This window comes from Ruegeria sp. AF5 (assembly GCF_056541905.1).
This window is the reverse complement of record NZ_JBQFYZ010000012.1, coordinates 1-55,030: the sequence shown is the minus strand read 5'-3', so window position 1 is coordinate 55,030 and position 55,030 is coordinate 1. Positions and strand designations below refer to the sequence as shown.

Sequence of the window (55,030 nt, the reverse complement as noted above, 5' to 3'; positions counted from 1 at the left end):
AATATCCGGCCGAGGGAACCGACCGAAGATATTGCAGGCCGAGGGTGCCAATGCCCAGCTGAAGGCGCGGCGCATCAAGTTCCGGAAAGTTCAACATATGATCGGCGCGAAACTCCGGGCCCCAGTCTATCAGTACATAAGCGTTGCCCAGATCAGCGGGCAGGGCTTCCGGGCCGCTGCTGACAAGGACAAACTCGTCCTCGAAAAGCTGGAGCGCGGTCAAGCCCGGTGCGTTTCGCGGCCGGTACATGATGGCAAGATCCAGGCTGCCTTCCTCGATCTCGCGCGTGAGTGTTTCCGACGGGGCCGCTGTCGCCCGGATGGCGACGTCAGGTAGTGCCGCCATCAACTCGGGCAGGGCGTTGATCAGATAGCCGTCCCAAAGACTTGGTGTTGCGCCGATTTCCAAAGCAGCCGCCATCGAAGCCGGCAGACCGGCATCCAGCTTGGCCTGTGTCCACGTTCGCACCAGAACCTGCGCATGTTTGAGGAAATGCCGCCCGGCAATGGTCAGGGTCGCACCGGACTTGCTACGTTCAAAAACGGGCTGTCCAAGCTGTTGTTCGAGCGTTCGGATCCGCATGCTGACGGTCGATTGCGTAACATGGACCTTGTCCGCTGCGTCAAGAAAAGTGCCGGTTTCAACGACCGCAAGGAAAGTTCGGGCGAGTTCAATGTTCATCGTTGACCTATTTGAATCTTCGATATTATGGGCGATATAAATTCGTTATTCAACGCTATGCGAATATGCGATACATGCCGCGTAGCGCGAAAGTGCCCCCACCGGATCGGACCGCCAATCAATAGTTTACATCGTATAGTGGACAACCCGATCTGCGGAACAGGTGCAATCTGTCTGCCGTAGATAAGCCTCCGACACCCAAGCGCTGCACCAACCCCTCAATGGGTAAACCGCCCATTCCCTGATGGAGAACAAAATGAGTCGAGTTTCTGTTGTTGCTCTGCTCGCGTCATTTCTTGCCCTTCCGGCCGCTGCCTTGCCGGTGGGACTGGACACGGACGGTGATGGTCTGGCTTCGCTGACCGAGCTACAGACAAAGTATCCCGATATTACCAGTGAGAGCTTTGCCGAAATTGACACGGATGCCGATGGTTTCCTCAATGACGAAGAAATGGTTGCCGCGGTCGAGGTCGAGTTGCTTCCTGATCCCAAGGGTGACGAATAAGCCAGGGTTGCCGTGAACATGAGAAATCCCACTCCACCCTACAGGTGGATGCTTGCCGGAATGGGTATCTGGTTAGTGCTGTCCCCATTTGTACTGTTCAGCCAGAAAACCCTAGCTCACGGTTCGTCTGACCGTGAGTCGCTCGCCTTCATGACGATCGGTATTGGTGTGTTGGTCATGTCAGGCGCTAGCGGCCGGGGCCACCTTCTCGCACGGGTGGCTCCGGTATTGGCGGTCGGGGCATTGCTGATCGCCGCGCCCGAGGTGCTGCATTTTACCGGTCATGGTGTGGCAGTGGCAAATGCTTGGCTCACGGGATCTGCGCTGATCGCGCTCGCCGCTTGGGAGGCGCTGGCGAGCAACAGATTGCGTGCGATCCTGTAGGCTGGCGCGGGGCAGGCAACTGCCCCGCGTTTCTTTTGGCTCCGGCGTCTAAATGATCTCGTCCTCATCGAACATCGGATCGCCGTCAAGCTGGCTGGCAATTGTATCGACCCGCATTTCGACATCCGAGCCGGTCGTTTCCGCAATATGAAACAACGCGTCACCTTCATGAACGACAGGCAGATTAGTGCGCCCCACGATGATACCCGTGGTTTCGCAGATGATATCGGTCCTGAGTTCTCCGAACGGGTCGGAAATGCGTCCAAGCAGGTCACCGGCGGCCACGTATTCTCCGGTCGCTTTGAAAGTCCGCAACAGGCCACCGGCGGGCGCGCGCATCCATGAGCTTGACCGGACATGGACAGGCTTTTCGCGCACAGCGGCGATGCCACGCTTGGCAACCATGCCCTTTGCGTTCATCACCCGAAGGATGCCTGCAACCCCCGCCCGCGCAGACAGTTCGTCGAAACGCAGACCCTCACCGCCCTCGAACAGCAGGATATCCACACCACGCTCTTGCGCGGCCTTGCGCAGTGACCCGTCGCGCAGCTTTGAAATCATCACCACGGGCGCACCGAAGGCATCCGCGTATCTAAGGGTGACATCCGAAGCCGGAGAGACGCGGATCTGCGGCAGATTGGTGCGATGAATCGCGGCAGAATGAAGATCGATCCCCAGGTCCGACCGCTCGACGATCTCGGTCATGAAAAGATGCGCCAGCCGACCGGCCAGCGACCCCCCCTCGCTGCCGGGGAAGGAACGGTTCAGGTCGCGCCGGTCGGGAAGGTATCGGGAATGTGTCATGAAACCAAAGGCATTCACGATCGGGATAACCAGCAAGGTACCCGCAAGCTTGTCAAGTTGTGGCGCCCGAAGCAGTCGCCGCGCGATTTCCACGCCGATCACTTCATCGCCGTGAACGGCGGCACTGACGAACAGGACCGGTCCGGGGCGGCGACCGTGAACCACGTGTACTGACATGCTTACCGGCGTGTGATCCGACAGTACGCTAACCGGCAAATCCAGAGTGGTTCGTGTGCCGGGCGGTACGCGAAAACCTCCGATTTCAAAGGGACCGCGCATCACCTTTACCCACGGCCTCGTGTCTTTGTGTTGCCTTTGGCTGCATTCTTTTCGAGAAACTCGATGATTTTGCCCGCGACATCAATGCCGGTGGCCTTTTCAACACCTTCAAGCCCGGGCGAAGAGTTTACTTCCATCACCACGGCGCCGTGATTGGCGCGCAGCATATCGACACCGCACACATTAAGACCCATGGCCTTGGCCGCACGCACGGCTGTCGAGCGTTCCTCGGGTGAGATTTTGATAGGCTTGGCGCTGCCACCCCGATGCAGGTTTGATCTGAACTCGCCCTCTGCCCCTTTTCGTTGCATCGCCGCGATCACCTTTCCACCGACCACAAGCGCACGAATATCCGTGCCGCCTGCTTCCTTGATGAACTCCTGTACCATGATGTTGACCTTGGCGCCGCGAAACGCCTCGACCACGGATTTTGCCGACCGGTTTGAATCCGCAAGCACCACTCCGATGCCCTGCGTGCCCTCCAGCAGCTTGACCACCAGCGGAGCGTCCCCCGCCAGTTTGAGAACTTCGTCGGTCTGTTTCGGGTCATGCGCGAAGGTGGTGACCGGCAATCCGATCCCGTCACGTGCCATCAGCTGCATGGACCGCAACTTGTCACGGGATCTGCCAATTGCAACCGACTCGTTGAGCGGAAATACACCCATGATTTCGAACTGCCGCAACACGGCCAGCCCATAGAATGTGACCGAAGCGCCGATCCGTGGGATCACCGCGTCATAGCGCCCAAGCTTTTTGCCGTCGTAATAAACCTCGGGTCGGCGCGACGCGATATTCATGTAACAGCGTAGCGTGTTCACGATATCCAACTGGTGCCCGCGTTGTTCAGCAGCCTCTTTCAGACGCTGGTGGGAATACAGGTTTGGATTTCGGGCAAGCATGACAAGCTTCATTGATGTCGTCCTTCTGCGTCCTTGGATCTTGTCTTGCTCTTCATCTTTTTCGGGTCTTTTCGTGCATCCAGAAGATATGAGTGGCCGGGATCGACAAGGATCCCGCGCCGTCGAATGGCGGTGCGGCCAAGGATCAGATCAAACTCCATCCTCGCGCGATTGGCCAGCGAAACGTCGATCAGCCAGCGATGCCGTCCAAGCAGAAGTTGCGTTCTGACAATCAACCGGCGTTCCGGAATGCCACCAGTGTTCTTGATTTCCCGCTCGTCTACAACCCGCGTGCGCACCCGACCCGATGAACGGCGGTTATGGACCGGGATCATGAACTCGACCCATCGTTCGCCATCAACCTCGAACACGGTCTGGTCCACGGCATGCAGGGCCGCGGTTCTGGCGCCTGTGTCTATCTTTGCTGGAATATGCTCGATCCCGAACTCGGGCAGGCTGATCCGCTCGCGCCATCCTATGACTTCGGGGTATCCTGTTTGTTTAGCCATGGCGACTAAGCCACGCAGTCATCATTGGCGCGCCGGTAATTCACAAACGAATTCGCGCTCATCACAACGTAAAAACTATCCATATCGATTAACACATACCCAAGTTCAAAAAGTGCGATCGACAGGGCGCGGATATCTGCTTCATACAAACGCCTGCGCCCGGCGATCCGACGCACCAACTTGTCCGGAATGCGATACCGTCCGCTGGCCTTGCCGCCAAACTCCTGATCGTACAAGACGGCCAGACGTTCGGCTGCGGCGGATATCCAGTCATTTTCCTGCATGCACTTTCTTACAAATCAAAAATTTTTTTGTCTATAGGCAAATAATTTCTGCTATATCGGCGTAAGTTAAGAATCTATACCCCCACAGGTCGGCGGATGAGCGATACGGACTCCTTACCAAAGGAAACAGGGACGCAGCTTCAGCTGGCGTTGGAAAATCGCGACGGGGCGGCGCTGGCAGACCTGCTTGATCCGCTTTCGCTCAGCGATGCCTTGCGGGAATTGCTCAACCTGCCCGTTGACCAGCGAAGCGCCGCGCTCTCGTTGCTGCCACCGGAACGTGCGGCCGAACTGGTCGAAGAAGCGCCAAACGCGCTGGCGGTCGATCTTGTTGAACGCTTGGTATCCGAACAGGCCGCCGAGATCATCCTTGAGCTGGATTCCGACATTCAGGCGGATTTGATCGGTGAACTAGAAGACGCCGATGCAGAAGCGATCCTTGCCCGGATGGACCCGGAAGATGCGGCGGATGTCCGGCGGCTGGTTGAATATGACGACGATGTCGCCGGTGGTCTGATGGTGGCCGAAGCCTTTACCTTTTCCGATGGCGATACAGTCGGAAAGGTTCTGCGGCGTTTCGCTCATGAAGAATACGATCTGGAACGTTACCGTGGCCAGCACCCCTACGTTTTGAATTCCGATGGCGTGCCTGTCGGAGTGCTGTCCTTACGCAGCCTGCTGTCCACACGGCGAAGCATCAAACTCACCGATATCATGGTGCCCCCTATCACGGTTCCGGCCGGCATGCCACTGGAAGAACTGGAGGACCTTTTCGATGAGCACCCTTTTCTTGGGTTGCCGGTTGTCGAAACGGACGGGAACCTTGTGGGTGTCGTTTCCCGTTCTGCCGTGGATGAGGCCCTGCTAGAGCGCGCGGAATCCGCAAGCCTGAAACGTCAGGGTGTCTTTGGGGACGAACTGCGATCGATGCCCTTGCCGCTCAGGGCGCGGCGTCGGCTTCAATGGCTGTCGGCCAACATCGTGCTCAACGTGGCCGCGGCCAGCGTGATTGCCGCCTATGAACAGACCCTTGCCGCCGTGATCGCACTGGCAGTGTTCCTGCCGATGGTCTCGGATATGAGCGGTTGTTCCGGCAATCAGGCCGTTGCTGTCAGCATGCGCGAGCTTTCGCTTGGTCTGGTTCGGCCCATTGATGCTATGCGGGTCTGGTTAAAAGAGGTCTCGGTCGGCATCATCAACGGCTGTGTCCTTGGCCTGCTAATCGGACTCGTTGCCTGGATGTGGAAAGGAAACCCGTTTCTGGGTTTGGTGATTGGCGGCGCGCTGGGCCTGAACACGATCATCGCGGTATCGATCGGTGGCGTTCTGCCATTGTTGTTAAAGCGCATCGGTCAGGACCCGGCGGTCGCCAGTGGCCCTTTGCTGACAACGATCACTGACATGGCGGGTTTTTTTCTGGTCCTGAGCCTTGCAACGGCGATGATGCCACTCCTGAATTAGTGTTTTTCATGCGCCCTGATCAACACAGGGGTCGGGCGCTCAACCACGAGGAAGACATGACGATCTCAAGCATTGTCAAAACGCAGAACCTGAAAAAGCCGCCATTTTGCGACACTGACACAACGGTGTTCGATGCGGCCGTCACCATTGCGTTGCTGGACGTGAATGCGTTGGCGGTTCTCAGCGATGGGAAGCTGGTCGGGATTATCACGGATCATGACGTGCTGCTGTGCCTGGCGGATTCCGGCTCGGCTTTTTACAAGCAGACTGTGGGTGACTGGATGACGGAAAAACCCGTCACCTGCGCGCTGGGCTCGAAGTTGTCGACCGGTCTTAATCTGATGGCCAAACACAAGATCCGAAACCTTGTCGTAACTCAGAATGGAAAAGCAATTGCCGTTGTGAGCAGTAAAGAAATCCTGGCACGGGTGCATGAGGAAGACGAGCTGGAGCTGAAGGTGTTGCGTGATATCGCCCGCGGGGCTCAGGGCCAGTCAATCGCCTGACACCGCGGTTCCGTGTCTGCTCGCTCTCCACTCAGGACCGCTAAGGAAGGTCACTGTTGGAAATGGAAATGCTGACTTTCCAGGTGCCATCCGTCTGGCGTTTCAGGACGTTCACAAACTTCCCTTTTTCCGGCGGATCAGAGTCAGCAAATGCAAAGGATCCGACCTGATAGGCGGTATCACTATCGACACCGAAATCGATCAACTCATTTGTATGTGTTCCGCCGATGTTTTCCTTCATTCTTTCCTTATAGGCTTCGATGAACGCTTCGCGCCCGCGCAGCAGGGGCTCGCCGGGCGCCAACAACATGACGTCTTCGGTAAAGAACGCAGCTGACGCGAACAAACGTCCCGGCCACCGCCAGGATTCTGAATTGCGCGACCTGCCAAAGCAGGCTTGATCGCACATATGCACTGCGTTAGGCACCGAGGATGAGGAGACTTGCTGAAATGCTGTGCCGCAATGGCTTACGCCCGCCCGCATGTTGCGGGTATCCGACGGCACGGGTCGGGATCGCGACTCTTCTTTTTCATTCGCCCAAGTCACCAAGCTGACACTGCCATGCTGCACATCACCGATGATATCGCGCTGCAAGACTGGGAAATGACCGAAAGCTTTGTACGGTCGTCCGGTCCCGGAGGGCAGAATGTCAATAAGGTGTCGACCGCAGTCGAGCTGCGCTTCGAAGCCGCGCGCTCGCCGTCCTTGCCCGATCCGGTCAAAGCCCGGTTAAAGCGACTGGCCGGGCGACGCTGGACCAAAGACGGCGCAATCATCATTCAATGTGAGGAAACACGCTCGCAGGCCCGCAACCGTGAAATCGCGCGTGCAAGGCTGGCAGAACTGATCTCCCGCGCGCTGGTTAAACCCAAACGGCGGATCGCAACGAAACCGACCTATGGTTCGGTCAAGCGTCGACTTGCCGCGAAAAAGGCGCGTGGCGACGTCAAGGCGCTGCGGGGAAAGGTGTCTGAAGATTGATCTGGCATCTTGCCGGGGCGTTGATAGTCTGGCCCGCAAAGGCTGCAAAAGGGCAACGTCATGAGGCTGGAGGGAAAAACCGCAATCGTCACCGGTGGCGCATCGGGGTTCGGTGCGGGGATCGTGCAGAAATTCCAGGCCGAAGGCGCACGCGTCATGATCGCGGATATCAACGGTGACGCAGCCGCTGAGATGGCGGCGCAACTTGGGGCCGGGGCATTGGCGCATCAGGTCGACGTCGGCGACGGGGCTTCGGTTCAAAGGATGGCGGACACGGCACTCACCGCCTTTGGGGCGCTTGATATTCTGGTGAACAACGCAGGTGTTACCCATTTGCCAACCCCTTTGGAAAACGTCACCGAGGACGATTTCGACCGGGTCTTCAACGTGAACATGAAGTCCGTCTATCTGACCGCCCGGGCATTTGTTCCCCATATGAAGGCGCGCGGCGCGGGCGCAATTCTGAACGTGGCCTCGACAGCGGGCCTGTCACCGCGCCCGAATCTGAACTGGTACAACGCGTCCAAAGGGTGGATGATCACGGCAACCAAAACTATGGCGGTCGAACTGGCCCCAACCGGCATTCGCGTGAACGCGATCTGCCCAGTGGCGGGCGAAACACCGCTGTTGAAATCTTTCATGGGCGAAGACACGCCCGAGATTCGCGCCAAATTTCTGGCGACCATCCCGCTGGGACGGTTTTCAACACCCGAAGACATGGCCAACGCCGCCTGTTTCCTGTGTTCAGACGAGGCCAGCATGATCACCGGCACCGCGCTCGAGGTCGATGGCGGCCGATGCATCTGATCCGCTCTTCATCTGGCCAAATATATCCCCGCCGGAGGCAGCGCGCGCCCGCGCGCTTCCCCGCTCCAATCCCGAGCTCAAGATGATCCCTGGACCAAGAAACCTGATTACCGATGTCCCCGGCCTGAAGGTTGGAAACGCCCAGGACCATACGCTGAAGTCCGGGACCACGGTTGTTACGGCAGATAAACCGTTCGTTGCGTCGGTCCATGTGATGGGCGGGGCACCGGGTACGCGCGAAACTGATTTACTCGCGCCTGATAAAACCGTCACAGGGGTGGACGCGCTGGTTCTGTCCGGCGGATCGGCCTTTGGACTGGACGCCTGCTCGGGTGTTTCAGATGCGATGCGGGCCGAAGGGCGCGGGTTTCCCGTCGGGTCCGCGAAGGTTCCGATCATTCCCGGCGCGATCCTGTTTGATCTGCTCAATGGCGGTGCAAAGGATTGGGTGGAAAACCCCTATCGTGCGCTGGGGCGAGCCGCTTATCTGGCCGCTTCAAAAGATTTTGATTTGGGGTCCGTCGGGGCGGGCACCGGGGCGTTGGCCGCAATGCAGAAGGGCGGGCTTGGCTCTGCTTCGTCCATTCTGCCTGGCGGGGTCACGGTCGGGGCCCTCGTTGCGGCGAACCCGCTAGGCAGTGTCACAACACCGGGTGACCGGCATTTCTGGGCAGCACCCTTCGAAGCTGGCGATGAATTTGGCGGGCTAGGTCCCGATATGTCGCCGGATCAAAGCCGGATCCGCCCCAGCCGCAAAGCGATGGCCATGAGTCCAGCGCAACCCGAACAGACAAACACGACCATCGCCATCGTTGCCACGGATGCCGCATTGACCAAACCCCAATGCCAAAGATTGGCCGTTGCCGCCCACGACGGAATTGCCCGGGCGATCCTTCCCGCACACACACCCGGCGACGGTGATCTGGTTTTTGGCATCAGTACCGGCGCCCGCCCCATCGCATCCGAAGCCGATCTCGCTCTGATCGGGCACGCGGCTTCGCTGTGCTTGTCCCGCGCCATCGCGCGGGCGATTTTTCTGGCGACTCCGGCAAAAGGAGACCTGTTGCCCTGCTGGACCGCTGTACATGACTTAAGTTAAGGACACACCATGTGTCGCAGTGGCACTGTAGATGCGCGCGGCAATCCGCGCGTTGACACTTTTATGCGCCGGGGGTCCATTCGGTGCAGCCAATTTGTATCGGAGCACAAGCTATGAATCGTATCCTCACTATCGCAATCGCTGGCCTGCTGGCGCTGCCCGCCTATGCCGAAGGCGATGCCGAAGCCGGTGAGAAAGCTTTCAACAAATGCAAGTCCTGCCACATGATCGCTGACCCGGCCGGAGAAGTCATTGTCAAAGGCGGAAAAACCGGCCCCAACCTCTTTGGTGTCGCCGGCCGCACTGCCGGAACCTACGAAGACTTCAAGTATGGCGACAGCATCGTCGCAGCCGGTGAGAAGGGTTTGGTCTGGGATGAGGCCTCCTTTGCGGAATACACGCAGGACCCTAAGGGCTTCCTGAAATCGTATCTGGACGACACCGCTGCCAAGTCGAAAATGACCTTCAAGTTGAAAAGCGGCGGTGAAGACGTCTACGCCTATATCGTCAGTGTATCAGGCGAATAAACGCTAATATTGTGCACCCATGCACAAGGACCAAAGGCCGCAGCCCCTGCGGCCTTTGGTGCGATTGATACCAGTGTAGAACAGCGCCACTTTGGTATCTGACGGCAAACCGCAGAGTGTGCCGCAACGCCAAGCCGACCCGGCAACAGCTAAACCCAACATCAGCGCCCGTCAGGCGGATTGGCAACAGGAGAGGACAGATGGGCATTATGATCCCGGCTTGGGTCAATGGTGAATTGACTCCGGTAGACAAACTTGAAGCTCACGAAAAGGGCCTCAAGCACAAGGCCGTGTCGGTGTTTGTCGTTAGGGGCACCGAGATTTTGTTGCAGCGTCGGGCGCTGGGCAAGTACCACACGCCCGGCCTGTGGGCGAACACTTGCTGTACACACCCCGACTGGGACGAAAGCTCGTCAACCTGCGCCGTGCGCCGTTTGAACGAAGAACTGGGGATCACAGGTCTTTATCCTGAATACCGTCACCGTTTGGAATACCACGCCGATGTTGGGAACGGCATGGTGGAAAACGAAGTGGTTGACGTTTTTCTGGCCCATGTGCGCGGACCGCTGAAAATCGCGCCTGATCCGGACGAAGTCATGGATATCCGCTGGATCGACTACCATGACCTGTTGGCCGAAGTGGCCCGTCACCCGGATCGGTTTACACCGTGGCTCAAGATCTACCTGCACAACCATGCGGACACGATTTTCGGCCCGGACCTGATCATTTCAGCTAAATCCTGAGGCACTCCGAAAATCCCTGCCTTGCAAGGGCGGCTCAAGCCGCCTAAATCAACGCGTCATGGCCAAGCAGAAGACAGACCCGAATTACAAGGTAATCGCCGAAAACCGGCGCGCCCGCTTCGATTACGCAATCGAAGAGGACATTGAATGTGGCATCATCCTGCAGGGGTCCGAGGTCAAATCCCTGCGCGCGGGCGGCTCGAACATCGCCGAAAGCTATGCCACGGTCGATGACGGAGAACTGTGGCTGGTCAACAGCTATATCGCGCCGTATGAGCAGGCCAAGATGTTCAAGCATGAAGAACGTCGCCGCCGGAAACTGCTGGTGTCCCGCAAGCAGATGTCGAACCTGTGGAACGCGACGCAGCGCAAGGGCATGACGCTGGTGCCGCTGGTTCTGTATTTCAACCACAGAGGACTGGCCAAGGTCAAAATCGGCATCGCCAAGGGTAAGAAAACCCACGACAAGCGCGAAACCCAGGCCAAGCGCGACTGGTCACGGCAAAAGCAGCGCTTGTTGAAAGATCACAGCTAGAACGCCATCGCCGCCTGAACCGCCCGTTGCCAGCGATCATAGGCCGCGTCGCGTTCGGCTTGCTCTTGCGTTGGCTCGAACCGGCGGTCCAGCGCCCATGTTTCGGCAAAACCGGCCTGATCCGGGTAAATCCCGGCTTTCATACCTGCCAGCCATGCGGCGCCAAGGGCAGTCGTTTCCTGCATAACCGGGCGATCCACCGGGGCACCCAGACAATCTGAAAGACCCTGCATGGTCCAGTCAGATGCACTCATCCCACCGTCGACGCGCAGGATGACATCCGCCTCGGCCCCCCAGTCGCCCTGCATGGCGTGCCACAGGTCGCGGGTCTGAAAGGCGATGCTTTCCAGCGTGGCGCGGGCAATCTCGGCCCGGCCGGAATTGCGTGTCAGCCCGAACATCGCACCGCGGCAATCCGGCTTCCAGTAAGGAGCCCCAAGGCCCGTGAACGCCGGCACCAGAATCACATGCTGGTTCGGGTCGGCCTGCGCCGCCAGATCGCCGCTTTGCGGGGCCGAATCGATGATCTGCAACGCGTCGCGCAGCCATTGCACGGCGGCCCCGGCGATAAAGATCGACCCTTCCAGCGCATAGGTGCGCTGACCGTCCAATTGGTAAGCGATTGTTGTCAGCAGGCGGTTTTTCGATTCAACTGGCTGCGCACCCGTGTTCAGCAGCGCGAAACAGCCCGTGCCATAGGTTGATTTCATCATACCGGGCTGGAAACAGGCCTGACCGATGGTGGCTGCCTGCTGATCGCCTGCCACACCCAGAATGGGGATGTTCCCGCCAAGCAAGGTGGTTGCGCCGAAATCCGAGGCGCAATCCTGCACATTCGGCAACATTTGAACGGGTACATCCAGCAATTCGCAAATCTCAGCGCTCCAGGCGCCTTTGTGAATGTCGAACAGCAGGGTGCGGGCGGCGTTGGTGGCGTCAGTGGCATGGACACGACCTTCGGTCAGACGCCAGATCAGGAAACTGTCGATGGTGCCGAACAGCAACTCTCCGGCCTCTGCCCGAGCGCGTGCGCCTGAAACGGTGTCCAGCAGCCATTTGACCTTGGTGCCCGAGAAATAAGGGTCCAGCAGCAGGCCGGTCTGGGCGGTGACGTCATCTTCACACCCGGCTTGCTTGTATCGGGCGCAGATTTCGGCGGTGCGGCGGTCCTGCCAGACAATCGCGTTATGGATGGCCTTGCCGGTCTGCTTGTCCCAGACCACGGTGGTTTCACGCTGGTTGGTGATACCAATACCCGTGATCTGGTCAGCCGAAACACCTGCGCTTTCCATCACCTCGCGACACACATGCATGACGCTGGACCAGATATCCTCGGGGTCGTGTTCAACCCAACCTTCTTGCGGGAAATGCTGGGGGAACTCCTGCTGAGCGGTGCCAACACGGTTCATCTGCCCGTCGAACAGGATCGCGCGCGAGGACGTGGTGCCCTGATCAATTGCCAGAATAAAGGTCATGTCCGCTCTCCCCGGTGTCATTTTGCGCGACTTTAGCGCAAACAACGGCGCCGGGGCCAGAGCAGAAATCAGACCGGATCGACGGGAATATTGTCGATCAGGCGGACGCCATCGGCCCAGGCCGTAACGAACAAGCGCGCGGGTTTGCTGGCATTGGGCAGGCTTTCCAGCGTCTCGGCGCAGCGCAGATCGATATATTCCACTTCGGTAAAACCAGCGTCCAGCAATGCGGCTTTTGCGTCTTGCGCCAGCGCCGCGAAATCCTTGCCAGCGGCAAGCTTATCTGCCACCCGCCGCATGATCTCGTTCATGCGGGACGCGACCTTTACACCCTCAGGCGACAAAAGCAGATTGCGCGACGACATTGCCAGCCCAGAAGGCTCGCGCACGGTTGGGCAGCCGACAACCTCGATGGGAATGTCCAGATCGCGGGCCATGCGGCGCACCACCAGCAGTTGCTGATAGTCTTTTTCCCCGAAGTAGGCTCGGTCCGCCTGCGTTTGCAGGAACAGTTTGGCCACTACAGTGGCCACGCCTTCGAAATGGCCGGGGCGAAACGGGCCTTCCATCATGTCGGTCAAACCGGTCACGGATACCGTGGTGGAAAAGCCGTCGGGATAGATTTCCTGAGGGTCCGGCACATAGATCGCATCCACGCCATAAGGGGCCAGCTTTTGGGCGTCTTCATGTTCCGTGCGGGGATAGTTCGCCAGGTCTTCGGGGTTGTTGAACTGCTTGGGGTTCACAAAGATCGTCACGATCACCCGGTCACAGTTCTCCTCGGCGGCCTTCGCCAGCGACAAATGCCCTTCGTGCAATGCGCCCATGGTCGGAACAACGCCGATAACGTCACCTGCGCGGTGCCATTCTGTCGTCTTGGTTCGCAGTTCCGCCAGCGAGCGCAGGATCGGCGCGGTCACGTCTTTGGTCCTTTCGCCGGAGCCTGATCAGCAAACACATGTTCGGCTGCCGGAAATGTTCGCGCACGCACTTCGGCCGCGTAATCTGCGATAGCGGCTTCAGCCAACGGGCCAAGCTCGGCATAGCGTTTGACGAATTTGGGTTTGAAGGCGGTGAAAAAACCGACCATGTCATCGACGACCAGAATTTGCCCGTCACAACCGGCGGACGCTCCGATTCCGATGGTGGGGATGGCAACCTGTTCGGTGATCGTGTCGGCCAGACCTTGCGGCACTTTCTCAAGCACCACGGAAAACGCACCGGCCTCGGCCACGGCGCGGGCATCTGCCATGACGGTTTCGGCCTGTTCGTCACGCCCCTGCACCTTGTAGCCGCCCAGCGTGTTGATCGATTGCGGGGTCAGACCGATATGCGCCATCACCGGGATGCCGCGCTTGACCAGAAAGCGGATGGTTTCGGCCATCTCGGCACCGCCTTCCAGCTTGACTGCCCCCGCACCGGTTTCCGCCATCAGCCGCGCCGCGTTGCGAAACGCTTGTGCCGGGCTTTCCTCATAGCTGCCAAACGGCATGTCGATGACCATCATCGCCGTGCTCAACCCGCGTGCGACGGCCTGACCGTGCAGGATCATCATCTCCATCGTGACACCAAGGGTGGATTCCAGCCCGTGCAAAACCATCCCGACGCTGTCCCCCACAAGAACAAAGTCACAATGCGTGTCCATCAGGCGCGCCATAGGCGTTGTGTATGCGGTCAGCGAGACCAGAGGCACGCCGCCTTTTCGGGCGCGAATATCTTCGGCGTTCGGGGCCTTTTTGCGGGCGGTGGCGCTCATGGTTGGCTCCTGCAGGGCTTATGTTGCAGTGCGGCATAGCAGATCGGCCGGGGCCAAAGAAACCCCGGTTGCGCGAACATTCCCTTGATTGACCTCAGGTTTAAAGGAACACTGCCGATAAAACGGCCCGGAAAACATGGGCGCAGATTTTCAGTTGGGAGAGTTCACATGACAAAACACGTGCTTCGAACATTCGCGTCGACCGTGGCGATTGGCGCCAGCCTGTTGGCGACGCAGGTTTTGGCCAAATCCGACATCACCATCGCCATGCAGTTGGAACCCCCGCATCTGGATCCGACCAGCGCCGCAGCTCAGGCCATCGATTCGGTTGTCTACACCAACATCTTCGAAGGTCTGACCCGTTTCATGGGCGACGGCTCGGTCGTGCCCGGCCTTGCGGAAAGCTGGGAGATTTCCGAAGACGGCAAAACTTATACCTTCAAACTGCGCGACGGCGTGACCTTCCATGACGGCACGACTATGGATGCCGAGGATGTCAAATTCAGCCTTGACCGGGCCACGGCCGAGGACAGCGCCAACGCGCAGAAAGCTCTGTTTGCAGGGATCGAAAGCGTCGAGGCCGTGGATCCACTGACGGTCAGGATCACCCTGGCCGATCCGAACGGCAACTTCCTGTTCAACCTTGCCTGGGGTGACGCGGTGATCGTCGCGCCCGAAAGCATCGAGAACATCAAGACAAACCCGGTTGGTACAGGTGCATTTACCTTTGGCGACTGGGTTCAGGGCGACAGCATAACACTGAACCGCAACCCCAATTATTGGGGCGATCAACCCGCTTTAGAGACTGCGACGTTCAAATTCATCTCAGACCCGACCGCCGCTTTCGCGGCCATGATGGCCGAAGACGTGGACGTGTTCGACAACTTCCCGGCACCGGAAAACCTGCCCCAGTTCGAGGCTGACCCGCGGTTTCAGGTTCTGGTTGGATCGACCGAGGGGGAAACGATCCTGTCCACCAACAACAAACAGCCGCCATTCGATGATATTCGGGTCCGGCAGGCGTTGGCCCATGCGATTGACCGGCAGGCCATCATCGACGGCGCCATGTTCGGGTACGGCACCCCTATCGGCACGCATTTTGCGCCACACAACCCCGCTTATGTCGATCTGACGGGCCAGTCCGCGTATGATCCCGAAAAGGCCAGGGCTTTGCTGGCAGAGGCGGGATTTGAAAACGGGTTCGAGACAACTCTGCACTTGCCACCGCCATCTTATGCGCGCCGGGGCGGTGAAATCATCGCCGCACAGCTGGCCGAGGTCGGCATCACGGCCGAGATCATCAACGTCGAATGGGCCCAGTGGCTGGAATCGGTGTTCAAGGGCAAGGAATTTGGTCTGACCATCGTCAGCCATACCGAACCGATGGATATCGGCATCTATGCGCGGCCCGACTATTACTTCCAGTATGACAGCATCGACTTTCAGACGCTGATGGAGACGCTGAACACCACCACCGACCCCGAGGAAAGGACCCGTCTTCTGGGTGAGGCACAGCGCCTCATCTCGAACGATTATGTCAATGGGTACCTGTTCCAGCTGGCCAAGCTAGGCGTCGCCAAGGCCGGTGTTCAGGGCCTGTGGGAGAACGCACCGACTGCGGCAATCGACCTGACCGCCATTTCCTGGTCTGAATGACATCAGTTTGCTGGGCCTGCTTATCGGGCCCAGTTTCACCATTGCGAAATGCGTTTCTAACGATCATGAAAAGCTTGTTTGCAGGTTTCGTTCTTTTGCTTTTCGCGTCTGTCCTTCCAGGCGCTGTTTTTGCGCAGGGCTTGTTCCAAGGGCAGCAGGATACGCTGGTGGGAACCCCGGACAACCCGCTGAAAGTCGGGGTTGGTATCAAGATCGACCAGATTACCGGTGTCGATCAGCAATCCGAAAACTATGGTGCCGTGGTTGTACTGCGGTTCGAATGGACAGACCCGGAGCTGGCGTTTGATGCGGAAAGCCTTGGTCGTGAATTTCGGGTTTTTGAACCGCCCGCTTTCGTGAAATACGCCGCTGAGCTGGATGTGGTAACCCCGGCTTTTGTTATCCATAACCAACAGTCCAATCGATGGATTCATGAATCCGCAGTTGCCGTGCGTCATGATGGTCATGTGACTTTTGTCGAAAAATCCTCGCTGACCTTGCAGGCTCCGCATTTCAACTTTCGCAAATACCCGTTCGATACGCAGGAATTTCACTTCGAGGTCGTATCGGTGTTTCCTTCGCAATTCGTTCACTATCACTCGCTTGATGAATACTCCGGCCTGGGTGATATGCTGGGCGAAGAGGAATGGATACTTGGCAATGCCAGGGCTCTGACGTCAACGACGACCGGTTTGTCAGGAAACGAAAGCGACCGGGTCGAACTTGTCTTCGAAGGCACCCGGCACCTGACATATTACACCATCCGCATATTCCTGCCGATGCTGGTGCTGATCACGGTAGGATGGGCGCTTTTCTTTCTGGATGAATACCGAAAACGGATCGAGATCGCAGGCGGCAACCTGTTAGTCTTTGTGGCCTTCAACTGGGCCATTTCCGCTGACTTGCCCAAGCTTGGCTATCTGACGTTTCTGGACTTCATTCTGCAATGCATGTTCCTGATGACAGGAACGATTATCGTCTTCAGCGTGATGTTGCGTAAATTGAAAGTTTCCGGTCGGGAAGAGACGGCTAGAAAGCTCGACAATTACGCGATCAAATGGATTTACCCGTTGGGATATGCCGCCATCATCGGCTATGCCGTCGTTGTCTTTCTGATGACGTCTTAGGCGCTGAACCCCACAACTATGTGGTTCTGAAATCGCGTGTATAGCTTTGGCTACCGGCTGTTCTGACCCTTGTCGGCGCAGCAGGACGGCGTGGCGGACACCGCGCGCTGAAAGCAACAGTAACAAAAAATCGCAAGATTAAGCATGCACTGCTGATTGTCGTGGTGTCTGATTCAACACAACAGATGTCGGATTCTAGAGTATCCAAATTCGGTTTTTTCGCGGATTCTGAAAAAAAAGGTCCGATTCATGCGATACTCTGGTTTCAAAGTCATCAAAGAGGCTCTTACCGGGCACAAAGGGTGGACACCGGCCTGGCGCGAGCCGGAGCCCAAGCCACATTACGACATTGTGATCATCGGCGGTGGCGGTCATGGCCTTTCAACGGCGCATTACCTGTCAAAGGTATTTGGCCTCCGCAATGTGGCGGTGATTGAAAAAGGCTGGATCGGTGGCGGCAATGTCGGGCGCAATACAACCATTATCCGCTCGAATTATTTGCTGGACGGCAACGAACCTTTCTACGAGTTCTCGCTGAAACTGTGGGAAGGTCTTGAGCAGGACGTAAACTATAACGCGATGGTCAGCCAGCGCGGGATCATCAACCTGATCCACACAGACGCCCAGCGCGACGCCTTTACGCGACGTGGCAACGCCATGATCCTGAACGGCGCGGATGCCGAGCTGCTGGATGCCGAACAGGTGCGCAAGGAATACCCATTCCTGAACTTCAACGATGCCCGGTTCCCGATCAAGGGCGGGCTGGCCCAGCGGCGCGGCGGCACGGTTCGGCACGACGCGGTGGCCTGGGGATATGCCCGGTCGGCGGACAGCCACGGTGTCGATATCATCCAAAACTGCGAAGTGACCGGTTTCCGGATCGAAAACGGAAGATGTCTGGGCGTTGAAACCTCGAAAGGGTTCATTGGCGCAGGCAAGGTTGGCTGTGCCGTGGCCGGAAATTCAGGGCGTGTCATGGGCATGGCGGGTATGCGGTTGCCAATCGAAAGCCATGTCCTGCAAGCCTTCGTTTCAGAAGGTCTGAAGCCGGTTCTGCCTGGGGTCATCACCTTTGGCGCGGGGCATTTCTATGTCAGTCAATCCGACAAGGGCGGGCTGGTCTTTGGTGGCGATATCGACGGGTACAATTCGTACGCACAACGCGGCAACCTGCCCGTGGTCGAAGATGTCTGCGAGGGCGGCATGGCCCTGATGCCGATGATCGGTCGCGCGCGCCTGCTGCGGATGTGGGGCGGGATCATGGATATGTCCATGGATGGATCGCCCATCATCGACCGGACCAGCATCGATGGCCTCTATTTCAATGGCGGCTGGTGTTACGGCGGGTTCAAGGCAACTCCGGCGTCGGGGTATTGCTTTGCGCATCTGCTGGCAAAGGATGAACCGCACCCGACCGCAACCGCCTACCGGTTCGACCGGTTCCGCACTGGTCGCATGATCGACGAAAAAGGTATGGGCAACCAGCCCAACCTGCACTGAGGGGAGCAGCACCATGATCATCCATCATCCCTTGCTGGGCCCGCGTGACAGTTCCGAATTCGTCTATCTGGGAGACGCTTCGCTGATCAACAGGCCCGACTGGCAGGCCGAAAACGCGGCCGAAGCGTTTTATGACTACGCCTATCTGCGCGACAATCCAGCTGGCGAACACCGCGAGTTGTGGTTCCACGAGGGGGGCGACCGTTCCTGGTTGGTCGTGACCCGCAATACCGCGACACATGAGATTTCCAAAGTGGAACTGGCCCGTGACGTGGCCCGGGCACAGGGGCGCTCCAAATGACTCAAGACAACAGGCTGAGCGGCGGTCAGATCGACCGCACCAAAACCCTGAACTTCAAATTCGACAACCGCAGTTACACTGCGCATCCGGGCGATACGCTGGCCTCGGCCCTTCTGGCCAATGGCGTGCGCCTGATGGGCCGGTCGTTCAAATACCATCGCCCGCGTGGCGTGCTGACTGCCGGTTCGGAAGAACCCAACGCCCTTGTCGAGCTGCGCACCGGCAACCGTCAGGAACCCAACACCCGTGCCACGACCGTTGAGATGTTCGAGGGGCTTGAAGCCCATTCCCAAAACCGCTGGCCCAGCCTGAAATTCGATGCTCTGGCAATCAACGACAGATTCTCGACCTTTCTGACGGCGGGGTTCTACTACAAAACCTTCATGTGGCCTGCCGCGTTCTGGGAAAAGCTGTACGAGCCGATGATCCGCCGCGCGGCCGGTCTTGGGTCATTGTCGATGCAGGAAGATCCCGATGAGTATGACAAGGGGTTCCGGCATTGCGATCTGCTGATTATCGGCGCGGGTCCAGCCGGATTGATGGCGGCACTGACTGCGGGCCGGGCCGGTTCCGAGGTCATTCTTGCGGATGAGGATTTCGCACTTGGTGGGCGGCTCAACAGTGAAACCTTTTCGCTGAACGACGGCGATGCGACCGATTGGATTAAGCAGAGTGTCGCTGAACTGTCAGCAATGCCCAACGTCCGCCTGATGCCGCGCACGACCGTGATCGGTGCCTTTGATCACGGCATTTATGGCGCAGTTGAGCGGACGGGCGATCATCTTGCTTCTCTGCCTTCCGGTAAACCGCGCCAGATACTCTGGCGCATCTACGCCAAACGCGCCCTATTGTGCGCTGGCGCGACCGAGCGGCCCATCGCGTTTGAAAACAACGACAGACCCGGCATCATGCTGGCAAGTGCGTTGCGCACCTATGCCAATCGGTTTGCAACCACGGCGGCGCAACGTGTCGCCATCTTTACGAACAACGATGACGGCCACCGCACAGCTGCGGATCTGCACGCAAAAGGTATCAGGATTGCTGCCGTCGTCGACGTTCGTGACGACGCCCCGACCAGCCATGACTATGAAGTTCTGCGCGGCGCGCAGGTCAGGGACACCAAAGGCCGACTGGGGCTGACCTTTGTCGAGGTTGAGCTGGCAGACGGGTCGTCGCGCACGCTGGACTGCGGGGCGCTTGGCGTTTCGGGTGGCTGGAACCCCAACGTGCATTTGACCTGCCACCAACGGGGGCGTCCCGCCTGGAACGACGATCTGGCGGCTTTCGTGCCCGGCGCGGACTTGCCGCCTAAGCTGTCCGTCGCAGGGGCGGCGAATGGTGTGATGTCCACCCATGGTGCCCTGCAATCCGGGGCAGAAGGTGCGGCGCAGGCGCTGGGCCTGAAAGGCCCGCTGTCCGATCTGCCTAAGGCCGAGGATATCCCGATCTCGCAGACACCGTTCTGGTATGTTCAGGGTTGCAGCCGCGCGTGGCTGGATCAGCAGAACGACGTGACCGTCAAGGATGTGAAGCTCAGCCATCAGGAAGGGTTCCGTTCGGTCGAGCACTTGAAACGCTATACCACCTTGGGCATGGCCACCGATCAGGGCAAGACCTCGAACATGGGCGGGCTTGCGATCATGGCCGAACTTGCAGGTAAGTCCATTCCGGAAACCGGCACAACGATCTTCCGCCCGCCCTATACGCCCGTTCCGATTGCAACCTTTGCTGGCCGGATGAAAGGCAAAGAGTTTCATCCAACCCGCCTGACCCCGTCACATTACTGGGCCAAGGAACGCGGCGCGGTGTTTGTCGAGGTCGGCAATTGGCTGCGCGCACAGTGGTTCCCGCTGCCCGGTGAAACCCATTGGCGGGAATCCGTGGACCGTGAGGTGCGCCAGACCCGTGCCTCGGTCGGGGTGTGCGACTGCACCACGCTTGGAAAGATTGATGTTCAGGGTGCGGATGCGGCGGATTTCCTGAACAGGGTCTATTGCAACGGATTTGCTAAACTGGCCGTCGGCAAAACCCGCTATGGGCTGATGTTGCGCGAAGACGGAATTGCGATGGATGACGGTACCGCCGCGCGTCTGGCCGAAGATCATTTCGTAGTCACCACCACAACCGCCAATGCGGTCAAGGTCTACCAGCATATGGAATTTGTCCGGCAATGCCTGTTCCCGGACATGGATGTGCAGCTGATCTCGACCACCGAAGCCTGGGCACAATACGCGGTAGCCGGGCCCAATTCGCGCAAACTTCTGCAAAAGATCGTGGATCCCGAGTTCGACATCTCGAACGAAGGCTTCCCGTTCATGGCTTGCGGCAACATCACCGTATGCGGCGGGTTGCGGGCGCGGTTGTTCCGGATTTCCTTCTCGGGCGAATTGGCCTTTGAAATCGCGGTTCCATCGCGATACGGCGACGCGCTGATGCGACGTTTGATGCAGGAAGGCGAAGAGTTCGATGTCGTACCATACGGCACCGAAGCGCTGGGCGTCATGCGGATCGAAAAGGGTCACGCCGCAGGCAACGAGTTGAACGGAACCACCACCGCCCTGAACCTTGGAATGGGTCGGATGGTATCCAAGAATAAAGACAGCATCGGCTCAATCCTGTCCGAGCGTGAAGGGCTGAACGAACCAGACGCTTTGATGATGGTTGGCATCAAGCCTGTGAACGCTGGCGACAAGGTAACCGCCGGAGGGCATCTGATGGATGCCACGGGTCCCGTGGATGCTGCCCATGATCAGGGATATGTCACATCGGCGGCATTTTCGCCGTCGCTGGACAGCCATATCGGCCTTGGCTTTTTGAAAAACGGCGGCACACGTCAGGGTGAAAAGATGCGCCTTGTGTCGCCAGTGACCGATCTGACGGTCGAGGTTGAAATCGTCTCGGCCCATTTCGTCGACCCCGAGGGAGAACGGCTCCGTGCATGATCTTGTAGCAATAACCGCGCTGGGTGGAACCGAACCCAAGATCGACAGGGTCGGAAGCGTGACCTGCACCGAAACCCCGGGTGTGGCGCTGGCCTCGGTCGCCGCTCGGCTGGGTCGGGAAGACAAAACCCGGAGCGCCATATCCCAATTGATCGGGGTGGAAACGCCTGGCGTTGGTAAGTTTACCGGCGGGCCGATCGTTGCCTTCTGGACCGGGCCTGATCAATGGATGATCGAAGCGCACTTTGAGACACATGAAGATCTGGCGCATCTGGTTAAAGAAAGCACTGGGGACAACGCATCGGTTTCCGAACAGACAGACGCATGGGTCAGGTTTGATCTGGACGGAGAAGGCGTGTTGGCAGTGCTGGAATTGCTAAGCAGTCTGGCTTGCCAAAAAATGGCGGTCGGTGCCGCATCCCGCACGTCAATCCATCACCTGGGATGTTTCGTCCTGTGCCGTGCTTCTGGTTCGTTCAGTGTCTACGGGCCAAGATCGTCTGCCGGGTCACTGCATCATGCGATTGTGGCCGCAATGAAATCGGCGCTTTGAAGGCAAGGTCAGCTTGAGGGCAGCGGGGCGTTGTCTTCGACCCGAAACCGGTTGATCCGTCGCCGGTCCTCGCTGGGGCTTAAACCAAAGGCGGACCGATAGTGTGTCACCAAAGGCGTGACCGAGCTGTATCCGATGGCTGCAGCGATGTCGGCAATAGGGTCCTTGGTATAGACAACCATCTGACGGGCCGCCTTCATCCGCATGGACCGGAAATAATGGCTGGGGCTTTGCCCCGTGGCCTGTTTGAAGGCGCGCTCGACCTGGCGGGAGGTGACGCCCGTTTGATCCGCTATGTCCGCGATCGAGATCGGATTGCCGATACGGCTTGCGAACAGGTCGACACATCGCGCCACAAGCGGCGGCAGCTTTTCACCCGTGGCAGGTTTGCTTGCACTGGGCACCTGTTGCTGAACACCCTCCCCTCGCATCATCGGATGCTGGAACCAGCAGGCCACCTCATGTGCGACTTCGCCGCCCAACCGGTCCTGAATCAGATGCAGGGCCAGATCAAACGCGGCCGCCGCCCCGGCCGCAGTATACCGCGTGGCATCCGACACGATCACTTCGCGCCGCGCATCGATCTGGGGAAACTCGGCCAGAAATGCAGCCTCGTAACACCAGTGCACCGATACCGGATGGCCGGTCATGACCCCCGAGCGCACGAGCGGGAAAACGCCGCCGCTGATACCGCCCAGAATTGTCCCGTGTCGTGACAAGGCCCGCAACGCACCATTCCCCTGGGTCGGGTTTCTGAAGTCCGAGGTCGGACTGCTGAGCAGGAACAGAATATCAATCGGCTGGCAGTCTGAGAGGTTGCGTTCAGCCTCAAAACGCACTTGAGCGCTGGAGCTGACCTTTCCCCCGTTTTCCGCAATAAGAGACCAGCGAAATGCCTCTTGCCCGGCGATCTCATTTGCGGCGCGCAGCGGTTCGATGACCGAGGTCAGGCAAGCCATCGGAAAGCCGTCGAACAGCAGAAACCCGATCTCAATTCTATTTTCTGTCAGCATGAGCGCTACACTATCAGTAAAATCTCGGTTCGGCCCGAATTGGTCCTTGGCCGCTCTGGCCTGCGGAAACGGTTCGAACAAGTGTAGCAAAACACGGAACGTGCGAAATCGAAAAAACACGCAACAAACATGGCGAAAATCGGGGTCAGGGGCCTCATTCGGATTGACAGGCTGAAAGGGACAAAGGTTGCGCAGCGCCATTTGCCGGTCTGGCGATGCCGTAGATGCTGGACCCGTGACGGCTGAGACCCTAACGTGGCCTCAATGCTTCGCTATACCCTTAAACGACTGATCTCATTGCTTGCCAGCCTTGCTATCGCCTCGGTGGTTATCTTTGCCGTGATCGAGGTCGCGCCGGGGGACCCGGCCTCGTTCATGCTGGGTGTCAACGCGCAGGAGGATACGTTGGCCGCGCTGCGGGCTGAACTGGGTCTGGATGGATCAAGGGTACAGCGGTATTTCAACTGGGTCGGGGGGATGGTGGCCGGGGATTTCGGCACCTCGTACACCTACCGCACACCGGTGTCGCAGATGATTGCGGACCGGCTGTGGGTATCGTTGCCTTTGGCGCTATATGCGCTCACGCTGTCCACACTGATCGCCTTTCCCGCCGGGATCTATGCCGCCGCACGTCGGGGCAAGCCCGGGGATCTGGCGGTGATGGGGGCGACACAGCTTGGTATCGCGGTGCCGAATTTCTGGTTCGCGATGATGCTGGTGCTGATCTTCGCCATAAACCTGCGCTGGTTCAATGCCGGTGGGTTTGTTGGCTGGGGCGAGGGCCTTTGGGCGGGGCTGCGTTCGCTGACTTTGCCCGCCATTGCGTTGGCCCTTCCTCAGGCCGCGATCCTGGCCCGCGTCATGCGATCCGCGCTGCTGGATATTCTGGGCGAGGATTTTATGCGCACCGCGCGAGCCAAAGGGTTGTCGCGTCGTCAGGCTCTGTGGCGGCATGGGGTGCGAAACGCGCTGATCCCGGTGCTGACGATCATCGGCTTGCAGTTTTCTTTCCTGCTGGCCGGGTCGATCATCATCGAACAGGTGTTCTACCTGCCGGGCCTCGGGCGGTTGGTGTTTCAGGCCATTTCGGCCCGCGATCTGATCGTGGTTGAATCGGTGGTGATGCTGCTGGTCTTTGCGGTGATCACCGTGAATTTTCTGGTGGATCTGGCCTACGCAGCCGTTGACCCACGGTTGAGGAGCCGGTCATGAGCCGCAACCTGATTCTGGGCGCGGCGCTGTCGTCGCTGGTGGTGCTGGCGGCGCTGATCTCGTTTGTCTGGACACCCTACGACTATGCCGCGCTGGATATCCCCAACAAACTTCAGACGCCCGATGCACAACACTGGTTTGGAACAGATCACTTCGGCCGCGACATGTTCTCGATGATCATGGTCGGTGCACGCACTTCGATTGCGGTGGCTCTGGTGGCCGTGGGGATTGGCATGGCGCTGGGCGTACCCCTTGGCCTGACAGCCGCCGCACGCAAAGGGTCGTGGTTGGATGAGGTGATCATGCGTGGCAACGATCTGGTCTTTGCCTTTCCCTCGCTGGTCATCGCCATCCTGATCACGGCTGTGTTCGGTGCCGGTGCCATCAACGCGATCATTGCGATCGGTATTTTCAACATCCCCGTCTTTGCCCGCATCACCCGAGGGGCCGCATTGTCGCTGTGGGAGCGCGAGTTCATCCTTGCCGCCCGTGTGTCGGGCAAAGGTGCCGCACGGATATCAGCCGAACACATCCTGCCCAATGTCGCCAACTTGCTGATCGTTCAGGGCACCATCCAATTTTCGCTGGGCATACTGGCCGAGGCGGGCCTGTCCTATGTCGGTCTGGGCGCGCAACCTCCGACGCCCAGTTGGGGCCGGATGCTGGCGGACGCCCAGACTATGGTCAGTTTTGCCCCGCATTTGGCTCTGATTCCGGGCTTGGCGATTATTGTCACGGTATTGGGTTTGAACCTGCTGGGTGATGGTCTGCGCGACTGGCTGGACCCAAGGATCAGGGTGGCGCGGGCATGACGTTGCTGCAAGTCGAAAACCTGTCCCTGTCGATCCACGGGGTGCCGATCCTGAAACAGGTCAACTTGTCCATCGACCCGGGCCAGATCGTGGCGGTGACAGGTGAAAGCGGCTCGGGCAAATCCATGACAGCACTGGCTGTGATGCAGCTTCTGCCAAACGGGGCAACGGCAGACGGCGTAATCCGACTGGATGGCACTGACCTGCTTTCCGAATCCGAGGCCGAGATGTGCGCCTTGCGTGGCGCGTCCATCGGGATGGTATTTCAGGAACCGATGACGGCGCTCAACCCGGTGAAAACAATCGGCGATCAGGTGATGGAGACCATCCTGATCCACAAGGCGATGCCTCCTGCTCAGGCCCGGACCCGCGCCGCAGAGGTTTTGACCCGGGTTGGCCTGCCACCCGACAGGTTTCCTCTGTCGCGCTATCCGCATGAGCTGTCGGGCGGGCAGCGTCAGCGTGTGGTCATCGCAATGGCCATCGCATTGCGCCCAAGGCTATTGATCGCGGATGAGCCGACTACGGCGCTGGATGTCACCACGCAGGCGCAGATCCTTGATTTGCTGAAAGGGCTGGTTCGCGAATATGATATGGGCCTGCTGATGATCACCCATGATCTGGCTGTGGTCTCGGACATGGCCGATCAGATTGTCGTCATGCGTCACGGCGAGGTCGTCGAAAGTGGCGCGACGCGAAACCTGTTTCGAGATATGCAGCACCCCTATACCCGTATGTTGTTCGAAGCTTCGGGTCATCAGGTCACCCTGCCTGAACCTACACAGCAACGCCCGCTTCTGGAGGTTTCGCAGGTCGTCCGGGATTACCGCCTTCCCCGCAAAGGTCTGCTGGATGCGCCGCGCCACCACCGCGCGGTGGATGGTGTCAGCTTTACCCTCAACCGAGGGGAGCGTTTAGGGCTGGTGGGCGAGTCCGGTTGCGGAAAATCGACCCTAACACGGGCTATTTTAGGGTTGGAAGAGATCCAATCTGGTCAGATTATGCTGGATGGTCAGCCGGTTTTCACCGGCCACAGGCCCAACCTTGCGGTACGTCGCAAGATGCAGGTCGTGTTTCAGGACCCCTATGGCAGCTTCAATCCCCGCCACCGTGTCGCGCGCCTGATTACAGAACCTTTTCACCTGTTGGAAACGCCACCAAAGGGGTCCGAACGCCAGGACCGGATTGCAGAGATGCTGACGGCAGTGGGCCTCGGCCCTGATGATGCGGGCAAATACATTCACGAGTTTTCGGGCGGGCAACGCCAGCGGATCGCTATTGCCCGCGCTCTGATCATTCGGCCGGAACTGATCCTGTTCGATGAGGCGGTTTCAGCCCTCGACGTATCGGTGCGCGCCCAAATCCTCGATCTGCTTGCCGAACTCTGCGAGGCTTATGATCTGACTTACCTGTTCATCAGCCACGATCTGAGTGTGGTGCGCACCATCACCGATCATGTTCTGGTGATGCAATCCGGACGAATTGTCGAACATGGCAAGACCGAACAGGTATTCTCGGACCCGCAGCATCCCTACACGCAAACCCTGATCGCCGCCGCGCCCCAATTGCCTGAAATCGGGAAGTTATTGGCGTAAAACCATTTGTTAGAGCCTGAACGGAGGCCAAAATGACCCAACCACTCTGGTTTGATCCCACCCTGTGCCTGATCGGTGGAAACTGGACGCCTGCGGCATCGGGCGACTCATTGCCTTTGACCAACCCGTCAGACGGAACCGAGATTTGCCGGATCCCGCGCGGCTCGGGTGTGGATATTGACGCGGCGGTCGCCGCCGCCAGAACTGCGTTAAAGGGCGACTGGGGGCGCAAGACGGCCTTGGAGCGTGGGCGCATCCTGACCCGGCTGGGCCAGCTGGTGTTGGAACGGGTGGACGATCTGGCGCGGCTTGAGGCGATGGATGTGGGCAAGCCCCTGACGCAGGCCCGCGCCGATGCCATCGCGCTGGCGCGCTATTGTGAGTTCTACGGGGGTGCAGCGGACAAGGTGATGGGTGAGACCATTCCCTATCTCGATGGCTACACCGTCTATACACTGCGCGAACCCCATGGGGTGACAGGCCACATCGTGCCCTGGAACTATCCGATGCAGATTATCGGGCGCTCGGTCGGGGCCGCGGTGGCCATGGGCAACGCCTGTGTTCTGAAACCGGCGGAAGAGGCCTGTCTGACCGCGCTGGCCTTTGCCCATCTTGCACAGCAAGCGGGTCTGCCAGCAGGTGCACTGAATGTTGTGCCCGGTCTGGGGGCCGAGGCCGGAGCCGCACTGTCCGGGCATCCGGGGGTCAACCATATCTCGTTCACTGGTTCGGTCGCCACGGGGGCCCTGGTGCAGCAGGCCGCGGGGCGCAATGTAGTGCCTGTGACGCTGGAACTGGGCGGAAAATCCCCCCAGCTGGTGTTTGATGATGCCGATCTGGATGCCGCCCTGCCGTTTCTGGTGAATGCGGGCATTCAGAACGCAGGACAGACCTGCTCGGCCTCCTCCCGCATTCTGGTACAGCGCGGTGTCTATGATCAGGTCAAATCCCGCATGGCCGAGGCCTATGAACAGCTCAGCGTTGGACCCGCGATGCAGGATCTTCGCGTTGGACCACTGATCTCGGACCGGCAAAAGCAGATCGTAAACAGCTTTCTGGACAAAGGCGCCGATCTGACCATTGCGGCAGAAGGGACGATCATAATGGATGCGCCGGAAACCGGGGCTTATGTCCGGCCCACCTTGTTTGCGGACGTGCCACCGGATCACCCGCTCGCCCGCGATGAAATCTTCGGCCCGGTCCAGGTTCTGATCCCGTTCGACACCGAAGAACAGGCTCTAAATATAGCCAATAGCACTGACTACGGTCTTGTCGCCAGCGTCTGGACACGTGACGGTGCGCGGCAGATGCGGTTGGCAAAAGGGCTGCACGCGGGTCAAGTCTTCCTCAACAACTATGGGGCAGGCGGCGGCGTTGAACTGCCTTTTGGAGGCGTGGGCAAATCCGGCCATGGCCGCGAGAAAGGCTTTGAGGCGCTTTATGGCTTTTCGCAACTCAAGACAGTGGCTGCCTATCACGGGTAACAGCGCCCCGGTCTGTCAGATCAACGTTTCTTTCGCGCATATGCGCCCCAGAACAATCTCCTTGATCTCTTTAAGGGAATGGGCAACGGACAATCCAAAGGGCGGTTGGTATCAGTGATTTGTCGTCTCAAGTCACTATTGGAGTAAAGACCGTTCGGGTCAGGACCAGAAAATCGCAATGAAGGACCCGGGTGGCGCTTGGCATTCCCGCTCTGTTCTGGATTGTCGGCCTCCTGCTTGTAAAAGCGTCGAAACCAAAAGCGGGCGTCTCAACGCCGCTATTACGCGCGCTTTTCATCAATCGAGGTTACGCCCAGAACATCCAGCACCCTGGCTTCGATCTGCTCGGCATTCATACCCGCAACGGCATACATGTCCGCGGGGCTGGCCTGATCGATGAAGATGTCAGGCAAGACCATCGAGCGGTATTTCAAGCCCCGATCAAAAACACCCTCATCCGCCAGAAGCTGTGCCACATGGCTGCCAAACCCGCCAACAGCGCCTTCTTCGATGGTGATCAACGCCTCATGATCCGCAGCCAGGTTCAGGATCAAGTCGCGATCCAGCGGCTTGGCAAAGCGGGCGTCTGCGATTGTTGGGCTAATGCCTTTGGCGGTCAGAGACTCGGCTGCTTTCTGAACTTCAGCCAGCCGCGTGCCAAAAGACAAAAGTGCGACGCGCGCGCCTTTCCGGATCAAGCGGCCTTTGCCGATCTCCAGTACCTCACCGCGTTCGGGCAAGTCCACTCCGACACCTTCGCCGCGCGGATAGCGGAAGGCAATCGGCCCTTCATCATGCGCAACAGCGGTTGCCACCATGTGCATCAATTCCGCCTCATCCGCGGCGGCCATGACGACCATGCCCGGCAGATTGGCCAAATAGGCAATATCGAACGACCCGGCATGGGTGGCACCGTCAGCCCCCACCAAACCTGCGCGGTCAATGGCAAACCGAACGGGCAAGCGCTGGATTGCAACGTCATGCACAACCTGGTCGTACCCCCGCTGCAGAAAGGTCGAATACATGGCGCAGAAAGGCTTCATCCCGCCTGCCGCCAGCGCAGCCGAGAAGGTCACGCCGTGCTGCTCGGCAATCGCCACATCGAAACAGCGCGACGGGTACCGTTCGGCAAACAGGCCCAACCCGGTGCCATCTGGCATCGCGGCAGTCACCGCAACGATCTTGTCATCGCGCGCGGCGGCATCCACCAGAGCCTTGCCAAAGACAGACGTGTAAGAAGGCGCGTTTGAAGGGGCCTTTTTCTGCTCACCCGTAACCACATCGAATTTGGCTGTCGCGTGGCCTTTGTCGCGGGCCTGTTCGGCTGGTGCGTACCCTTTGCCCTTCTTGGTCAAGACGTGGATCAGGATCGGCCCGGTTGCCCGCGCCTTGACGGTGCGCAGAACCGGCAGCAGCTGATCCAGGTCATGCCCATCAATAGGCCCGAGATAGGAAAACCCGAGCTCTTCGAACAGGGTCCCGCCCACGGCCATACCTTTCAGCATTTCCTTGGCGCGTTTGGCCCCTTCGCGGAACGGTTCGGGCAAAAGTGAAACAGCGCCCTTTGCGGCGGCTTTCAGATCGTGGAATGGCGCCTCGGCGTAGATTCGGGACAGATAGCTGGACAAGGCACCAACAGGGGGGGCGATGCTCATTTCATTGTCATTCAGAATGACAATCAGGCGTTTCTTCAGGTGACCGGCATTGTTCATCGCCTCAAAGGCCATGCCTGCGGACATCGATCCATCACCGATCACGGCAATCGCGTCACCCAACCCTTCAGGGGTTACACCGCCCAGATCACGCGCCACGGCAAAACCCAGTGCAGCACTGATCGAAGTGCTGGAATGCGCGGCGCCAAACGGGTCATAGGGGCTTTCGCTGCGCTTGGTGAAACCGCTCAGGCCATCTTTCATGCGCAGCGTGCGAATGCGGTCGCGCCGTTCGGTCAGGATTTTGTGCGGATAGCACTGATGGCCCACATCCCAGATGATCTTGTCGCGCGGCGTGTCGAAAACAGCGTGCAGCGCGGTTGTCAGTTCCACAACACCCAGACCCGCGCCCAGATGCCCACCAGTGACAGAAACCGCCGAAATCGTCTCGGCCCGCAATTCCTGCGCAACCTGATGCAACTGCGCGTCCGAGAACCGCTTGAGATCGGCGGGGCGGTTCACAAGGTCCAGCAGGGGCGTTTTGGGGCGGTCAGACATTTGGCGCGTTCCTGGCTTAGCTGTCCCGGGCAATAACGAAGCGAGCGGCTTCCTTCAAGGTTTCTGCCGTCGGGCCATACCCGTCCAGTGCGGCACAGGCCTGATCAACAAGTTCACTGGCGCGGGTTCTGGCAGCATCCAAACCCAGAAGAGATACGAAAGTGGCCTTTCCCGCATCCGCATCCTTCTGAAGACGTTTGCCTGCCTTTGACGCATCACCTTCAACATCAAGGATGTCGTCTGCAATCTGAAAAGCAAGACCAAGGGCCCGGGCATATTGGCGCAAGGGTTCTGGATCCGCTTTTGCCAGACGCGCACCCGCACAGGCGGACCATTCGATCAAAGCGCCCGTTTTGCCGCCCTGAAGCTGTGTTATCGCATTCAGCGTCAGAGGCTCAGAAGCGGTTTCCGCCGCGATATCAAGCGCCTGCCCCAAAACCATACCTTGCGCACCGCTTGCCCTGGCCAGTGTCAGTGCCAGATCAACGCGAATTTCTGCATCTCCAACCTCCGGCCGGGTACACAGCTCAAAGGCCAGTGTTTGCAGCGCGTCCCCGGCAAGTACAGCCGTGCCTTCATCCCATTTCACATGCACCGTGGGGCGTCCGCGCCGCAGATCGTCGTCATCCATGCAGGGCAGATCGTCGTGAACCAGCGAATAGGCGTGCAGGGCCTCTATCGCGGTCGCGGGCCAGATCGCGCGGGACTCGTCGATTTGGTGCAGGCGCGCACTTTCCAGAACCAGAAACCCGCGCAGCCGCTTACCGCCCCGGGTGGCGTAGGCCATTGCCCGTGTCACATCCAGATCGTCCAGCGCGCCCATTATCAGGTCAAAATGATCCTGAAGGCGCGCCGCGTCCTGCGCCAGTCTTTCCTGAAACATTTACTGACCTTCGACAGGTGTGGTCCCGGTCGGTTGGCCATTCGCGTCCAGAGTGATCGCGGCCACTTTTTCCTCGGCCCGCTTCAACTCGTCCTCGCAACGTTTTTTCAAAGCGGCCCCGCGTTCATAAAGCGCAATCGACTGATCCAGCGCCACGTCGCCGCGCTCAAGCTGACCAACCACGGTCTCAAGCTCTTTCATGGCCTGCTCGAATGTCATCTGCTCAACTGGGGTATCGGTCATCGTGCTGCCTTCATCAGTTCTTCCACATGGGCGCGTGTCGCCTCGGCCAGTGCGTGCAGATCATACCCGCCCTCCAGAGTCGAGACGATACGGCCCTGACACACCTCATCGGCTATCCCGCACAGCTCTGCCGTGATCCAGGCGAAATCGCCAGTCGACCAGTTCAGATTGGCCAGAGGGTCGTCCTGATGCGCATCGAACCCGGCCGAGATGATGATCAGCTCCGGCCGGAATGCCCGCAGGCGCGGAAAGGCCTGCGTTTCATAGGCGGATCGCATCTCAGCCCCGCCGGTGCCCGGGGCCAGCGGGATATTCAGAACGTTATCGTAAGCGCCTGTCTCGTCCGGGCGGCCCGATCCGGGCCATAACGGCATTTGCTGGCTGGTGATCACAAGGGCCCGATTTTCATCCCACAGCAGGTCCTGCGTGCCGTTGCCATGATGAACGTCGAAATCGACCACAGCGACCCGCTTCAGCCCGTGGTAATCCAGCGCGTGTTTCGCTGCCAGCGCCGCGTTGCCAAACAGGCAGAACCCCATGGCTTTCTCGGCTTCGGCATGGTGCCCAGGCGGGCGAATGGCACAAAAGGCGTTCGGCGCCTCACCGCCCAAAACCAAATCAACGGCCCGCACCGCCGCACCCGCCGCGCGATAGGCCGCATCCACGGAACCCGGCGACATGAAGGTGTCCCCGTCGATCTGCGCAAACCCGTCAGTGGGGCGCGACGATCTGATGTCGCGGATATGGCTTTCGGGATGAACACGCAGCAAATCATCGTCTGCCGCCAGCGGAGCGGTCACGCGCTTCAGATCCAGCCCCTCCAGCGCGTGCAGGATATGCTCCAGCCGCGCCACCTGTTCCGGATGACCCTGGGGTGTGACATGTCCAAGGCAATCGGCATGTGTCAAAAGGGCGGTTTTCATCGGGATCCCATCTTCATCTGGCTAAAAATATCCTCGCCGAAGGCATTAATCGCCGCGCAGCGGCTCATTCAATCGGGTGCCAGCATATAGCCTGCGCCCCGGACTGTCTGCAGATACCGGGGCTGTTTCGGGTCCTGTTCGATCTTCCGGCGCAGGCGGGTGATCTGCACGTCCACGGCACGTTCTTGCGCCTGTCCTTTATCCCGGCCCAGATCTTCCACCAGTTTTGCACGGCTGATCGGCTCGCCAGGTTGGGCCGAGAAAATTTTCATCAGCTGGGTTTCGGTTGCCGTCAGGCGGACCGGCATTTCGCCCTGCCACATTTCACCACGTTCAATGTCATACCGGATGGGACCAAGATGCAGGATCTTCGCCGCTGTTTCCTCGGCCGGGGTTTCCGGCATCCGGCGCAGGATCGCATTGATCCGCAGCAACAACTCTTTCGGCTCGAAAGGTTTAGCAAGATAATCATCCGCCCCGGCTTCAAGCCCTGCAATCCGATGCTCGGTCTCGCCCTTGGCGGTCAACAACAGGATCGGTGTCGTATGGGTGTCACGCAGTGATCTGGTCAGACTGACGCCATCTTCGCCCGGCATCATCACATCCATGACGATCATGTCGAAATCCAATCCCGACAGAACCCGCCGCGCATGGGCCGCATCCCGTGCCGCTGTCACCAGAAACCCGTTTCGCATCAGGAATTTCTTGAGCAGATCGCGAATGCGTTCGTCATCATCAACAATCAGCAGATGGGCATCCATTTCGCTCATGAACTCGTATCCCGCAATTTCGTATAGGCATGACGCATATCAGCATCCATCATTGCTTCAAGTACTTTGCGAAACCCGGCCACGGCCTCGGGACCGGCATCCTTGAAGGCTGCGCGCATTCTTGTTCGTTGCGCATCGGACAACGTGGCCTCCAACGTTTCGCCCTTCTCCGTCAGAAATAGGTGCCGTTCGCGTTTGTCCACGGTTCCGACCCGGCTTTCCACCAGACCATCCTCGATCAATGTCCGAAGAACCCTGTTCAGAGACTGTTTTGTAACCCCGAGGATCGCCAGCAAATTGTTCACCGTGGTGCCCGGCGCACGGTTGATAAAATGGATCGCGCGGTGATGGGCGCGGCCATAGGCCATCTCGGACAGGATACGATCAGGATCCGCGGTAAAGCCACGATAGGCAAAGAACATGGCCTCGATCCCCTGCCGCAACTGTTCATCCGTCAAAAACAACAGGCTCTCGCCCCCATATCGCGGGGCTGGGCGGATTTCGGACATATCATGCCTCATTCGTTACTCGGGTTTGACTTTATGTCAGCGTTATTGACATTCCAAGGGCGGAGCGGTATCGAATCGCAGTTTTTGCGCAACATTGTGTCCGCATCGGACCTAAGTGGCGCAACAATCGGAAATTTAACCCGGTTCAGGAGGTTTCGCATGGCGGGGTATGATGATCGTGACGGTGTCATCTGGTTGGATGGCAAGCTGGTGCCCTGGCGCGATGCCAATGTGCATATTCTGACCCACGCGATGCACTATGCCTCATCCGTGTTCGAGGGTGAACGGGCTTATAACGGCAAGATTTTCAAAAGCCGCGAACATTCCGAACGTCTTATCGCCAGCGCCGAGGCACTGGACATGCCGATGCCTTACACTGTCGATCAGATTGAAGCGGCCAAGGAAGAGACCCTGAAAGCCAGTGGCCTTCAGGATGCCTATGTCCGCGCATTGGTGTGGCGCGGGTCTGGCGAAGACATGGGCGTGGCGTCGGCCCGCAACCCGGTACGGATGGCCATCGCGGTCTGGCCCTGGGGCGCCTATTACGGCGACGCCAAGATGCAGGGCGCAAAACTGGACATCGCCGAATGGAAACGCCCCAGCCCGGAAACCATCCCGGTTCATGCCAAGGCGGCGGGCCTCTACATGATCTGCACCATTTCCAAACACAAGGCCGAAGCCAAGGGATGCTCGGACGCGCTGTTCATGGACTGGCGTGGTTACGTGGCCGAAGCAACAGGTGCCAACGTGTTCTTCGTCAAGGATGGAGAGGTTCACACCCCGCTGGCGGATTGCTTCCTGAATGGCATCACCCGTCAGACCATCATTCAGATGCTGAAGGATAAAGGCATCACTGTGCATGAGCGGCGCATCAAGCCCGAAGAAATGGCTGATTTCGAACAGTGCTGGCTGACCGGAACCGCGGCCGAGGTCACTCCGGTCGGGCAAATCGGAGATTACACTTTCGAAGTCGGCGACCTGACCCGCGAAATCGCAGAAGATTACGAAAAGCTGGTCCGCTCGTAATAACTTGCAAAACCCCGCTTCGGCGGGGTTTTTGTTGCAGATCGTGCAAATTGTCGTGCAAAGCGTTCCGTGATCTGGACGATCGGATCAGTTCCCGTATCTTCACCGCATGTTGGACCTTCTCAGCGATATTCTCACCCGTCTGTCCCTGCGTGGCACGTTCTACTTCCGCACCTCGTTCACACCACCTTTTGGTATTCAGGTGCCGGAATTCGAAAACGTCGCGCGGTTTCATTTTGTTCAACGGGGTGAGCTCAAGGTCCATGTCTCATCCACCGGAGAAACGTTGAGGCTGCGGCAGGGGGATCTGATCCTGATCCCTCATGGGGCGCCACATGCGTTGTTGTGTGCTGAGGTCAGGCCACCGGATGCGCTTCCTCTGGAACAGGTTCTTGAGATTGCCGGCTACAAGGGCGATGGCGTCCTTGTCTATGGCGGTGCAGACGAGGACCGGGACACGCAACTGATCTGCGGTCATTTTTCTTTCACCGGCCCGGCAGGGCGAAAAGGCACCGGGCATATGCTGATCGACCGACTGCCGCCCTACATCCTGATCGAGAATTATGGTGAAGAGGCCGGATCGTGGATGGAATCGACCCTGCGCATGATCGGATCCGAAGTGTCCGGGGCCCGTATTGGCGGCGATCTGATTGCGCTGAAGCTGTCCGAAGTTCTGTTTGCGCAGGCGATCCGAACCTACCTGGAACGGCAAAGCCCGCAGGACACCGCCCTTGCGGGCTTTGCGGATACGCGCATCTCACGCGCATTGACGGCGTTCCACCAAGCCCCAGCGCAAGACTGGAGCGTTGCAACACTGGCACGCGAATCCGGCATGTCCCGCACAGCCTTTTCTCAGTTGTTTGCCCAGAAGATGGGCACGACGCCGATGCAATACCTCACCGACTGGCGCATGCAGATTGCGTGCCATGGCCTTACAGAGGCACGATGGAACGTCGCAGATGCAGCAGCCGAAGTTGGATATGCCTCTGAAGCCGCGTTTTCCCGTGTTTTCAAGAAGCAGGTCGGCTTGTCACCAGCCGCATACAGGTCCATGCACTAATACGCCAAGAATTCTGTACGATCTGCAAGATTTTTAAAACGATCGAGAATTCAGCGTTCGGGTCAGGCTTTCTATCTTTCTTTCATCACTGATTGAAAAGAGGAAAATCCTATGTCCCTGCGTTTCGTTACCCGCTCTGTCCACGCATATCTGGACTACCCGGTTGCCATTGCCCTGATGACACTGCCTTTCCTGCTGGGATTGGGTCAGTCCAATCCGCTGGCGCTGTGGCTTTCGGTTGTCACCGGCGTCGCCGCCTTTGTCCTGACGGTTCTGACCGACCATCATTTGGGAATTTGGCGCGTTCTACCCTACAAATTTCACCTGGCCGTGGACCTGATTGTCGGCATCACCTTTCTGTTTGCACCCAGTGTACTGGGGTTTTCAGGATTGGATGCGGCGTTCTACTGGCTGAACGGTGCGGCTGTGGTTCTCGTCATCTCGCTCAGCGCGCCCGAGCAGGAAGTCGCTGCCTGAGCGCTGTTCCTCAGCACTGGCAAATTTGTCCAAATACTACCGAAATAGCTGAGCCGCCCGTTTTGCAAATCGGCGGCTCAGAGCAGAGAAGCGTGTTGACCGGTCGGGCGAATTTACTTGAAAAAGCCGACTGAATTCATCAGATTTATCCCTGCGCGGGGTGAGGTCACAGATGACAGACACGCTTGACGAAATCATGGCCCGACATGATGCGCTGGTTGCGTGCGGGTGCAATTGTTGCGAAGGCGACTATTGCGCCTATGCCGACCGCCAGAACCGGGACACAGCAACCGCTGAAGAAGCCCGCACACAAGGCACCGCCCATCAACGCAAGTCGTTGCGATATATCTTTGAAACTGTGCGAAGCGGCAGGGGATAGCAGCGCAGCAGTTTGGGCTGCGCTGTTGCAAGGTTCAGAAATCCACCCCGCGCTGGGCTTTGATTCCCGCCTGGAACGGGTGCTTTTCTTCGGTCATCTCGGTGACCAGATCTGCATAATCACGCAGCGCCTGCGGTGCGTCACGGCCTGTCAGGAACACACTCGTCTTGTCCGAACGCGCGTTCAGCCCTTCTATCACCTGCTCGACCGAGAGATATTCATAGCGAAGCGCGATGTTGATCTCGTCCAGAACCACCAGATCGTATTCGCCACTTGCCATAAGGGCGCAAGCCTTGTCGAAGGCGGCATTGGCAGCTGCAATGTCGCGCTCACGATCCTGTGTATCCCAGGTAAACCCCTCACCCATCGTGTGCCAGGTGACCAGATCACGTTCTTCGAAGAAACGACGCTCGCCGGTTTTCCACTTGCCCTTGATGAACTGCACCACGGCGACCTTCTGACCCCAACCAAGCGCGCGGATGACCACGCCAAAGGCCGCTGATGACTTGCCTTTGCCCTTGCCGGTATTGATCAGAACAAGGCCGCGTTCGGGGTCGACGGCCTCGGACACTTTCTTGCGGTGCTGGGCCTGCACCTTTTGCATCTTTTCCTTGTGGTCGTGCGCGTCGCTCATTGGGGAACCTCTTTGATTGTCCGGCCCAACCTAGGGAAAGAATGCAAAAGGTAAAGTCACGCTTTGGGGTCCGTGACAGACCGCGCCTTGCCACGCTCCAGCCCCAGCTGGTGTTCGCGCCATATCACAACAACATTGCCTGCGATCACCAATGCCGCCCCGATCAGGATCGCAACGGTGGGCAATTCATCAAACGCGAAATAACCGATCACAATCGCAAAAAGCATTGTTGCATAGTCATAAGGTGCCAGCATCGATGCCTGTCCAAACCGATACGAGGACGTGACCAAAATCTGTGCAACTCCGCCAACTAGCCCCATGGTGATCAGTATTAGAGCCTGATTCAGGGTAGGCATTGTCCATCCCCAGATCGCCGTCAGCGCCGAAAGCAGCGTCGCTGTCAGCGAGAAATAGAACACGATTGCAGCAGGGTGATCGACCTTGACCAGTTGGCGGATGTGAATCTGCACGAAGGCCCGGGCAAAGGTCGCGCCCAGTACGCATAGCGCTCCGATGGTTGCAGCCGTTTCCATCTGAGTGCTGCCAAGCCGGGGCCAGATCATGATCATCACGCCAAGCAACCCAAGTGCCACGGCACCGATGCGAATCATGCGGATGCGCTCGCCCAGCATCACGGCGGCCAAAATCAGGGTGAAGATCGGCGTGGCGTAACCGATTGCGGTGACTTCGGGCAGCGGCAGCAGGCTAAGGCCGGTGAATGTCAGCCCCATGGCGCTGGTCCCCAGAACCCCGCGCCAGAAATGCCCCATGGGTTTCTTGACGACAAAGCCTTGCGCCAGCTCTCGGCGCGCGGTCAGCCACAGAATGATGACCGGAATAGCAAACAGGGACCGGAAGAACACCAATTGGCCCGGCGGGAATTCGTCAGATAAGGCTTTGACCAGGGCCGACATCGACGTGAAAAGGAACAGCGCGCCAAGCTTCAGCGCCACAGCCAGCAAAGGTCGATGCGATGTTAAGGGTTTTGTCATCGGCGCGACCCTGCGCCTTTGCAGAAAAAAGATCAACGGGGTGGATCAGGTGATGGTCCACGACTTCGGTATCGATGCGCCAATTTCCGCTGCAAAATCCTCAAGGAACTGAAACATTCGGCCCGCCCTTGCCTGCGCAATCTGCTTGCCTGCATCCGTCAGCATGTCGTCCGGCAGGGTCAGCAGCTTAACCTTCCAGTGATCAATCGAATACCGCAGATCGTCCAGCGGGCGCGCTTCTGCGAATGGATCGGCCGGATCATAGAGAACACGCCCCAAAGCACCTGATACAGAAAATGTGCGCGCAATCCCGATGGCCCCCAAGGCGTCAAGGCGATCCGCATCCCTCAGAATCCGCGCTTCGAGCGTTTCGGGTGGGATGTTGGCCGAGAAGCTATGGGCCGCTATCGCATGTTGCGCGGCCTGAACCTGATCGTCGGAAAAGCCCAGTTTTGCCAGAATAGGCCCTGATTCAGCAGCTGACTGGCGTGAGGCAAACAGTCGGTTCGGGTCATTCTTGGGTAGGTTGACCAGATCATGAAGATAACAGGCTGCCAACAGGACGGGGATGTCCACCTGAGCGTCTGCAATGGCCTGAGCATTGGTCCAAACACGATCCAGATGGGCCAGGTCATGGGCCGGATCAGTTTCCATGCGTTGCGCGACAATGGCACGCAAACGCGCGCGCAGATCAGCCGATCCGTCCACGGTTTTCTCCGATCTGACCACGGTGCAGCAGTAGGTGGTCCAGGATGACACAAGCCATCATCGCCTCACCGACAGGGACAGCGCGGATGCCAACACAGGGGTCATGACGGCCCTTGGTGATGATCTCGGTCTCTTCACCGGATTTTGTAATGGTTTTGCGGGTGGTCAGGATCGAAGAGGTCGGTTTTACCGCAAAGCGCACGACAATGTCCTGCCCGGTCGAGATGCCGCCCAGAATCCCACCTGCGTGGTTTGAGCTGTATTGCGGACCATTCTGACCCATGAAGATTTCGTCGGCGTTGGCTTCGCCAGTCAGTTCGGCGGCAGCCATGCCTTCGCCGATCTCGACACCTTTGACAGCGTTGATCGACATCATCGCAGCCGCAAGATCAGTGTCTAACTTGGCGTATATCGGCGCCCCAAGCCCTGCGGGGACACCGCGTGCCACAACCTCGACCACGGCCCCGACCGAGTTGCCGGATTTGCGCAGGTCATCCAGATAGGTCGCCCAATCCCCGGCCGCCTGTTCATCAGGCGCCCAGAACGGGTTCTGTTCAATCTGCGCCCAGTCGAATTTGGCGCGGTCGATCTTGTGCGGACCGATCTGGGTCATGTAGCCGGTGATCTGCACATTCGGCGCAATCTGCCGGATGGCCTCGCGCGCCAGTCCACCCGCGGCCACGCGCGACGCGGTTTCCCGGGCTGAACTGCGCCCACCCCCGCGATAATCGCGGATGCCGTATTTCTGCCAGTAGGTGATATCGGCATGGCCCGGACGGAACTTGTCCATGATGTCGCCGTAGTCTTTCGAGCGCTGATCGGTGTTTTCGATCATCAGTTGCACGGGCGTGCCTGTAGTTTGGCCTTCGAACACGCCAGAAAGGATCTTGACCTGATCCGGTTCGCGCCGCTGCGTTGTGAACTTGTTTTGCCCCGGTTTGCGCTTGTCCAGCCAGTGCTGGATCATCGCCTCGTCAATCGCAACGCCCGGCGGGCAACCGTCGACAGTGGCGCCCAAGGCGGGCCCATGGCTTTCACCCCAGGTGGTGACGCGGAAAAGATGGCCAAAGCTGTTCATCGACATGGGGCGTGCTCCTTTGCGGATCGTGATTAGCGGGCAAGGCCCCCGGCCTCAAGCGGATTTGGCCGTTGACGGTTTGAACGCCGCCCGTCGGGCGGCGCATTTTTGAGTATTTTCGAAAAGATGAAGATCAGACGGCCTGCGCGACTTTCGCACGGGTTTCCGAGATCATCAGCGCGGCCTGAGCCGCTTCGCGCCCTTTTTGTACGAAATGGTCGCGGTAGATCGCATTGTGATGATCAGTTTCCTGATATTGGTGCGGGGTCAGTGAGACCGAAAGGACAGGAACCCCTGTATCAAGCCCGGCGCGCATCAGACCATCGACCACGGCCTGCGCAACGAAATCGTGCCTGTAGATGCCGCCATCAACGACAAAGGCAGCGCAGGCGACGGCGGCATAGCGCCCGGTCCGGGCCAGATCACGGGCCAGCAGGGGCATCTCGAACGCGCCGGGAACGTCGTAGACATCGACTTGTTCCGAGGGGACGAGTTCGACGAAGCCGTCGAGCGCGCGGTCAACAATATCGGAATGCCAGTTGGCTTTTACAAAAGCATAGCGGGTGTGTGTCATCATGATCTCCTTTCAGTTTGGTGGCCTGCTGGCAGTCGCGAGAACCGGTTCCCACTTTTCGCTGCCAGCCCGTCATGACACGTCACCCAAGGCGATCACGAGCAGGCGCGCCGTATTACCAGCGCGGCTTGCACGTTCTCTTTCATCCGGACTGTAACCGTCGGCTCTGGTATCTCACCAGATCTGCTGACACCCCGAAAGCCGGGGCCGCTCGCGGGCTTACGGGCCGTGGCCCGCATACCGCCGGTGGGGAATTCCACCCCGCCCTGAGAACGAGGCGGACCTTGCCAAGAACTGTCCGACGCTGCAAGAGATTTGACAGGAGGACACTCATGCACCCTAACCCCGTTTTTCGCGCCGAGGATCGTGCGCGTCATATTGAATTCGCCCGCGACCGGGCGTTTGGCGTTCTGGCACTCTCTGCGGAAGAGGGCCCGTTATTAAGTCATGTCCCGTTTTTGTTGTCCGAAGACGGATCAATGGCTGACCTGCATCTTGTGCGCTCGAATCCTGTCGTGCGTGCGCTGCACGAACCGCAGCGCGCAAAGATCGCGGTGCAGGGGCCGGATGCATATATTTCGCCCGATTGGTACGGGGTCGAAGATCAGGTTCCGACATGGAATTATGTCGCCGTACACCTGATCGGAAAGCTTGAGCTACGCCCGCAGGACGAGTTGCGTGACGTACTTGACCGCCAATCTGCATTCTATGAAAAGCGGCTGCTGCCCAAGGCCCCATGGGTCACGGGAAAAATGTCCTCGGACGCGCTGAACAAGATGATGCGCATGATCGTTCCGTGCCGCATGCAGGTTGAAGATATTCAGGGCACGTGGAAGCTTGGTCAGAACAAACCCGAAGATGCGCGAAATGCTGCCGCTGATCAGGTGTCCTCTGGCTTTGGCAGTGAAATCGCCCGGCTGGCCGCCTTGATGCACAAGGCTTAACCAGCATCAGGCGCCGGGTTTACTGGGGGCTGAAGGTAGCCAGATAAGCGGCAATATCGTCTGCACCGGTCTTGAGTTTGACGCTCATGTTCGGACGGGCAGTTTCGTCATCCAGAAATTCCTTGATGAAGCCGATCGGATCCTGCGCATAAGCAACGATGTTTTCCTCGGTCCAGACCAGACCCGCTTCGCCGGCACGGATCATGTCATCCGTGAACATGCCGATCGGCAGGCGCTCGCTGCCATAGCGATAATCGTTTTCGGACCCGGCCACGCGACCGACGACGCCATACAGATTCGGGCCGGTGATTCCACCTTTGACCAGAACTTCACCATCCTTGATGATCGCATGACACGAAGAACAACGGTTATATATCGCCTCACCTTTCGCGGGGTCGCCCGCGGCAAGGGTCTGAGAGGGCAGGGCCATTGTGCACAAAGCAGCGGCCAGAATGATCTTTGACATTGGGGTCTCCTTGCAGGAGTTCGCACGCCTTTTGCGCTGTCCTTTATTCGCGCGGAAAGTGCAACAGGTGAGGCGCGTGCAATTTGTAATTTAAATCATCTATTTAGCGAGTATGTTTTTGCTGAAAACAATCTCCGTTTCGAAGTCTTGATTATGGACCTTTTGGGCGCAAATCAGCGGCACCCAGGACAGGCTTCAAATACCCAACCCGGGTGGCGGAAGGCGGGGTGCGAAAGCGAATCAATGACGCATGAATCGAAGTTGCCGACAAAGTCGCACGCGAGATTCACCAAAAAACACTCTCCGCAGCTGCTGGAAACGACACATGCGGCGTATTGCGCGTTTATGAACGCTGGACGAACACTATTCTCCCCGATAGTAAGCGCGGTTAAGACACCGCATTCGTGCGGTGCGCGAGCTATTTGCCCGTCCGCGGGCGCCAGACAATCGGAGATAACCTCGTGTCCCACGCAGAAGACCACGAAGGCACCCGCAGAGATTTCCTGTACTACGTCGCTGGCGGCGCAGGTGTCGTTGCAACGGGTGCAGCCGTATGGCCCCTGATCAACCAAATGAACCCATCGGCAGACGTTCAGGCGCTGTCCTCGATCCGTGTGGATGTGAGCGGTGTTGAGCCGGGTACGCAGCTGACCGTCAAATGGTTGGGAAAACCCGTCTTTGTCCGTCACCGCACCGGTGCCGAGATTCAGGAAGCTCAGAAACAGGACGCCGAAGGTGTTGATGCGCTGCCCGATCCGCTGGCCCGCAACTTTAACCTGAGCGCCGATGCCCCTGCGACCGACGCAAACCGTGTGATGCCGTCGCCGGAAGGCGAAGCGCCGGGTGCATGGGTCGTCCAGATGGGTGTTTGTACCCACCTCGGCTGTGTGCCTCTGGGTGATGCAGGCGACTTTGGTGGCTGGTTCTGCCCCTGCCACGGTTCACACTACGACCTTGCTGGTCGTATCCGCAAAGGCCCCGCGCCTGAGAACCTGCCCATTCCGCCCGCAGAGTGGGTGGACAACGGCACAATCAAACTCGGCTAAGGGAGACCCAAACTTATGTCCGGAATTCCCCACGATCATTACGAGCCGAAGACAAACGGCGAGAAATGGCTGAACAGCCGCCTGCCGATTGTTGGCCTGCTGTATGACACCCTCATGATCCCGACCCCCAAGAACCTGAACTGGTGGTGGATCTGGGGCATCGTTCTGGCGTTCTGCCTGGCGCTGCAAATTGTCACCGGTATCATTCTGGTGATGCACTATACGCCGCATGTCGACATGGCATTTGCCAGCATCGAACACATCATGCGCAACGTAAATGGCGGTTACTTCATCCGCTACCTGCACATGAATGGCGCATCGCTGTTCTTTGTTGCGGTCTACATCCACATCTTCCGCGGCTTGTTCTATGGCTCATACAAAGCCCCGCGCGAGATCACGTGGATCGTCGGCATGCTGATCTACCTGATGATGATGGGCACGGCCTTCATGGGCTATGTTCTGCCATGGGGTCAGATGTCCTTCTGGGGTGCGACTGTGATCACCGGTCTGTTTGGTGCCATTCCGTTTGTGGGTGACGCGATCCAGACCTGGCTGCTGGGCGGACCCGCGGTGGATAACGCCACGCTGAACCGCTTCTTCTCGCTGCATTACCTGCTGCCGTTCATCATCGCGGCTTTGGTCGTGGTACACATCTGGGCCTTCCACACCACGGGCAACAACAACCCCACAGGTGTTGAAGTGCGTCGCGGCTCGAAGGACGAGGCGAAGAAAGACACGCTGCCGTTCTGGCCGTATTTCGTGATCAAGGACCTGTTCGCGCTGGCCGTGATCCTGGTCGTGTTCTGGGCCGTTGTCGGTTTCATGCCGAACTATCTGGGCCACCCGGACAACTATATCGAAGCCAACCCGCTGGCGACACCCGCACATATCGTGCCTGAATGGTACTTCCTGCCGTTCTACGCGATCCTGCGTGCCTTTACCGGTGAAGTCTGGGTTGTTCAGTTCGCCAGCTTCATCACCGGTGGTATCGTTGACGCCAAGTTCTTCGGTGTTCTGGCGATGTTTGGTGCGATCCTGGCCATGGCGCTGGCGCCCTGGCTGGACACGTCGAGCGTGCGTTCGGGCAAGTACCGTCCGATGTTGAAATGGTGGTTCTACCTGCTGATCATCGACTTCTTCGCCCTGATGTGGCTGGGTGCGATGCCTGCGGAAGAACCCTATGCGACCTTCTCGCTGATCGCATCGGCCTACTGGTTCGCCTATTTCTTCGTGATCCTGCCGATCCTTGGTGTGATCGAGAAACCTCTGGCCCAGCCCGAGACCATCGAAGAAGACTTCAACGCGCATTATGGCAAGGCTGACGCCGACGCCACGCCGGCCGAGTAAGAAGAGGGACCGGAAACATGTTCAAGAAACTTGCAATCGGCGCCGCGTTTGCTCTGGCCCTGACCCCTGCTGCTTCCATTGCAGCAGGTGGTGGTGAGCAGCATATCGAAGATTTCGCCTTCTCGTTCGAAGGCCCGTTCGGCACCTGGGATCAGCATCAGCTGCAACGCGGCCTGCAGATCTATACCGAGGTCTGCGCGGCTTGCCACGGTCTGCAATATGTGCCGCTGCGCGATCTGGAAGCGCTGGGTTACTCGGAAGAAGAAGTCATCGCATACGCTGCTGGCAACTTCGAAGTCTTCGACCCCGAGCTGGACGATTTCCGCCCGGCGATTCCCACCGATCACTTCCCGGCCAATACCGGCGTCGGCGCTCCGGACCTTAGCTTGATGGCAAAGGCACGTGCTGGCTTCCACGGGCCTTATGGTCTGGGCATCAACCAGCTGGTCAAAGGCATGGGTGGCCCGGAATACATCGCCTCGCTGCTACACGGCTACACTGGCCACGAAAAAGAAGAAGCGGGTGCAGTGCTCTACGAAAACACCGCCTTCCCCGGCGGCTGGATTTCCATGGCGCCTCCGCTGGCTGACGAGCAGGTCGAGTTCGCAGACGGGCACTCGAACACGGTCGAGCATATGGCCGAGGACGTTGCCGCATTCCTGATGTGGGCGGCCGAGCCAAAGCTGACAGACCGCAAGAACGCAGGCTTTGTCGGTGTCATCTTCCTGACCGTTCTGTCGGTGCTGCTGTACCTGGTCAACAAGCGCCTCTGGGCACCGCACAAGGGCAAACTCCGCAAGGAAGATTGATCCGATCCGTCCTACCGGATTTTACTAATTCAGCCCCCGCGCCGTCAGGTTGCGGGGGTTTTCTTTTTCCAAGCCTCCATCAGCGCGCGCTTATTTGACCGAAATAAGCGCCGGGTCAATGGATTGGACAGCTTCACAGGCGCACATCAGCCACAACGGCTGATCAACTGCCGTTTGTCTGAAACACGGAGTCACGACAATGAAACTTCCTATTCTTTTTGCCTCAATTCTATTTGCAACGCCGGTATTGGCACTGGATCTCGCACCCGATGCCGAGCTTGGAAAATCCGAAGCCGAAATTCGGCAAACGCTGACAGGCATGGGATTCGATGTCCGCAAAATCGAGACGGAAGACGGCAAGATCGAAGCCTATGTCGTCAAGGATGGTAAACTGGCCGAGGTTTACGTTGATCCCGCAAGCGGTAAAGTCGTCAAGATTGAGGATCAGTAACCAGAATGTCTGAAACAGAATTGATGCATCGTGGGCGCACAGGCGCCCACGACGTTCAGGTCTGGGATCCTTTGGTCCGGCTGGTTCACTGGGTCGTAGTCTTGTGCGTTCTGATCAATGCGGGGATATCAAATCCCGAGGGCGCGTTCCACGAATATGTGGGCTATGTCGTGCTGGCTTTGGTCTTGTTGCGGTTGCTTTGGGGGTTAACGGGTCCGGCTTTTGCCAGGTTTGCAGCCTTCCCTTTCAGCCCCCGTTCGGCACTCAACCACCTGCGCGACATGGGGCGTGGTGACCAAAGCGTGCACCTTTCACACAACCCTCTGGGGGCCTTAATGGTCTATAACCTCTGGGCGACACTGCTGGCTTTGTGTGTGACAGGGTTCATGATGGGGACAGTTCGGTTCTTTGGCATCGAATGGGTCGAAGATCTGCACGAACTGGCCTTCAACTGGCTGATGCTGTCTGTTCTGCTGCATGTTGCCGGGGTTGTCATTGATCAGAGGCGAACAGGTGTCGCTTTGGCAAAAGCTATGATAACAGGGCGGAAGAATATACCTGAGGATTGGTCAACCAAATGATCAAATGGATCAGCAGCCATTGGCGGCCCGGCGATGCAGACGCTCACCGGGCTGTACTTATGTCGATAATGATCGTTGTTCAGGTACTTTGCGTGGTGTTTTACCTTGGCGACGTTGCTCTGGATTTGAAGGAAGGCGAGGGGCCTTCTCATGTAAGTCTTGAGGCTTTTGTCGCATTTGTTTTGCTTGCCGGAGTTGTTTTTTTCATGATTGAACTTCGACGCCTGCTGGCAAGGGTGGAACAGACCAAGCTTGGCCTACAGGCCGCGCAGGGTGAAATGAGCGTCGTCATCAACACGTTCTTCGACCGTTGGGGACTTACCACTGCCGAGCGTGATGTGGGTCTATTGGTTCTGAAAGGGCTGGATAACGAAAACATCGCGCGCATCCGGGGGCGGGCCGTAGGAACCGTGCGCGCGCAGACCGCCTCGATCTATGCCAAAGCCGGGGTTGACGGGCGAGCGCAGCTGATAAGCGTATTCATGGAAGAATTGCTTATCGCAGATGGCGAGGCTGCGGACCTTCAGACAACCAAACTGTGATCAATCGCCCCAATGGCTCGGGCGGTTACGATCTGGCCTTCGGGCTGAGGTGCATTGAACGTAACTTCGGTGAATTGTTCCGTCCGCCCCTTATGCGGGTTCTCCATCAGGATCCGGTGGGTTTTACCGACCTGATCTGACAGGTGTTTCCTGACCTGAACGTCCCCAGCCGCACGCAGACGGGCTGCGCGATCCTTGATTACATTGCCGTTCACCTGCTGCGGGATACGAGCCGCTGGAGTACCTTCGCGTTTCGAATATGGGAAAACATGCAGCCAGGTCAGATCGCAATCGGTAACCAGTTTCAGCGAGTTCTCGAAATGCGCTTCGGTCTCGGTCGGGAAACCTGCGATGATGTCGGCACCAAAGGTCATGTCGGGGCGCAGTTTCCGAGCCTCTTCGGTAAACCGAATGGCATCGTCGCGCAGGTGGCGGCGTTTCATGCGCTTCAGGATCAGATCGTCGCCATGCTGTAGCGACAGGTGCAGATGCGGCATCAGGCGTGGTTCGGTTGCGATGGCCTGCATCAGATTCTCGTCCACTTCGATCGAGTCGATCGAACTGATCCGCAGACGGGCCAAATCCGGCACCAGCTTCAGGATGCGCATCACCAGATCGCCCAGTTTGGGCTGTGCAGGCAGATCGGCCCCCCATGAGGTCAGGTCGACGCCAGTCAGCACCACCTCATGATAGCCCCGATCCACCAGCCGCTTGATCTGATCCACCACAACACCGGCAGGCACGCTGCGGGAATTGCCCCGGCCATAGGGAATGATGCAAAAGGTACAGCGGTGATCACAGCCGTTCTGAACCTGCACATAAGCGCGTGAGCGTGTGCCAAACCCGTCGATCAGGTGCCCGGCCGTTTCGGTGACAGACATGATGTCATCGACCTGAACGGCCTCGGTCTCGCCGATAAAGTCGGCGGCCATGCCTTTCCAGGTTTCTGGCCGCATCTTTTCCGTGTTGCCGATCACCGCATCGACCTCGGCCATCTGCGCGAAGGTGTCGGGTTCTGTCTGGGCGGCGCACCCGGTAACAATCAGCCGGGCGTTCGGATTTTCACGACGCAGTTTCCGAATCTCCTGCCGTGCCTTGCGCACAGCCTCAGCTGTGACGGCGCAGGTGTTTATCACCACGGCATCCGTCAGTCCGGCTTGTTGCGACAGCTCTTTCATCGCCTCGGTTTCATAGGCGTTCAGGCGGCAACCCAATGTGGTGAATTTAGGCGGGTTCATCCCAGCGTCCCTAAGAACTCGGGCGACAACGTGCCCGAGAAGACGTGACAGGTTGACCCGGTCATCCAGACACCATCCTCGCGCCAGTCAACCCAAAGGGTTCCCCCATCAAGATCAATCTGCACCTTTCGCCCCGTCAGCCCACGCCGCGCCGCAGCCACCGCGGTTGCACAGGATGACGACCCTGATGCCAGGGTGATGCCCACGCCCCGTTCCCACACCCGCATGCGGATGTGATCCGGACCCACAACCTGAGCCACCTGCACATTGGTGCGCTCGGGATACAAAGGATGGTGTTCATAGCGCGCGCCGAACTCGGCCAAGGGAATCGCCTCGGCGTTTTCAACAAAGAACGTGCAGTGCGGATTGCCCATACCCGTCGCTGTCGGGGTTCCCTCGATGGGCAGTTCCAGCGTGTCCATCTCTTCAGCCAGCGGAATTTCGTGCCATTCCAACTGAGGAAGACCCATATTGACCGAGGTCAGCCCATCACCTGCGTCCTGCGCAAAAAGTGTTCCACGTTCGGTTGTCAACGTCAGCTGGGTTTTGCCCGTCTCATCCATCAACATTCGTGCGATGCATCTTGTGGCGTTGCCACACGCCGCCGAAGTTGATCCATCCGAATTATAAAACACCAGATGCGCGTCCGCCGCACCGTTTTCGATTACGGCCAGCTGATCGAATCCCACACCAAAATGCCGATGCCCGATTCCTCGGGCCAGAGCCGGGGTAATCGAAACATCCTGCATGCGCGCGTCAACGACGACGAAGTCATTTCCCAGCCCATGCATCTTGACAAAGGGCAATCCGGTATCGAGTTTCTGTTGCATGGCGGCGATATAGCGTCGGTCGGAACATGAATCCACCCTGTCGCGTCGAATCGTGAAAAAAGGGGTTGACCCCCCTGCGCCACCTGCCTAAGTAGGCCGCCTATCGGGTCGCCGGAAACACAGGTTGTTTCAGCGAAACGAGGCGCAAATTAAGGGCTTGAACCCGGTTGGGAAATTGCCGTAAAGAGCGCCACGGATCGAGAAGATCCAATAAAAGAGTGGGCCGTTAGCTCAGTTGGTAGAGCAACTGACTTTTAATCAGTGGGTCGCAGGTTCGAATCCTGCACGGCTCACCACTTTTGTCAATAAAAACAACATCCTGTAAGGCATCTGGCCTCCACTTAAAGTATAGTAACTCCATATGGAGGCCAAATCCGGGGCCAGCGATATTTTCAGGCCGTGTTTTGATTAAGCATCGCCCTAGCCTCATCGGCAGCGGGGCGCCTGGCATACTTCGCATATTTCTGGGTCTGCTGCAGGGTGGCATGACCTAGCAGGAACGAAACTTTATCCAAGGGCATCCCGTTATTCAGGAGGCGGGTGGCATAAGAAAACTAACATCGTGGAACCATGCATGGTTTATCGAAGGGCGGCTGAACACCCAACCCTGAAACTCGCACCATTTTTGCCTGGGGAAGGCTCCGAGCCTTAGGTTTGCTATCAATTGTGGGCGCAAATTATGAGGTTGCTCCGAGGTCAACGTCTGCTGGGTTAGATCAGCCCCCTAAGCCGACAATCCCACCTACAGACACGAAGACAAAGCCCAATATGGTGTTCACGTCGACATAATATCCGTGGATCGCACCTCTGAGGCGCGTGCTTTTCATTTAATGGTCTCACGGCCTCCAGCCGCTCGACTAAGAATCCAGTCGATACCGCGGAGATAGTCTTCAATTGTTAGGGGATTGTTTGCTCCGCTGGATGCGGAGAGCACAAACCCGTGCGCATAGTCGATCAGCAAGTGAACAAGAACATCGCCGCCATCGCTGTATTCAAGCTGGTCCGTGCTGGCCTTCAGGTCCGCCGCCACGTCTGTCAAATCCGCGCTCATCAGCTTAACATCCTCAAGGATCGCGCGCAAAAGGTTGGCGTTCTTCAAGGCATACCCATAGTAGGTCGCCATGATGCTTCGGGACCGCTCTACCGGCGTGCCCCCCTTCACGCCATCCAGGACGCCGGCGAATGCGTATTCCACCAGATCGGACAGAAGCTGTTTCTTGCTGCCGGCGTGATAGGCCACCGCCATCGGGGTGACCCCAAGGCGATCCGCAAGCATGCGAAACGACAGCGCGTCAACGCCCTTGTCCTGGACGATCGGCAAGGCAGTCTTCACGATCAGTTGTTTCGAAAGACGCTGAGCGGCCTTCGGCGGCCGCCCGGGTAAAGACGCCTTTGTCACGCGGCTTTCAGCCTGTAATCGAGGTCCACCAGACCCGAGGGAAAGCTGTTGACCGACACCAGTTCCAGATCGACGTCGCCCTTGGTCTCGCCAAATATCCGGATGCCCTCACCGATCAGGATGGGAACAAGGGTGATCCGCATGTCTTCCACCAGCCCGGCCTTCAGGAACGAGCGAATGATCGCGCCGCCATCCACATAGACGCGGTTGAAACCTCGTGCCTCAAAGCTTGCCATCAAGTCTTCGGGTGCCATGTCTGACACCTCCACTTTGTCGCGCAGATCGTCTGGGATGTCGTCGGCGTTCATCGTCCGACTGAGAACCACAACCGGTTTGGCATAGGGCCAGGCTCCGAAACCGCGCACCGTCCGATAAGAGCCCGAGCCCATTACGATCACATCGACACTGTCCTGAAAGGCAACAAAGCCGTGATCTTCATCCTCGGTCGGTTGCTTTTCTAACCAATCCAACCGGTGATCGGGCCGCGCGACAAAGCCGTCCAGGCTCATCGCCATCATGATATGTCCTGTGGGCAAATTCGGAGTCTCATGCAGTGTATTTATACATCGTATAATAATTTCTGGTAGAATACTCAAGAGAGGGTCTTTTCAGGCTTCGCCGAGAAGCCAGTTCGAGAAAGCCTTCACTGCTTCACTCGAAGCAGCGCTGTGGGGTTGAACCAGAAAATATCCGTAATCGGACAAATCGATCTCGGACAATCGAAAAAGCCGTTCCGCCTTAAGGTCATCCCGAACCAGATCATCCATCAAAGCGATCCCTTGCCCGTCGATGACGGCCTGAACTCGGACATTCGGGTCCGGCACGATCAACACATCCCGCCGTGATTGCGTGGGCAGATCTGCGGCGTTCAGCCAATCGGACCAGGCGGTGCTGTCATCGCGATCTCTAAGCAGGGTCAGATGCGGTATCGCGGCTTGCATGCCCAGCCTGTTGACCAGGTCTGCGACGGCCCGATTGCCCACTGGAAAGGGCGGCATGGACATGAACGGTGTCACGATGCCGTCTTTCCAGTTCCCGTTGCCCCATCGGATTGTCAGACCCACTCCCTGCAATTCATGTGCCGAGAATTCGATCATCGGCTGAATGCGAAGCTGCACATCAGGGTGGCTTTGCATGAAGGTCATCAGACGTGGCGACAGCCAGCGCGCCGCGAAATAGGTCGAAACACCAACTGTCAGAGAGAGGGTCGAGACCCCCTTCAAGACCTGAATTTCGGTTTCGATCTCTTCGTATCGGCTCTGGCAGATCGCCAATAGCTTCAACCCTTCTCCGGTCAGAGTGACGCCGCGCGGAGTGCGCTGGAACAGGCTCATCCCCAGATCGGCCTCAAGCGTTTTGATCTGATAGCTGATCGCGCCTTTCGTCATATTAAGTGCCACAGCCGCCATCGAAAAGCTGGAATGACGTGCGATCTCGGCAAAAAGCCTCAGCAGATCATGGTGATGAAAGCGGGCAGTCATAAAGATGAGTATAAATTATTTGTACGTAGCGGACAGAAAATTTCGATTTTCAAACATATTTTTAAACCCAAAAACTTCAATCAGTCTTACAAAGCGAAGAGATCGCGTTGGAACCTTTAAACGCAACATCAGGCATGTCAGCACCTCAGGGTCGCCGCAGCAGCGCGCGCAGGGGTCGTCTGTCCCGTCACAACGCGCCATGCGAGAGCCCGCCGTTCACTGGCCGCAAGATACCTGCATACGAATTGCTAGATGAAACGGCATTGGCCCGCATCGAAGATCAGGCCGACTGGATATTGGACAAGATCGGTGTCGAGTTCCGTGGGGACCAAACGGCGCTGGATCTCTTCGCAAAAGCGGGCGCGCGGGTCGAATTTGAACGTGTAAGGTTTGAGCCGGGCCATGTTCGCGCGCTGTGTGCCACGGCTCCGGCTGAGTTTCAGCTACATGCCCGCGATCCGGCCAAGACCGTGACACTTGGCGGCGACAAAGTTGTGCTGATGCCCGGATATGGCTCGCCGTTTGTCAGCGACCTGGCAAAGGGTCGGCGCTATGCGACGCTGGAGGATTTCCGCAATTTCGTGAAACTGGCCTATCTTGCGCCCACCATGCACCATTCGGGGGGCACGGTTGTCGAGCCGACAGATGTTCCGGTGAACAAGCGGCATCTGGACATGATGCTGGCGCATCTGACGCTGTCGACCAAGCCCTTCATGGGCTCTGTCACTGCACCTGAGCGCGCGCGCGACAGTATCGAAATGGCCCGCCTCGTCTTCGGCCGCGACGCCATGGAACACCACGCAGTGATGCAGGCCAATATCAACGCCAACTCGCCGCTGATCTATGATGACACCATGTCTTCGGCCCTGCGCATCTATGCAGAAGCCGGCCAATGCGTTTGTGTGTCGCCCGCGATTTTTGCCGGTGCCATGGGGCCACTTTCCCCGGCTGCGGTGGCGGCACAGACGCTGGCCGAAGCCATGGTTGGCATCGCTCTTGCGCAACTTGTGCGCCCCGGTTGTCCTGTGGTCTTCGGTTCGTTCCACTCGACAATGAATCTGCGCACCGGCGCGCTGACATTTGGCTCGCCCGAGGCGAACATGACCACCATGGCGCTTTCGCAACTGGGTCGAAGGCTGGGCGTGCCGGTGCGCTCTGGCGGGGGGCAGATCACCGCGTCCAACGCACCCGACGGGCAGGCGATGCAGGACAGCACCGGCGCGATGTGGTCCACGCTGCTCTCTGGTGCGCATCAGGTCTGGCATGCAGCGGGCTGGCTCGAGGGCGGGCTTGTGATGTCTTATGAGAAATTCATCATGGACCTCGATCATTGCGGTGCGATGCTGAAGCTCTTGCAAGGTTTCGATACCGATAACGAGGCCTTTGGCCGGGATGCCTACTATGAGACGGATCTGGGCGAGAACTTTCTGTCGACCAGTCACACCCTGCGCCACTACACGACGGCGAATTTTGAGCCACAGATATCTGACGCCGGCCCATTCGAGACCTGGTCTGAAAATGGCGCGCTGACCGCTGATCAACGCGCCACCTCGCGATGGCAAAAGATGTTGGACGACTATCAACAACCCGAAATGAAACCCGACATCCGAGTCGCGCTTGAGGACTTCGTATCCGAGCGCAAGGCACAGATGCCGGACGAATGGTACTAGAAAGGAACACCCATGACCGAAGAACTCAGCCGCACATCCGCCCTTGCTTCCCGCCACACGGCACTCGGCTCGGGGCTGGAGGATTGGAATGGGATGGGCACCGCCTGGACCTACAACACCGATCCGGGCGACGAACACGATGCGGTCCGCGAGCGCGCGGGCATGTTTGATATGTCACCCTTAAAAAAGGTCTTCGTGCGTGGTCCTCACGCTCAGGCGGTACTCGATCACCTGACTTCACGCGATCTGTCAAAGGTCAAACCGGGAAAGGCGGCCTATCTATGCGTTCTGACTGATCAGGGCGGGATCGCCGACGACGCGATCGTGTCAAACAACGGCGGCGACGAATGGATGATCGTGCATGGTTCGGGCGACACGATGGCGCTCTTGCAGGCTTCGGCGGAAGGGCGCGATGTTGAGGTGCAGTTCACCGATGATCTGCATGATCTGTCGGTTCAGGGACCTGCGTCGCTGGATATTCTAAACGCGCATACGGATATCGACCTGAGCACTCTGTCCTATTTCGAGCACGCGCCAGCAACGCTCTTCGGCCATTCTTGCCGCATCTCACGCACCGGATACTCTGGTGAACGCGGTTACGAGATTTTCGCGGGTGGCTCGGTGATCACCGACATCTGGGACAAACTGGTCGAGGCAGGTGTAATGCCCTGTTCCTTCACTGCGCTCGACAAGGTGCGCATCGAAGCGGGCCTGCTGTTCTACGGCTACGACATGACCGAGGACAACACCCCGTGGGAGGTTGGTCTGGGCTTCACGGTGAGCAGCACCAAGGGTGATTTCCGCGGCAAATCGGCGGTCATGGCGGCGAAAGGCGCTGAGAAGGTCAACAACGTTTGCCTCGACATCGACCACCCGGACATGGTCGAAGGCGGTGAAGCCCTGATGCTAGACGGTCGACGCGTCGGCACCATCAACAGCCCCTGCTATTCGCACCGGATGGGCAAATCTCTTGCCGTCGCCCATGTTCAGCCCGGACTTTCAATCGGGACCACGCTGAGCGTCTCGGCAAATGGTCTCAACACTAGCGCCGCAATTGTGTCCAAACCTATTTATGACCCCAACAAAACGCACACTCACGAATAGAATGGCATCGGCACCGGCCCAATCCTGCCGTTCGACCTTAGTTCTGAATTCTGCGGTTGCAGCCCGCTTTCCGGACATTCGCCGCAAGCGCGAACTCCGGGCCTCGTCGAACTCACAGATTGCGGAGATAGTGTTGAAAAAGTCCATTGATTGGTCGGTCTGTCGCTGATTCACTCGTTTTATGAGCGGAGGTGCGGCGATGATGGGACCGAGGCAGGTGGCGC

The 55,030-nt window shown here is 58.3% G+C and carries 60 protein-coding genes, 1 tRNA gene, 1 pseudogene and 1 riboswitch (1 of these 63 cut by a window edge); of the genes and pseudogenes, 34 read left to right on the top strand and 28 right to left on the bottom strand.

Going from position 1 to position 55,030, the window contains the following annotated elements; all coding sequences use genetic code 11:
- On the bottom strand, positions 1-682 hold the 5' portion of the coding sequence (locus ACR0DS_RS15580; RefSeq protein WP_480560106.1) for a LysR family transcriptional regulator. 185 nt of this gene lie to the left of the window's left edge; the window shows 682 of its 867 coding nt (coding positions 1-682); it begins with the start codon at positions 680-682; the stop codon falls past the left edge of the window.
- Positions 683-938: 256 nt separating this feature from the next.
- On the opposite strand from ACR0DS_RS15580, the gene ACR0DS_RS15575 reads away from it, so the two are divergent.
- Both ACR0DS_RS15575 and ACR0DS_RS15570 read left to right on the top strand, forming a co-directional pair.
- Positions 939-1,187 carry an EF-hand domain-containing protein gene (locus tag ACR0DS_RS15575; RefSeq protein ID WP_480560108.1) on the top strand — a complete coding sequence of 83 codons (249 nt, stop codon included), beginning with the start codon at positions 939-941 and terminating at the stop codon, positions 1,185-1,187.
- 150 nt (positions 1,188-1,337) lie between these two features.
- Positions 1,338-1,571, top strand: coding sequence for a hypothetical protein (locus ACR0DS_RS15570; protein ID WP_480616831.1), 234 nt, complete (start codon positions 1,338-1,340; stop codon positions 1,569-1,571).
- A 48-nt stretch (positions 1,572-1,619) separates the two neighbouring features.
- Here ACR0DS_RS15570 and ACR0DS_RS15565 read toward each other — a convergent pair whose 3' ends face one another.
- From ACR0DS_RS15565 to ACR0DS_RS15550, 4 genes are read right to left on the bottom strand one after another with little or no spacing between them, the layout of a single operon-like run.
- Positions 1,620-2,654 carry a succinylglutamate desuccinylase/aspartoacylase family protein gene (locus ACR0DS_RS15565; RefSeq protein WP_480487875.1) on the bottom strand — a complete coding sequence of 345 codons (1,035 nt, stop codon included), beginning with the start codon at positions 2,652-2,654 and terminating at the stop codon, positions 1,620-1,622.
- Positions 2,655-2,659: 5 nt separating this feature from the next.
- Positions 2,660-3,565, bottom strand: a complete 906-nt coding sequence (rimK, locus tag ACR0DS_RS15560; RefSeq protein WP_480487873.1) for a 30S ribosomal protein S6--L-glutamate ligase — start codon at positions 3,563-3,565, stop codon at positions 2,660-2,662.
- Positions 3,562-4,062, bottom strand: coding sequence for an ATP-dependent zinc protease family protein (locus ACR0DS_RS15555; protein WP_480487871.1), 501 nt, complete (start codon positions 4,060-4,062; stop codon positions 3,562-3,564). Before ACR0DS_RS15555 ends, rimK begins: the two co-directional genes overlap by 4 nt.
- 5 nt (positions 4,063-4,067) lie before the next feature.
- On the bottom strand, positions 4,068-4,346 hold the full coding sequence (locus ACR0DS_RS15550) for a hypothetical protein (protein ID WP_480482704.1): 279 nt from the start codon (positions 4,344-4,346) through the stop codon (positions 4,068-4,070).
- Positions 4,347-4,442: 96 nt separating this feature from the next.
- Here ACR0DS_RS15550 and mgtE point away from each other — a divergent pair, with 96 nt between their 5' ends.
- Positions 4,443-5,807, top strand: a complete 1,365-nt coding sequence (gene mgtE, locus ACR0DS_RS15545) for a magnesium transporter (RefSeq protein ID WP_480487869.1) — start codon at positions 4,443-4,445, stop codon at positions 5,805-5,807.
- Between the two features lie 56 nt (positions 5,808-5,863).
- Positions 5,864-6,313: a CBS domain-containing protein gene (locus ACR0DS_RS15540; RefSeq protein ID WP_480487867.1), complete on the top strand. Its 450-nt coding sequence runs from the start codon at positions 5,864-5,866 to the stop codon at positions 6,311-6,313.
- Positions 6,314-6,353: 40 nt separating this feature from the next.
- On the opposite strand, the gene ACR0DS_RS15535 is transcribed toward ACR0DS_RS15540, so the two are convergent.
- Complete coding sequence (locus ACR0DS_RS15535; protein ID WP_480616829.1) at positions 6,354-6,818, bottom strand: YybH family protein; 465 nt, start codon at positions 6,816-6,818, stop codon at positions 6,354-6,356.
- A gap of 57 nt (positions 6,819-6,875) precedes the next feature.
- Between ACR0DS_RS15535 and arfB the strand changes: the two genes are divergently transcribed.
- The 6 genes from arfB to smpB all read left to right on the top strand — a co-directional run bounded on the left by arfB (position 6,876) and on the right by smpB (position 11,006).
- Complete coding sequence (gene arfB / locus ACR0DS_RS15530; RefSeq protein ID WP_209505170.1) at positions 6,876-7,295, top strand: alternative ribosome rescue aminoacyl-tRNA hydrolase ArfB; 420 nt, start codon at positions 6,876-6,878, stop codon at positions 7,293-7,295.
- A gap of 60 nt (positions 7,296-7,355) precedes the next feature.
- A complete protein-coding gene (locus ACR0DS_RS15525; RefSeq protein WP_209505169.1) occupies positions 7,356-8,102 on the top strand; it encodes an SDR family oxidoreductase in 747 nt (248 codons plus the stop codon).
- A gap of 82 nt (positions 8,103-8,184) precedes the next feature.
- Positions 8,185-9,201 carry a P1 family peptidase gene (locus ACR0DS_RS15520; RefSeq protein WP_480560110.1) on the top strand — a complete coding sequence of 339 codons (1,017 nt, stop codon included), beginning with the start codon at positions 8,185-8,187 and terminating at the stop codon, positions 9,199-9,201.
- 113 nt (positions 9,202-9,314) lie between these two features.
- On the top strand, positions 9,315-9,728 hold the full coding sequence (locus tag ACR0DS_RS15515; protein ID WP_267365869.1) for a c-type cytochrome: 414 nt from the start codon (positions 9,315-9,317) through the stop codon (positions 9,726-9,728).
- 200 nt (positions 9,729-9,928) lie between these two features.
- A complete protein-coding gene (idi, locus tag ACR0DS_RS15510) occupies positions 9,929-10,471 on the top strand; it encodes an isopentenyl-diphosphate Delta-isomerase (RefSeq protein ID WP_209505166.1) in 543 nt (180 codons plus the stop codon).
- A gap of 58 nt (positions 10,472-10,529) precedes the next feature.
- Positions 10,530-11,006: an SsrA-binding protein SmpB gene (gene smpB, locus ACR0DS_RS15505; RefSeq protein ID WP_267365868.1), complete on the top strand. Its 477-nt coding sequence runs from the start codon at positions 10,530-10,532 to the stop codon at positions 11,004-11,006.
- Here smpB and glpK read toward each other — a convergent pair.
- From glpK to panB, 3 genes are all read right to left on the bottom strand, one after another.
- A complete protein-coding gene (gene glpK / locus ACR0DS_RS15500) occupies positions 11,003-12,481 on the bottom strand; it encodes a glycerol kinase GlpK (protein WP_480560112.1) in 1,479 nt (492 codons plus the stop codon). The two genes, smpB and glpK, sit on opposite strands and share 4 nt — an antisense overlap.
- Before the next feature lie 68 nt (positions 12,482-12,549).
- The gene (gene panC, locus ACR0DS_RS15495) at positions 12,550-13,401 is read right to left on the bottom strand and encodes a pantoate--beta-alanine ligase (protein ID WP_480560114.1); all 852 of its coding nucleotides are present in this window, start codon (positions 13,399-13,401) and stop codon (positions 12,550-12,552) included.
- Positions 13,398-14,237 (bottom strand): 3-methyl-2-oxobutanoate hydroxymethyltransferase, encoded by an 840-nt coding sequence (gene panB, locus ACR0DS_RS15490; protein WP_480560116.1) that lies wholly within the window; start codon positions 14,235-14,237, stop codon positions 13,398-13,400. The genes panC and panB overlap by 4 nt, the downstream gene beginning before the upstream one ends.
- A gap of 168 nt (positions 14,238-14,405) precedes the next feature.
- On the opposite strand from panB, the gene ACR0DS_RS15485 reads away from it, so the two are divergent.
- The 6 genes from ACR0DS_RS15485 to ACR0DS_RS15460 all read left to right on the top strand — a co-directional run bounded on the left by ACR0DS_RS15485 (position 14,406) and on the right by ACR0DS_RS15460 (position 22,316).
- Positions 14,406-15,893 carry an ABC transporter substrate-binding protein gene (locus tag ACR0DS_RS15485; protein ID WP_209505161.1) on the top strand — a complete coding sequence of 496 codons (1,488 nt, stop codon included), beginning with the start codon at positions 14,406-14,408 and terminating at the stop codon, positions 15,891-15,893.
- Between the two features lie 65 nt (positions 15,894-15,958).
- Complete coding sequence (locus tag ACR0DS_RS15480; RefSeq protein WP_480560118.1) at positions 15,959-17,020, top strand: ligand-gated ion channel; 1,062 nt, start codon at positions 15,959-15,961, stop codon at positions 17,018-17,020.
- Positions 17,021-17,269: 249 nt separating this feature from the next.
- Positions 17,270-18,520 (top strand): sarcosine oxidase subunit beta family protein, encoded by a 1,251-nt coding sequence (locus tag ACR0DS_RS15475; protein WP_480506552.1) that lies wholly within the window; start codon positions 17,270-17,272, stop codon positions 18,518-18,520.
- 13 nt (positions 18,521-18,533) lie between these two features.
- A complete protein-coding gene (locus ACR0DS_RS15470; protein WP_480482731.1) occupies positions 18,534-18,821 on the top strand; it encodes a sarcosine oxidase subunit delta in 288 nt (95 codons plus the stop codon).
- A complete protein-coding gene (locus ACR0DS_RS15465; protein ID WP_480560120.1) occupies positions 18,818-21,763 on the top strand; it encodes a sarcosine oxidase subunit alpha family protein in 2,946 nt (981 codons plus the stop codon). Before ACR0DS_RS15470 ends, ACR0DS_RS15465 begins: the two co-directional genes overlap by 4 nt.
- The gene (locus ACR0DS_RS15460) at positions 21,756-22,316 is read left to right on the top strand and encodes a sarcosine oxidase subunit gamma (protein WP_480560122.1); all 561 of its coding nucleotides are present in this window, start codon (positions 21,756-21,758) and stop codon (positions 22,314-22,316) included. The genes ACR0DS_RS15465 and ACR0DS_RS15460 overlap by 8 nt, the downstream gene beginning before the upstream one ends.
- An 8-nt stretch (positions 22,317-22,324) precedes the next feature.
- Here ACR0DS_RS15460 and ACR0DS_RS15455 read toward each other — a convergent pair whose 3' ends face one another.
- Complete coding sequence (locus ACR0DS_RS15455) at positions 22,325-23,329, bottom strand: GlxA family transcriptional regulator (protein WP_480555104.1); 1,005 nt, start codon at positions 23,327-23,329, stop codon at positions 22,325-22,327.
- 264 nt (positions 23,330-23,593) lie between these two features.
- On the opposite strand from ACR0DS_RS15455, the gene ACR0DS_RS15450 reads away from it, so the two are divergent.
- Genes ACR0DS_RS15450 through ACR0DS_RS15435 form a run of 4 tightly spaced genes read left to right on the top strand, consistent with a single transcriptional unit; the run spans position 23,594 to position 28,432 of the window.
- A complete protein-coding gene (locus ACR0DS_RS15450; protein WP_480560124.1) occupies positions 23,594-24,541 on the top strand; it encodes an ABC transporter permease in 948 nt (315 codons plus the stop codon).
- Positions 24,538-25,353 carry an ABC transporter permease gene (locus ACR0DS_RS15445; protein ID WP_480487846.1) on the top strand — a complete coding sequence of 272 codons (816 nt, stop codon included), beginning with the start codon at positions 24,538-24,540 and terminating at the stop codon, positions 25,351-25,353. The genes ACR0DS_RS15450 and ACR0DS_RS15445 overlap by 4 nt, the downstream gene beginning before the upstream one ends.
- Positions 25,350-26,948: an ABC transporter ATP-binding protein gene (locus tag ACR0DS_RS15440; RefSeq protein WP_480487844.1), complete on the top strand. Its 1,599-nt coding sequence runs from the start codon at positions 25,350-25,352 to the stop codon at positions 26,946-26,948. The genes ACR0DS_RS15445 and ACR0DS_RS15440 overlap by 4 nt, the downstream gene beginning before the upstream one ends.
- A 32-nt stretch (positions 26,949-26,980) precedes the next feature.
- A complete protein-coding gene (locus ACR0DS_RS15435; protein ID WP_480560126.1) occupies positions 26,981-28,432 on the top strand; it encodes an aldehyde dehydrogenase family protein in 1,452 nt (483 codons plus the stop codon).
- A gap of 281 nt (positions 28,433-28,713) precedes the next feature.
- Here ACR0DS_RS15435 and dxs read toward each other — a convergent pair whose 3' ends face one another.
- The 6 genes from dxs to ACR0DS_RS15405 all read right to left on the bottom strand — a co-directional run bounded on the left by dxs (position 28,714) and on the right by ACR0DS_RS15405 (position 33,970).
- Positions 28,714-30,642: a 1-deoxy-D-xylulose-5-phosphate synthase gene (gene dxs, locus ACR0DS_RS15430; RefSeq protein ID WP_480560128.1), complete on the bottom strand. Its 1,929-nt coding sequence runs from the start codon at positions 30,640-30,642 to the stop codon at positions 28,714-28,716.
- A gap of 16 nt (positions 30,643-30,658) precedes the next feature.
- Positions 30,659-31,525, bottom strand: coding sequence for a polyprenyl synthetase family protein (locus ACR0DS_RS15425; RefSeq protein WP_480560130.1), 867 nt, complete (start codon positions 31,523-31,525; stop codon positions 30,659-30,661).
- Positions 31,526-31,768 (bottom strand): exodeoxyribonuclease VII small subunit, encoded by a 243-nt coding sequence (locus tag ACR0DS_RS15420; RefSeq protein ID WP_267363166.1) that lies wholly within the window; start codon positions 31,766-31,768, stop codon positions 31,526-31,528.
- A complete protein-coding gene (locus ACR0DS_RS15415) occupies positions 31,765-32,691 on the bottom strand; it encodes a histone deacetylase family protein (RefSeq protein ID WP_480560132.1) in 927 nt (308 codons plus the stop codon). The genes ACR0DS_RS15420 and ACR0DS_RS15415 overlap by 4 nt, the downstream gene beginning before the upstream one ends.
- Before the next feature lie 68 nt (positions 32,692-32,759).
- Positions 32,760-33,461, bottom strand: a complete 702-nt coding sequence (locus ACR0DS_RS15410) for a response regulator (protein ID WP_480560134.1) — start codon at positions 33,459-33,461, stop codon at positions 32,760-32,762.
- Positions 33,458-33,970 carry a MarR family winged helix-turn-helix transcriptional regulator gene (locus ACR0DS_RS15405; protein WP_209598920.1) on the bottom strand — a complete coding sequence of 171 codons (513 nt, stop codon included), beginning with the start codon at positions 33,968-33,970 and terminating at the stop codon, positions 33,458-33,460. Before ACR0DS_RS15405 ends, ACR0DS_RS15410 begins: the two co-directional genes overlap by 4 nt.
- Before the next feature lie 159 nt (positions 33,971-34,129).
- On the opposite strand from ACR0DS_RS15405, the gene ACR0DS_RS15400 reads away from it, so the two are divergent.
- The 4 genes from ACR0DS_RS15400 (at position 34,130) to ACR0DS_RS15385 (ending at position 36,912) form a co-directional block, all read left to right on the top strand.
- Positions 34,130-34,996, top strand: coding sequence for a branched-chain amino acid aminotransferase (locus ACR0DS_RS15400; RefSeq protein WP_480560136.1), 867 nt, complete (start codon positions 34,130-34,132; stop codon positions 34,994-34,996).
- A 109-nt stretch (positions 34,997-35,105) separates the two neighbouring features.
- A complete protein-coding gene (locus ACR0DS_RS15395) occupies positions 35,106-36,056 on the top strand; it encodes an AraC family transcriptional regulator (RefSeq protein ID WP_480538489.1) in 951 nt (316 codons plus the stop codon).
- Between the two features lie 111 nt (positions 36,057-36,167).
- Positions 36,168-36,533 carry an SPW repeat domain-containing protein gene (locus ACR0DS_RS15390; RefSeq protein ID WP_050604526.1) on the top strand — a complete coding sequence of 122 codons (366 nt, stop codon included), beginning with the start codon at positions 36,168-36,170 and terminating at the stop codon, positions 36,531-36,533.
- A gap of 172 nt (positions 36,534-36,705) precedes the next feature.
- Positions 36,706-36,912 (top strand): hypothetical protein, encoded by a 207-nt coding sequence (locus ACR0DS_RS15385; protein WP_267363171.1) that lies wholly within the window; start codon positions 36,706-36,708, stop codon positions 36,910-36,912.
- A 34-nt stretch (positions 36,913-36,946) separates the two neighbouring features.
- Here the strand turns inward: ACR0DS_RS15385 and cobO are convergent, their stop codons facing one another.
- The 5 genes from cobO to ACR0DS_RS15360 all read right to left on the bottom strand — a co-directional run bounded on the left by cobO (position 36,947) and on the right by ACR0DS_RS15360 (position 40,898).
- On the bottom strand, positions 36,947-37,546 hold the full coding sequence (gene cobO / locus ACR0DS_RS15380) for a cob(I)yrinic acid a,c-diamide adenosyltransferase (protein ID WP_480560138.1): 600 nt from the start codon (positions 37,544-37,546) through the stop codon (positions 36,947-36,949).
- 56 nt (positions 37,547-37,602) lie between these two features.
- Positions 37,603-38,538, bottom strand: coding sequence for a DMT family transporter (locus ACR0DS_RS15375; RefSeq protein ID WP_480560140.1), 936 nt, complete (start codon positions 38,536-38,538; stop codon positions 37,603-37,605).
- 45 nt (positions 38,539-38,583) lie between these two features.
- Complete coding sequence (locus ACR0DS_RS15370) at positions 38,584-39,246, bottom strand: HD domain-containing protein (protein ID WP_480487829.1); 663 nt, start codon at positions 39,244-39,246, stop codon at positions 38,584-38,586.
- Positions 39,230-40,330 carry a chorismate synthase gene (aroC, locus tag ACR0DS_RS15365; protein ID WP_480482762.1) on the bottom strand — a complete coding sequence of 367 codons (1,101 nt, stop codon included), beginning with the start codon at positions 40,328-40,330 and terminating at the stop codon, positions 39,230-39,232. Before aroC ends, ACR0DS_RS15370 begins: the two co-directional genes overlap by 17 nt.
- A gap of 127 nt (positions 40,331-40,457) precedes the next feature.
- Positions 40,458-40,898: a 6,7-dimethyl-8-ribityllumazine synthase gene (locus ACR0DS_RS15360; protein ID WP_480546933.1), complete on the bottom strand. Its 441-nt coding sequence runs from the start codon at positions 40,896-40,898 to the stop codon at positions 40,458-40,460.
- Positions 40,899-41,028: 130 nt separating this feature from the next.
- Positions 41,029-41,176: riboswitch (FMN riboswitch) on the bottom strand.
- A gap of 54 nt (positions 41,177-41,230) precedes the next feature.
- On the opposite strand from ACR0DS_RS15360, the gene ACR0DS_RS15355 reads away from it, so the two are divergent.
- Positions 41,231-41,842 (top strand): FMN-binding negative transcriptional regulator, encoded by a 612-nt coding sequence (locus ACR0DS_RS15355; RefSeq protein ID WP_480560142.1) that lies wholly within the window; start codon positions 41,231-41,233, stop codon positions 41,840-41,842.
- A gap of 19 nt (positions 41,843-41,861) precedes the next feature.
- Here the strand turns inward: ACR0DS_RS15355 and ACR0DS_RS15350 are convergent, their stop codons facing one another.
- Complete coding sequence (locus tag ACR0DS_RS15350; protein ID WP_480482769.1) at positions 41,862-42,308, bottom strand: c-type cytochrome; 447 nt, start codon at positions 42,306-42,308, stop codon at positions 41,862-41,864.
- A gap of 461 nt (positions 42,309-42,769) precedes the next feature.
- Here ACR0DS_RS15350 and petA point away from each other — a divergent pair, with 461 nt between their 5' ends.
- The 6 genes from petA to ACR0DS_RS15320 all read left to right on the top strand — a co-directional run bounded on the left by petA (position 42,770) and on the right by ACR0DS_RS15320 (position 47,084).
- The gene (petA, locus tag ACR0DS_RS15345) at positions 42,770-43,354 is read left to right on the top strand and encodes a ubiquinol-cytochrome c reductase iron-sulfur subunit (protein ID WP_267363183.1); all 585 of its coding nucleotides are present in this window, start codon (positions 42,770-42,772) and stop codon (positions 43,352-43,354) included.
- A 15-nt stretch (positions 43,355-43,369) separates the two neighbouring features.
- On the top strand, positions 43,370-44,701 hold the full coding sequence (petB, locus tag ACR0DS_RS15340; protein ID WP_267363184.1) for a cytochrome b: 1,332 nt from the start codon (positions 43,370-43,372) through the stop codon (positions 44,699-44,701).
- Positions 44,702-44,718: 17 nt separating this feature from the next.
- Complete coding sequence (locus tag ACR0DS_RS15335) at positions 44,719-45,510, top strand: cytochrome c1 (RefSeq protein ID WP_480482771.1); 792 nt, start codon at positions 44,719-44,721, stop codon at positions 45,508-45,510.
- A 199-nt stretch (positions 45,511-45,709) separates the two neighbouring features.
- Positions 45,710-45,961 (top strand): PepSY domain-containing protein, encoded by a 252-nt coding sequence (locus ACR0DS_RS15330; protein ID WP_480506915.1) that lies wholly within the window; start codon positions 45,710-45,712, stop codon positions 45,959-45,961.
- Positions 45,962-45,966: 5 nt separating this feature from the next.
- Positions 45,967-46,542 (top strand): cytochrome b/b6 domain-containing protein, encoded by a 576-nt coding sequence (locus ACR0DS_RS15325; protein ID WP_480482775.1) that lies wholly within the window; start codon positions 45,967-45,969, stop codon positions 46,540-46,542.
- Positions 46,539-47,084, top strand: coding sequence for a helix-turn-helix transcriptional regulator (locus tag ACR0DS_RS15320; protein ID WP_480482777.1), 546 nt, complete (start codon positions 46,539-46,541; stop codon positions 47,082-47,084). Before ACR0DS_RS15325 ends, ACR0DS_RS15320 begins: the two co-directional genes overlap by 4 nt.
- Here ACR0DS_RS15320 and mtaB read toward each other — a convergent pair.
- Both mtaB and dapF read right to left on the bottom strand, forming a co-directional pair.
- Complete coding sequence (mtaB, locus tag ACR0DS_RS15315) at positions 47,066-48,322, bottom strand: tRNA (N(6)-L-threonylcarbamoyladenosine(37)-C(2))-methylthiotransferase MtaB (RefSeq protein ID WP_480560144.1); 1,257 nt, start codon at positions 48,320-48,322, stop codon at positions 47,066-47,068. The two genes, ACR0DS_RS15320 and mtaB, sit on opposite strands and share 19 nt — an antisense overlap.
- A complete protein-coding gene (gene dapF / locus ACR0DS_RS15310) occupies positions 48,319-49,152 on the bottom strand; it encodes a diaminopimelate epimerase (protein ID WP_480560146.1) in 834 nt (277 codons plus the stop codon). Before dapF ends, mtaB begins: the two co-directional genes overlap by 4 nt.
- 220 nt (positions 49,153-49,372) lie before the next feature.
- Between dapF and ACR0DS_RS15305 the strand changes: the two genes are divergently transcribed.
- Positions 49,373-49,448, top strand: a tRNA-Lys gene (locus ACR0DS_RS15305).
- A gap of 96 nt (positions 49,449-49,544) precedes the next feature.
- Here ACR0DS_RS15305 and ACR0DS_RS15300 read toward each other — a convergent pair.
- The 4 genes and pseudogenes from ACR0DS_RS15300 to ACR0DS_RS15285 all read right to left on the bottom strand — a co-directional run.
- Positions 49,545-49,691 (bottom strand): annotated as a pseudogene (locus tag ACR0DS_RS15300) (hypothetical protein); the annotation flags it as partial.
- Positions 49,692-49,975: 284 nt separating this feature from the next.
- Complete coding sequence (locus ACR0DS_RS15295; protein ID WP_480560148.1) at positions 49,976-50,551, bottom strand: TetR/AcrR family transcriptional regulator; 576 nt, start codon at positions 50,549-50,551, stop codon at positions 49,976-49,978.
- A complete protein-coding gene (locus ACR0DS_RS15290; protein ID WP_480482785.1) occupies positions 50,548-51,069 on the bottom strand; it encodes a dihydrofolate reductase family protein in 522 nt (173 codons plus the stop codon). The genes ACR0DS_RS15295 and ACR0DS_RS15290 overlap by 4 nt, the downstream gene beginning before the upstream one ends.
- Before the next feature lie 90 nt (positions 51,070-51,159).
- A complete protein-coding gene (locus ACR0DS_RS15285; RefSeq protein WP_480487819.1) occupies positions 51,160-52,032 on the bottom strand; it encodes a LysR substrate-binding domain-containing protein in 873 nt (290 codons plus the stop codon).
- Between the two features lie 134 nt (positions 52,033-52,166).
- Here ACR0DS_RS15285 and ACR0DS_RS15280 point away from each other — a divergent pair, with 134 nt between their 5' ends.
- Positions 52,167-53,702: a trimethylamine methyltransferase family protein gene (locus ACR0DS_RS15280; protein ID WP_480482789.1), complete on the top strand. Its 1,536-nt coding sequence runs from the start codon at positions 52,167-52,169 to the stop codon at positions 53,700-53,702.
- Positions 53,703-53,714: 12 nt separating this feature from the next.
- Positions 53,715-54,806 carry an aminomethyl transferase family protein gene (locus ACR0DS_RS15275; protein WP_480487815.1) on the top strand — a complete coding sequence of 364 codons (1,092 nt, stop codon included), beginning with the start codon at positions 53,715-53,717 and terminating at the stop codon, positions 54,804-54,806.
- Positions 54,807-55,030 lie beyond the last annotated feature (224 nt).

Bases quoted from the DNA above. Each gene is read 5' to 3' on its own strand.
- ACR0DS_RS15440 (WP_480487844.1), top strand. From the start codon at position 25,350: ATGACGTTGCTGCAAGTCGAAAACCTGTCCCTGTCGATCCACGGGGTG.
- ACR0DS_RS15400 (WP_480560136.1), top strand. From the start codon at position 34,130: ATGGCGGGGTATGATGATCGTGACGGTGTCATCTGGTTGGATGGCAAG.
- ACR0DS_RS15335 (WP_480482771.1), top strand. From the start codon at position 44,719: ATGTTCAAGAAACTTGCAATCGGCGCCGCGTTTGCTCTGGCCCTGACC.
- dapF (WP_480560146.1), bottom strand. From the start codon at position 49,152: ATGCAACAGAAACTCGATACCGGATTGCCCTTTGTCAAGATGCATGGG.
- ACR0DS_RS15275 (WP_480487815.1), top strand. From the start codon at position 53,715: ATGACCGAAGAACTCAGCCGCACATCCGCCCTTGCTTCCCGCCACACG.
- glpK (WP_480560112.1), bottom strand. From the start codon at position 12,481: ATGACCTTTATTCTGGCAATTGATCAGGGCACCACGTCCTCGCGCGCG.
- petB (WP_267363184.1), top strand. From the start codon at position 43,370: ATGTCCGGAATTCCCCACGATCATTACGAGCCGAAGACAAACGGCGAG.
- cobO (WP_480560138.1), bottom strand. From the start codon at position 37,546: ATGAGCGACGCGCACGACCACAAGGAAAAGATGCAAAAGGTGCAGGCC.
- ACR0DS_RS15410 (WP_480560134.1), bottom strand. From the start codon at position 33,461: ATGAGCGAAATGGATGCCCATCTGCTGATTGTTGATGATGACGAACGC.
- ACR0DS_RS15445 (WP_480487846.1), top strand. From the start codon at position 24,538: ATGAGCCGCAACCTGATTCTGGGCGCGGCGCTGTCGTCGCTGGTGGTG.
- ACR0DS_RS15350 (WP_480482769.1), bottom strand. From the start codon at position 42,308: ATGTCAAAGATCATTCTGGCCGCTGCTTTGTGCACAATGGCCCTGCCC.
- smpB (WP_267365868.1), top strand. From the start codon at position 10,530: ATGGCCAAGCAGAAGACAGACCCGAATTACAAGGTAATCGCCGAAAAC.
- ACR0DS_RS15525 (WP_209505169.1), top strand. From the start codon at position 7,356: ATGAGGCTGGAGGGAAAAACCGCAATCGTCACCGGTGGCGCATCGGGG.
- mtaB (WP_480560144.1), bottom strand. From the start codon at position 48,322: ATGAACCCGCCTAAATTCACCACATTGGGTTGCCGCCTGAACGCCTAT.
- ACR0DS_RS15470 (WP_480482731.1), top strand. From the start codon at position 18,534: ATGATCATCCATCATCCCTTGCTGGGCCCGCGTGACAGTTCCGAATTC.
- ACR0DS_RS15485 (WP_209505161.1), top strand. From the start codon at position 14,406: ATGACAAAACACGTGCTTCGAACATTCGCGTCGACCGTGGCGATTGGC.
- ACR0DS_RS15360 (WP_480546933.1), bottom strand. From the start codon at position 40,898: ATGACACACACCCGCTATGCTTTTGTAAAAGCCAACTGGCATTCCGAT.
- ACR0DS_RS15390 (WP_050604526.1), top strand. From the start codon at position 36,168: ATGTCCCTGCGTTTCGTTACCCGCTCTGTCCACGCATATCTGGACTAC.
- ACR0DS_RS15450 (WP_480560124.1), top strand. From the start codon at position 23,594: ATGCTTCGCTATACCCTTAAACGACTGATCTCATTGCTTGCCAGCCTT.
- ACR0DS_RS15415 (WP_480560132.1), bottom strand. From the start codon at position 32,691: ATGAAAACCGCCCTTTTGACACATGCCGATTGCCTTGGACATGTCACA.
- mgtE (WP_480487869.1), top strand. From the start codon at position 4,443: ATGAGCGATACGGACTCCTTACCAAAGGAAACAGGGACGCAGCTTCAG.
- rimK (WP_480487873.1), bottom strand. From the start codon at position 3,565: ATGAAGCTTGTCATGCTTGCCCGAAATCCAAACCTGTATTCCCACCAG.
- idi (WP_209505166.1), top strand. From the start codon at position 9,929: ATGGGCATTATGATCCCGGCTTGGGTCAATGGTGAATTGACTCCGGTA.
- ACR0DS_RS15355 (WP_480560142.1), top strand. From the start codon at position 41,231: ATGCACCCTAACCCCGTTTTTCGCGCCGAGGATCGTGCGCGTCATATT.
- ACR0DS_RS15285 (WP_480487819.1), bottom strand. From the start codon at position 52,032: ATGACTGCCCGCTTTCATCACCATGATCTGCTGAGGCTTTTTGCCGAG.
- ACR0DS_RS15575 (WP_480560108.1), top strand. From the start codon at position 939: ATGAGTCGAGTTTCTGTTGTTGCTCTGCTCGCGTCATTTCTTGCCCTT.
- dxs (WP_480560128.1), bottom strand. From the start codon at position 30,642: ATGTCTGACCGCCCCAAAACGCCCCTGCTGGACCTTGTGAACCGCCCC.
- ACR0DS_RS15455 (WP_480555104.1), bottom strand. From the start codon at position 23,329: ATGCTGACAGAAAATAGAATTGAGATCGGGTTTCTGCTGTTCGACGGC.
- ACR0DS_RS15280 (WP_480482789.1), top strand. From the start codon at position 52,167: ATGTCAGCACCTCAGGGTCGCCGCAGCAGCGCGCGCAGGGGTCGTCTG.
- ACR0DS_RS15475 (WP_480506552.1), top strand. From the start codon at position 17,270: ATGCGATACTCTGGTTTCAAAGTCATCAAAGAGGCTCTTACCGGGCAC.
- ACR0DS_RS15435 (WP_480560126.1), top strand. From the start codon at position 26,981: ATGACCCAACCACTCTGGTTTGATCCCACCCTGTGCCTGATCGGTGGA.
- ACR0DS_RS15425 (WP_480560130.1), bottom strand. From the start codon at position 31,525: ATGTTTCAGGAAAGACTGGCGCAGGACGCGGCGCGCCTTCAGGATCAT.
- ACR0DS_RS15375 (WP_480560140.1), bottom strand. From the start codon at position 38,538: ATGACAAAACCCTTAACATCGCATCGACCTTTGCTGGCTGTGGCGCTG.
- ACR0DS_RS15290 (WP_480482785.1), bottom strand. From the start codon at position 51,069: ATGATGGCGATGAGCCTGGACGGCTTTGTCGCGCGGCCCGATCACCGG.
- ACR0DS_RS15325 (WP_480482775.1), top strand. From the start codon at position 45,967: ATGTCTGAAACAGAATTGATGCATCGTGGGCGCACAGGCGCCCACGAC.
- ACR0DS_RS15515 (WP_267365869.1), top strand. From the start codon at position 9,315: ATGAATCGTATCCTCACTATCGCAATCGCTGGCCTGCTGGCGCTGCCC.
- ACR0DS_RS15395 (WP_480538489.1), top strand. From the start codon at position 35,106: ATGTTGGACCTTCTCAGCGATATTCTCACCCGTCTGTCCCTGCGTGGC.
- ACR0DS_RS15405 (WP_209598920.1), bottom strand. From the start codon at position 33,970: ATGTCCGAAATCCGCCCAGCCCCGCGATATGGGGGCGAGAGCCTGTTG.
- ACR0DS_RS15385 (WP_267363171.1), top strand. From the start codon at position 36,706: ATGACAGACACGCTTGACGAAATCATGGCCCGACATGATGCGCTGGTT.
- panB (WP_480560116.1), bottom strand. From the start codon at position 14,237: ATGAGCGCCACCGCCCGCAAAAAGGCCCCGAACGCCGAAGATATTCGC.
- aroC (WP_480482762.1), bottom strand. From the start codon at position 40,330: ATGTCGATGAACAGCTTTGGCCATCTTTTCCGCGTCACCACCTGGGGT.
- ACR0DS_RS15465 (WP_480560120.1), top strand. From the start codon at position 18,818: ATGACTCAAGACAACAGGCTGAGCGGCGGTCAGATCGACCGCACCAAA.
- ACR0DS_RS15555 (WP_480487871.1), bottom strand. From the start codon at position 4,062: ATGGCTAAACAAACAGGATACCCCGAAGTCATAGGATGGCGCGAGCGG.
- ACR0DS_RS15520 (WP_480560110.1), top strand. From the start codon at position 8,185: ATGATCCCTGGACCAAGAAACCTGATTACCGATGTCCCCGGCCTGAAG.
- ACR0DS_RS15420 (WP_267363166.1), bottom strand. From the start codon at position 31,768: ATGACCGATACCCCAGTTGAGCAGATGACATTCGAGCAGGCCATGAAA.
- ACR0DS_RS15320 (WP_480482777.1), top strand. From the start codon at position 46,539: ATGATCAAATGGATCAGCAGCCATTGGCGGCCCGGCGATGCAGACGCT.
- ACR0DS_RS15565 (WP_480487875.1), bottom strand. From the start codon at position 2,654: ATGCGCGGTCCCTTTGAAATCGGAGGTTTTCGCGTACCGCCCGGCACA.
- ACR0DS_RS15540 (WP_480487867.1), top strand. From the start codon at position 5,864: ATGACGATCTCAAGCATTGTCAAAACGCAGAACCTGAAAAAGCCGCCA.
- ACR0DS_RS15550 (WP_480482704.1), bottom strand. From the start codon at position 4,346: ATGCAGGAAAATGACTGGATATCCGCCGCAGCCGAACGTCTGGCCGTC.
- ACR0DS_RS15570 (WP_480616831.1), top strand. From the start codon at position 1,338: ATGACGATCGGTATTGGTGTGTTGGTCATGTCAGGCGCTAGCGGCCGG.
- arfB (WP_209505170.1), top strand. From the start codon at position 6,876: ATGCTGCACATCACCGATGATATCGCGCTGCAAGACTGGGAAATGACC.
- ACR0DS_RS15330 (WP_480506915.1), top strand. From the start codon at position 45,710: ATGAAACTTCCTATTCTTTTTGCCTCAATTCTATTTGCAACGCCGGTA.
- ACR0DS_RS15480 (WP_480560118.1), top strand. From the start codon at position 15,959: ATGAAAAGCTTGTTTGCAGGTTTCGTTCTTTTGCTTTTCGCGTCTGTC.